A 44,647-nucleotide genomic window follows, 5' to 3' on the forward strand; every position below is an offset into this window, starting at 1 on the left:
GCCTCTGGGCTTGGGAGGCCTTCGCCCACGGGGCGGAAACCGTCAGCTACTTCCGCTGGCGCCAGGCTCCCTTTGCGCAGGAACAGATGCATGCAGGCCTCCTGCGCCCCGACAGCGCCGCGGCACCCGCGCTGGCGGAAGCGACGCAGGTCGCCCGCGAACTTGCGCTGGAACCCGAGGCCGGCACCGCCGCCGCCCCCGTCGCCCTCGTCTTCGATTACGAGAGCGCCTGGGCCTGGAAGATCCAGCCCCAGGGCCAGGATTTCGACTATTTCGACCTGGTGACCAGCACCTACCGCGGCCTGCGCGCGCTCGGTCTGAACATCGACATCCTGCCGCCCGACACGGGCGACCTCTCGGCCTACCGGCTCGTCCTCGTCCCCGGCCTCGCCACGCTCTCGGCGCCCTTGACCGCGGCGCTCGCCCGCTTTCAGGGCCGCGCCATCCTCGGCCCGCGCACCAACGCCAAGACGGAGGATTTCGCCATCCCCGTGCCGCTTCCCCCTGCGCTCCCCGGGCTCGACTGCACCGTGGCGCGGGTCGAAAGCCTGCCGCCCGGCACCGAAATCCCGCTTTCGGGCGGCGGCGCGATCCAGCGCTGGCACGAGGTTCTGGAGGGCAGCGCCGAGGCGCGCCTGACCACCACCACCGGCGCCCCCGTCGCGATGACGGCGGGTCCCCTCACCTATCTCGGCGGCTGGCTGGACGAGACGGCGCTGAAAGACCTCCTGCGCGCCGCCTGCGCCGAAACCGGGGTCGAGACGACGGAGATGCCCGAGGGCCTGCGCCGCCGCGACACCTCGCGCCTCCGGATCCTGCTGAACTACAACCCCGAACCGGTGACCTTCGACGGCGTCACCATCCCGGCCGCGGGCGTCCATATCAGCCCGCTCTGACCCTCCCCCGCGCGCGCCTCATCCCCAAGGCACGCGCGGGGTCCCGATCAGCCGGCCGCATCCTCCGGCACCGGGAAGACCATCCCGTCGAAAAGCTTCCGCGCCGTGCGGAGCGTCCCGGCCGACAGCACCTCGCCCCCCGGCCCGATCTCCAGCAGTACTTCCGCCGCACCGCTCGGATGCTCGATGCGGTACCGCCCGTCCGCCGGACGAACCGCCAGCCCCGCCGCCGGGCTCCCTTCCAACAGGCAGGCGGTGGCGACAGAGACCGCGGCGAACACCCCGACGGAGGCATGGACACGGTGCGGAATGAAACTCCGTGTGCTGATCGCCCCTCCGGCCATCGGGGCGGAGACCAGCGTCATCTTCGGCACCGAGGCCTCGGTGACATCGCCAAGGTTCATCATCGGCCCCGCCTTCAGCCGGATCGCCTCGATCCGCGCCTTGAGATCGGCGTCCCCCTCCAGCGCCTCCCGGCTCTCCTGCCCGCTCAGCCCGAAGTCGGCGGCGCGCAGGATCACGCAGGGCATGCCGTTGTCGATCAGCGTCGCCTCCACGCCATCGATCACGTCGACCGCCCGGCCGGTCGGCAGAAGCGCCCCGCACATCGACCCCGCGATGCTGTCGAACATCAGGGGCACCGCCGCGTGATGCCCCGGCACCCCGTCGATCACCGTCGTGCCGCGGTAGCTGACCACGCCCCCCGGCGTCGCCACCCGCGCCACCGCGACCTCACCGGTGTTGACCATGTGGATCCTGACCGGCGTCTCCCCCTCCCGCGCCGGCACCAGTCCCCGCTCGATTGCCGCCGGCCCTACACCGGCAAGGATATTGCCGCAGCCCTGCCGGTCCGAAACCAGCGCCTGATCGACGAAGACCTGCAGGAAGAGGTAATCCACATCCGCATCCGCCCGCGCGGAGGCCGAGAGGACCGCGACCTTCGAGGTCAGCGGATCCGCCCCGCCGATCCCGTCGATCTGCCGCGGATCGGGCGAGCCCATGACGCGCAGCAGAAGCGCGTCACGCGCGGCCGGGTCGGCGGGCAGGTCCCCGGACAGGAAATACGCCCCCTTCGAGGTGCCCCCGCGCATCCAGAGACAGCGGATGCCCTCGCTCATCGGGCGGGCCTCCGGGGGCAGCCGCGCAGGGTCTCTGCCTCCGCGCCCCCGGGATATTTGCGGACAGAAGAAAGGGCGCGGGGTGTTGCGCGGGGCGCGGGGGGACCGTCCCGATTTACGGTGCTCTTACGGTGCGAAAGCGGTGCGGAAACGGTGGCACGGCAGTCAGACATATTTCAGCCCCTTCGCCGCCAGCGCCTCGCGCATCTGGTACATGTCGAGGCCGAGCTCTCCCGCCGCCAGCCGCGCGCGCTTGGCCGCCTCGTTCGCCAGCCGCGCCTCCGCCGCCGCCAGCACCTCCGCCGCCGCCGCGCGGGGGACGACGACGACCCCGTCGTCGTCGGCCACCACCACGTCGCCGGGGTTGACCGCCTGTCCGGCGCAGACCACCGGCACGTTGACCGAGCCGAGCGTCGCTTTGACGGTACCCTGCGCGCTGATCGCCTTGGACCAGACCGGAAAGCCCATCGCGGTCAGGTCCCGCACGTCGCGCACGCCCGCGTCGATCACCAGCCCGCGGCAGCCCCGCGCCATCGCCGAGGTCGCCAGCAGATCGCCAAAATAGCCGTTGTCGCAAGGGCTTGTGGGCGCGAGGACGAGGATGTCGCCCTCCCTGACCTGCTCGATCGCGACATGCAGCATCCAGTTGTCGCCCGGCGGGGCAGAGATCGTCACCGCCGATCCCGCGACCTGCGCGCCGGCCCAGATCGGCCGCATGTGCGAGGCCAGGCACCCGGTCCGGCCCTGCGCCTCATGCACCGTGGCGACCCCCGCCGCCGCGAGCCCCGCGATCACCTTCGGGTCGGCCCGCTCGATATCCTGCACCACGACAGCGCCCATCGCTTCTCTCCTTCCCGGCGTCCCGCCCTTCAGTCCTTCGTCACCGGCGGCGTGCCGTGGGTGTGGAAGGTCTCGATCGTCTTCAACCCCCAGGCCTGGCCCTTCTTCCGGTCCGCCTCCGTCCAGACCACCGGCTCCCAGTCCGGTGCGAGGATCAGCCGCGCCCCGGCATTGGCCAGCTCCACCCGGTTGCCCGCCGGTTCCCAGACATAGAGGAAGAACGAGCCCTGGATGGCGTGCTTGTGCGGCCCGGTTTCGATATGAACGCCGTTTTCCAGCATGATGTCAGCCGCGCGCAGGATGTCCTCGCGGGTGTCGGTCGCATAGGTCACATGGTGCAGACGGCCGGTACCGCCGCCGCGCTCCTCCGAGCAGACCAGATCGTAGGTCTTGTTGTTGCAGCTGAACCAGACCCCGCCGATGCGGCCGTTGTCGAGCTGGATGTATTCGGTGACCCGGGAACCCAGCGTCAGCGCCGCCCAGTCGCGGAAGGCCGCGGCGTCCTCGCCCAGCAGGTTCACATGGTCGATCCGCCGCGGACAGGCCCCCTGGGCGTGGAATTTGGAGGCGAGATTCTTCAGCGCCGAAGCATCGCCCGGCGGCGGGCGGTTGGTGTCCCAGTAGATTTCGAAGACATGGCCGAAGGGATCCTCCCAGCGATAGGCACGGCCATGGCCGGCATCGCCCTCGACCCAGCCGATCTTCCTGTAGGGGCTGGCCTCGATCACCTCGACACGACGCTCCAGCGCCTCCGGCGAGGCCGCCCGGTAGGCGACATGGCCGACGCCGGTGGTGTGGTGCCGTGTCAGCTTCAGCGAGTGGAATTCGTAATCGTCCCAGGCCCTGAGATAGGCCGATGCCCCGTCCTGACCGGACAGCTTCAGCCCGTAGACGCGGGTGAAGAAATCCAGGCTTTCCTCGAACCGGTCGGTATAGACCTCGACATGGGCCAGATGGGCAATCTCGAAGCTCGGGTTCGTCGGTGCGGTCATCTCTGCCCCCTCACAATTCGTCCACCGTGCGCGGGAAGACGCTCTGGAACCCTTCGGCATATTTCGCCGCGCGCCCCCCGGCCTGCCCGCCGGAGTTGCGGCGGAAGTGATTGCCGCGGTTCTCCGCAACATTGGTATAATAGTCCCAGAGATGCTCCTGCCCCTCCATGCATTCGATGGCGGCGCGCTTCTTGCCCCAGACCGGCGTGATGTCGAGGAAGACATCCGGCTTCCAGCCCATCTGCTCGGTCTGGTGCGGCTCGAACAGGTAGAGCTGCGGCGCGCCGAGCACCTTCTCGCCCGGGTTATGGCCCCAGGCCTGAGCGATCATCCGGCATTCCAGCGCCACCTGCGTCGCGTACATGTGGTCGGTGTTGTAGGGATCGTAGGACGAATGGCTGAGCATGAAGGACGGCTGCACCCGCCGGATCACCTCGACCAGCCTGTACTTGTCGTCATCGCTCAGCCGCAGCGGGTAGTCGCCGAGATCGAGGCAGACCAGCTCGTGAACGCCAAGCGCCTCGGCCGCCCGCTCCGCCTCCGCGCGCCGCGCGGCCTTGACCTTCTCCAGCGTCATCCCCGGCTGCTTCCAGAGCTTGGCGCTTTCCCCGCGCTCGCCGAAGGAGAGGCAGACCACCGTCACCTGGTAGCCCATCTCGGCATGAAGCGCGATCGCGCCGCCGCAGCGCCAGACGAAATCGGCGGCATGGGCGCTGATCACCAGCGCCGTCTTGGGGGCCGGCTTCGGCGCGGTCGGGGCGGCGGGCATCGGGTTCTCCTTCCTCGGTCTCACCCCCTTGTCGGCCAAAATGCAGGCGAGGCCCAATCAGAAGCTCATCCCCTGCCATAACCTCACGCTATAGCGCATGGACGGGCGGGGGACGATCTGCCACCCTGCAGCCGCGTCGAACGAGGGCCAGGGACAGGGGAGAACACCGTGAGCGAGACAGCCGAAACCGCCCGGATCGCCTTCATCGGCTTCGGCGAGGCCGGGCGCGCCTTCGCAGGCGGCCTCGCCCTCGGCGGCACCGGGCGGGCCACGGCTTATGACCTGAAATCGCGCGACCCAGCGACGGCCGCTGCCATGGCAGCCTGCCAGGCCGAGGCCGGCGTCGCGGGCCATGACAGCCCGGCCGGGGCGCTTTCCGGCGCGACGGCCGTCTTCTGCCTCGTCACCGCGGACCAGGCCCTTGCGGCGGCAGAGGCGGCGGCGCCCCACCTTCCCCCCGGCGCTTTCTGGTTCGACGGAAATTCCTGCGCCCCCGGCACCAAGCGCGCGGCGGCGGACCTCGTGGCGCGCCACGGCGGGCGCTACGTCGACATGGCGATCATGGCGCCGGTCCACCCCCGCCGGCATCTGACGCCGGTCCTTCTCGCCGGCCCCGATGCCGAACCCGCCGCGCGCTTCCTCACCGCCCTCGGCATGGCCCCGAAGATCGCGGGGCCCACGGTGGGCGAGGCCTCCGCCATCAAGATGATCCGCTCCGTCATGGTGAAGGGGGTCGAGGCGCTGACCGCCGAGTGCCTCCTCGCCGCCCGCCGCGCCGGGGTGGAGGAGGCCGTGCTCGCCTCGCTCCAGGCCTCCGACCCGGGCAGCGACTGGGCGAAGCGCGCGGCCTACAACCTGGAACGCATGATGGTCCACGGCACCCGCCGCGCCGCCGAGATGCGCGAAGTCGCCGCCACCCTGCGCGAACTCGGCCTGCCCGACCGCATGGCCAGCGCCACGGTGGACTGGCAGGCGGAGATCGGCGCGCTGGGGCTGAGCGGCGGGCCGGAGGATGCGGCAGACCGCGCCGACCGCATCCTAGACGCCCGGAAATGAAAGAGAACCTCCGCCACCTGCGCGTATTCCTCGCGGTCGCGGATCTCGGTTCGATCACCCGGGCGGCGGAGGCCTGCAACGTCACCCAGCCCGCCGTGACCCAGGCGACGGCAAAGCTGGAACGCGCTGCGGGCACGGCGCTCTTCCGCAGGTCCACGCAGGGTGTCTTTCCCACCCCGGCGGGCGAGGCCCTGGTCATCCGCGCGCGGCGCGCCTTCGCGCTGCTCGACCCGGCGCTCTCGGATCTTGCACCCCGGCTGCGCCTGACCGCCACCACCGCCCAGCTCCAGGCGCTGATCGCCATGCGCGAGGCGGAGAATTTCACCCTCGCCGCCCGCCGCCTCGGCCGCGCCCAGCCCACTGTCCATCGCGCCATCACCCAGCTGGAGCAGGAAGCCGCCCGCCCGCTTTTCGAGCGCACATCCTACGGCATGGTCGCGACCCGGCCCGCCCAGGCCCTCGCCCAGGCCGCCCGCCTCGCCTTCGTCGAACTCGACCAGGCCGAGGCCGACCTTGCCGAGGCCACGGGCCGCGAGGCCGGCGGCCTGACCATCGGCGCCATGCCTCTGTCGCGCAGCCACGTCCTGCCCCGCGCCATCGCGCGCTTCCGCGAGGCCCGCCCGCGCCTGCCGCTCAGGGTGCTCGACGGGCCCTATGCCGATCTCCTCGCCGGGCTCCGGCGGGGCGAGATCGACTTCCTGATCGGCGCCCTGCGCGACCCCGCCCCGATTGCCGACGTGGTGCAGGAGGTGCTCTTTCTCGACGACCTCGCGCTGGTCGCCCGCCACGGTCATCCCCTCCTCTCCGGCCGGCCAATCACGGTCGAGGCGCTCTCCGGCTTTCCTTGGGTGGTGGCCCCCTCCGGCACCCCGACGCGGCAGCATTTCGACGCGATGTTCGCGGCCGCCAACGTGCCCCGCCCCATAAGCATCGTGGAGTCAGGCTCGATGATCCTGATGCGAGAGCTTTTGCGCCTCAGCGACCACCTCGGCTGCATCTCCCGCCGTCAGGTCGCCCCGGAGCTGGCACAGGGCACGTTCGCGCTGCTGCCCCGCGGCGTCGACGGCACCGAGCGCCCAATAGGGCTGACCTTTCGCGAGGGCTGGGCGCCGACCCGGGCGCAGGCGGATTTTCTGAACGCGCTGCGGGACGTGACCGCGGATTGAGCCGGTCCCGCCCGGCGGGTCCGGGCCCGGAAACCTCAGCCTAGGTGCGCCAGCACAGAGCGCGCAGCCCGCAGCCCGGGCGCCTCGCCTCCGGCGCCAAGTGCCACCATGCAATCCGCCATCGCCGCGACCTGTGCCGCGCGCTCCGGCCCGTCCGCCAGCATCCGCACCACCGCCGGGGCGATCCGCTCCGGCCGGCAGGCCTTGCCGAGGAACTCCGGCACCGCCCGCGTCCCGGTGACGAGGTTCACCAGCGTCACCGTGTCGAGCTTCAACATCCGCCCGATGATCGCCCGGCTGAGCGGATTGAAATCATAGGCCACGACCATCGGCACCCGGTTCGCCGCCAGCTCCAGCGAGACAGTGCCCGAGGCCGCAAGCGCCGCATCCGCCGCGGCGAAGGCCGCGCGCTTCTCCGCCGCGCCTTCGACCACCACGGGCCGGCCGGGCCAGGTCGCCGTCATCTCGCGCACCAGCCCCGCCACATGCGGCACCGTCGGCACCACCACGCGCAGCTCGGGCCGCGCCGCGACCACCCGTTCCAGCGCCGCACCGAAGCGGGGGCCGAGGCGGCCCACCTCGCCCTTGCGCGAGCCCGGCAGCACCATCAGAAGCGGCGCGGAACCTATGCCAGAGGCCTCGCGAAACGCCTCTGCCGCCGCCCGGTCGGCCAGCGGCTCGGCGACCACCGGATGGCCGACAAAGTCGCAGGTCATCCCCGCGGCTTCCATGTAGGGCGGCTCGAACGGCAGAAGCGCCAGCACATGGTCGACGACCTTCGCCATCTTCGCCGCCCGCCCCGGCCGCCAGGCCCAGACCGAGGGCGCGACGTAATGGATCACCCGCTGGTCCGGCCGCGCCTCCCGCACGATCCGCGCCACCCGCAGGCAAAAATCCGGACTGTCGATGGTAATGAGCGCGGCGGGGGAGAGCCGCAGCACCTCCGCCGCCGTCTGCGCGATCCGGCGTTTCAGGGCGCGGTATTTCGGCAGGATCTCGGCCAGCCCCATGACCGAAAGCTCCTCCATCGGGAAAAGGCTTTCCAGCCCCTCGGCCTGCATGGCCGGCCCGCCGACCCCGGCGAACTCCACCGCCGGTTCCAGCGCCTTAAGCCCGGCCATCAGCGCGGCGCCCAGCCGGTCACCCGACGGCTCGCCCGCAATCAGGAACAGCTTCATGGCTCCCGCGCCCAGAGGAACAGGCCCAGCTCATCCGCCCGCGCCACCATCGCCGCGCGGTCGAGCATGAGCACCCCCCCGGCCTCGAAGACCAGCCCGCCAAGCCCCGCCTCTGCCGCCAGCTCCACCGTCCGCAGCCCCATCGCCGGCAGGTCCACCCGCCGGTCCTGCCCCGGCTTCGGCGCCTTGTAGAGAAGCCCGCGGCCCTTCGCCGGATCCGGCCGCCGCGCGGGCTCCATCGCCGCCACGGCGCCAAGCATCGCGTCGGTCCCCGGCAGCGCCTCCACGGCAAGGCAGAGGCCCTGCGCCACGACCACGCCCTGCCCGATGTCGAGCGGGCCCGTCAGGGCCAGGATCTCCGCAGCGCGCGCGGCATCTGACAGGTCCACCTTGCCTGGCTCCACGGCACCGAGAATTCCCGCCCCCGGCACCAGCTCGGGCGCGATCTCGCCCACACCGGAGACCGGCAGCCCGGCCTCCTCGAAAATCGCGATCACCTCGCGCAGCAGGCTGTCGTCGCCCCGCGTCAGCGCCGGCAGGATCCGCGGCACCAGCGCGGCGGTGTCGGGATCGAACAGCGCCGGGTCGAGCCGCGGCCGATGCACGGCACCGGCGAAGACCACGCGCGAGACGTCGCGCGCCGCCAGCTCGCGCAGAAGCGGCACAAGCCGTTCCACCCGGAATTCGATATCCGCGGCCACGCCCTCGACCGGAAAGCCCTGCATCGCGGCGACCAGCGGCACCTTCCCGGCCCGCTCCAGCGCCGCGGCCAGAAGCCCGGGCAGCACCCCCGTGCCCGCGATCAGCGCGACTGGACCCTGCGCCTCCGCCCCGCTCATCGCGGCGTCAGGAAGGAGCGGTCCGAGCCGCCGAGGATGAAATCGGTGACCGTGCGGACATAGTCGCTGTCGGTCTCCTCGGCGAGGCGGCGGGCGCGGTCGGCAAAGGCCCCCTCGCCCTGCGCCAGCATCTGGTAGGCGGCCCGAAGCGCCGTGATGTCCGAGCGCTCGACGCCGCGCCGCTTCAGCCCAACAAGGTTCAGCCCGTCCAGCTCGCCCCGCGGCGCCTGCACCAGGCCGTATGGGATCACGTCATTGGTCACCATTGTGACGGCGCCGATGATCGCGCCCTGGCCGATGCGGACATATTGGTGGATGCCCGAGAGCCCGCCGATGATCACGTCGTCGCCGATCACGCAATGGCCGGCGATCGCCACCTGGTTGGCCAGCACCACCCGGTCGCCGATCCAGCTGTCGTGGCCGACATGGGAGCCGGTCATGAAAAGCCCGTCGTCGCCGACGCGGGTCACGCCGCCGCCGCCTTCGGTGCCAGTGTTCATCGTCGCGCCCTCGCGGATGCGGTTGCGCTTGCCGATGATCAGGCGCGTACGTTCGCCCTTGAATTTCAGGTCCTGCGGCACCTCGCCGACGCAGGCGAAGGGCCAGATCACCGTGCCCTCGCCGATCTCGGTCCAGCCGGTGACGACGGCATGGGATTTCAGCTCGACCCCAGGACCCAGCACGACCTCCGGCCCGACCACCGAGAACGGCCCGATGATACAGCCCTCGCCCACCTCCGCACCGGCCTCGATGACGGCGGAGGGATGGACCTGGGCCGAACCGGCGATGCCCATCTCAGCCCCTCAGGTCGATCATCGCGGTGAATTCCGCCTCCGCCGCCAGCTCGCCCTCGACAAGGGCCCGGCCGTGGAACTTCCAGATCTTGCCACCGCCGCGCTTCACCGTGACATGCAGCTCAAGCACGTCGCCCGGCACCACCTTGCGGCGGAACTTGCAGCCGTCGATATTCATGAAATAGACCAGCGGGTTCCGGTCGACGAGGTCCAGCGTCAGGCTGACCAGCACCGCCGAGGTCTGCGCCATCGCCTCGACGATGGTCACGCCCGGCATGATCGGCACGCCGGGGAAATGGCCCTGGAAATGCGGTTCGTTGAAGGTGACGTTCTTGATGCCCACGGCGGATTTCGAGGGCAGGATGTCGCGGACCTTGTCGACCAGCAGGAAGGGATAGCGGTGCGGGATGCAACGCTGGATCAGCGCCAGGTCGGCGTGCAACGGGGCCACCGACTGGCCGTCCTCCACTTCGATTGCGGGGGTCTCGGTCATCCGTCTCTCCTTCGGACCAGGGCAACAGTCTGCTACCGCGCCTGACTAGCAACTCGCCCACCGCGAGGCAAGGCGGAGCCGCCGGCGCCTAGTTGCCCGTCGCGGGCGCTGCGGGGGCGGTCCCAGGCGCCGCGTCGGGCGGTGGCTTGGAGGGCGCCGCACCCGACCCGGCCGCACCCGGCGCTGCGGGGGCCGCAGGCTTGGGTGCGTTCAGCGCCGGCGCGTTGGTGCCGGGCGCCGTGCCCTCGGGTGTGTTCTTGTCCAGCGCAGCGCCATCGCCGATCTTGGCATTGATCCGGGCGATGGCGCGGTCTGTCACGTCGATGCCGCTGAACGACAGGAAGATGGCCTGCCGGTTCAGGATCGCCACGGCCCCATCCTCGCGGATCAGGTTGGCCAGGATCGGCAGCACCAGCTGCAGGAACTTCTTCCGCTCCGCCTCGCGCCGGGTGCCGAGCGCCTTGTTCTTGTCGTCCTGCTCCTTGCGGATGCGCTGGACCTTGGCGTCGAAGGCATCGGCGAGCTTGCGGAACGCGTCGGGCGCCATCTTCGGGCGCTCCTCGGTCAGCTGCTTCTCCTCGGTCTTGAGCGCATCCTCGATCTTGCGGTTCTGAGACGCGAGCGCGCGGGCCTGCGCCTCCAGGTCGCGTTCCACCCGCTTGCCATAGTCGGAATCGGTGAACAGGCGATCGGGGTCGATCGTCAGAACCGGGCTCGGAATGGTCACGCCGCCATTGCCGCCGCCCAGGGCCTTGCCGGCCTCGGGTTTCAGCGCCGGCGCCGCACCGTTTGCCGTATTCGCCGCCGGCTGCCCCTGCCCCTGCGCGGGCTGCCCGGCTGCCGTCTGCCCGGCCGCCGGCATGACCCCGAGGGCCAGCGCCAGCGCCGCCAGTCCGGCCCGGGCTGCCCCCGGCGCGCGCATCAGAACTGCGTCGCCAGGGTCAGGTCGAAGTTCTGCGTCTTGTCATAGGGCATCTTCTTGATCGCCCGGCTGAAGTCGAAGCGCAGCGGCCCGATCGGGGTGGACCAGAACAGCGAGAGGCCAACGGTGGACCGCAGGTGGAAACTGTCGTCGACCGTGCCCCCGGTGCCCGCGGTGTTCTTCAGCCCCCAGACGGAGCCGGTATCCACGAACACCCCGCCAGAGACGCCGTAGTCATCCGGCAGCCCCACCGGGAACCGCGCCTCGAACCGCGCCACGGCGTAGAAATTACCGCCGAGCGCATTGTTGCCCCCCGCCGTCGTGTCGCGCGGGCCAAGGCCATTCGGCTCGAAGCCGATGATCTTGTTGTTCAGGAAGTAGCGGTCGAGCACGTTGCTGTCCTGCCCGTGCAGCATCGAAAGCACGCCGCCCTCCAGCTCCGCCTTCAGCGTCACCGCCTCATGCGCCACCTTGGTTTCGGCCGAGACCAGCGCCGAGGAGGCGATGTATTTCTCGGTCCCGCCGAAGCCGGCAAGGTCCTGGCTCAGCTTGAAACGGAAGACCGATTTCGGGTTCAGCCCGTCGCGGTTCGAATCGTAGCTGTAGGTGTAGCCGAAGGCGCTGACCGTGCCGGCCTTGCTCTCGGACTGGATGATGGCAGATGTGTCGCTGTCGATATTGTGCAGGACGCGCCGCTCGGCATCGTAGCGCAGCTGCAGCCGGCCCCGGGCGCTGATCGGGAAGGTCAGGCTCGGGCTGAAGCTGAGAATGCGGGTGTCGTAGGTCGTGTAGCTGTGCGTCGCTGTGACGTAGCCGCCGTTGATCCCCAGATCGAGGTTGCGACCAAACAGCGCCGGCTCGTCGAAGCTGATCGAGGAGTTGCGGTCGCTCGAGGTGGTGTTGATCGACACCCCCACGTGCTGGCCGCGGCCAAGGAAGTTGGCCTCGTTGAACGACAGCGCCACCCCGAAGCCCGTGCTCACCCCGTAAGTGCCGCCGATGGAAAGCGAGCCAGTCGGCTGCTCCACCACGTTGACGTTGACAATCGCCTCGTCGGGCGCAGAGCCCTGCTTGGTGGTGACCTGCACGCTCTTGAAATAGCCGAGCGCCTTGATCCGGTTCTCCGCCGCTTTCAGCTCGCGCGGGTTCAGCGGGTCGCCCTCGCTCTGGTGGAACTGCTGGCGGATCACGCGGTCGAGCGTGGTCGAGTTGCCCTCGATGTCGATCCGCTGGATGAACATCTTCGGACCCCGGTCGATGACGAAATCGACGTTGACGGCGAGGTTGCGGTCATCGCGCGTGATCTTCGGGGTGATGCGGATGAAGTTCAGCCCCTGCCGGGCGGCGAGGTTCTGCATCCGCAGCGCCGTCGCATCGATCGCGTTGGGCGAATAGGTCTCGCCCTTGCTGATGCGGATCTGGCTCTGGAAGGCCTTCAGGTCGATCCCCTTCAGCGCGGTGGAGGCGGTCGCCTTTTCGAAGTGATACTTCTGCCCTTCCTGGATCATGAAAGTCAGGAAGAAGCCGTTGCGCTGCCGGTCGAGCTGGGCGCTCGCGTTCAGGATCCGAAAGTCGATGTAGCCGCGCGAGTGGTAGAACTCGGTCAGCGCCTTCCTGTCCTGCTCCAGCCGGTTCTCGGAGAAGGTGTTGTTGGTGAACAGGAAGTGCAGCAGCCCCGCCTGCTTGGTTGACAGCACCTGGCGCAGACGGTGGGTGGAGAAGGCATGGTTGCCGATGATCGTCAGACGCTGCACCTCGACGGTCTGGCCCTCGTCGATCTTGAAGACGAGGTCGACCCGGTTCTGGCTGCGCGGAATGATCTGCGGCGTCACCTCGGCGGCGAAGCGCTTGGTCTGGCGATAGGCCTCGGTGATCGCGGCGGCATCGGCCTCGGCCTGGGCCGGGGAATAGACGCGGCGCGACTGCGACTTGATGATCTTGGCGAGCTGGTCGCTCTTGATCCGCTTATTGCCCTCGAAATTGATCACGTTGATCGTCGGGAATTCCTTCACCGCGATCACCAGGGTGGACCCTTCGGGCGTCAGCGTCACGGTCTGGAACAGCCCGGAATCGGAGATCCGCTGGTAGGCCGCGTTCAGGTCCGCGTCGCTGATCGTCTTGTTGAGCGGAATCGCGGCATAGGTCTTGACCGAGGAGGCATCGATCCGCTGCAGCCCCGCGACCTTGATGCGACTGAAGCTGTAATCCGCCGCCCGCGCCGCCGGGGCCTGCAGCACCCAGAGCATTGAAACGGCAAGAATTGCCAGAATTTTCAGGATGTTGGACGCCATCATCCGGTCCACGCCCCGGCCGCGCGCGCCTGCCCGGGCCCCGCCTTCGTCCTGCATCTGTCCCTACCGCTCGTTAAGGAAATCCGGTCGATCCTTGCTAGCGGGAATGGGGGGGGATGTCAAAAGGCACGGGGAAGGAAAAGATGGCGTGGGATCGCGGGCCGACGGTGCGCAATCGGTGCGCACCCTGCCCCGGAAGACAGCGCCAGCGCCCGCCTCCCCGAAAACGCAAAAGGGCGGCCGAAGCCGCCCGGATCGTCATGCTGTACGCCGGCTGCCGTCAGAGGCCGACGATCGCCTGGCCGAGGAACGCACCGGCAAGAAGCCCGACCACCACGGTGCCGAGCGCGAAAAGCCGGTCCCAGTTCAGCCAGACGAGAAGCGAAAGCCCCTCATAGCCCTGCTGCATCACCGCTTGCATGATCGCCCTCCTGAGCATTCACCCCGGAATCCGGGATCATTCGGGAGATAGGCGCCGAATATGGCCGGAATGCGGCAATCTCATGGTGCCTTTTGGGGCGCCCGCCTGCCCTCAGGGGCAGAAGACGTCGTTCGACAGCGCAAAGGCCATCAGCGCCAGGATGGCAAACAGCCCGCCGCCCATCAGCAGCCGCAGCGCCCGGTCGCTCGGCGGCCGCCCCGCCACAGCCTCCCAGGCGTGGAACACCAGGTGCCCACCATCGAGCACCGGCACCGGGAAAAGGTTCAGCAGACCCACCGCGGTCGACAGCATGGCGATGAAGCTCAGGAAGGTCAGCGCCCCCTGGCTCGCCGCCGCGCCCGAGGTCTCGGCGATCCCCAGCGGCCCGTGCAGGTTGCAGGCGCTGATCGCCCCCGTCACCATGTGCCAGAGGCCCGAAAGGCTGGTGAAGATCACGTAGCGGGTCTGCGACACCGCCATCCCAAGCGCCTCGAACGGACCCGGCAGGCGGGTGTCAGGGCTGAAGAAAAGCCCCCCCGACACCCCGATCAGCCAGCGCGTCTGGAAGGCGCCGCCGGTGGTCGGCAGGTCGCTCCGGCGCGGCTTCAGCGTGACGGACAGCGTCTTGCCATCGCGCCAGACGGTCAGCTTCAACGGCGCACCGCCGCCGTTCACCACGTCCTTGCGCAACTCCTCGAAGGTCGAGATCGGCTTGCCATCCACCGCGGTGAAGACGTCGCCCGCCTTGATCCCCGCCGCATAGGCCGCCGATTGCGGCGCCACCGCTTCGGCCCGCGCTGGCATCGGGTTCGGGCCCGTCACCGTCATCTCCTGCCCGTCGCGGCGGATCTTGTAGCTGACCGAGGGCTCGGACACGAGCGAGCCCGCCGTGCTATAGAAGCTCTCGGTATTCGGCGTGGCCTTGCCATCGATGGCAAGGATCTGGTCGCCGGGCCTGAGCGCGTCGGCGGTTGCGGCCGGCGCGGGCTTCAGCTTTCCGACCGTGACGGGCGCGGTCGGCACCCCCTGAGCATAGGCCAGGATGACCAGCAGGAAGATCGAGAAGATCAGGTTGAACGCCGGCCCCGCCACCACGGTTGCCGCCCGCGCCCAGAGCGGCGCCCCATGCATCGAATGGCGCCTCTGATCCTCGCTCAGCCCCTCCATCGCGTGCTCGTCGCGGCCCGAGGCCGCGTCGCTGTCGCCGAGAAAACGCACGTAACCCCCGAAGGGCAGTGCCGAGACCTGCCAGCGTGTGCCCCGCCGGTCGATCCGCGAGAACAGCACCGGCCCGAAGCCCAGAGAGAACACCTCGGCATGGATGCCCGACCAGCGGCCGACGATGTAATGGCCGTATTCGTGCACCGCGACGATGATCGAAAGCGCCACGACGAACGCTGCCGCCGTGTAAACCATGCCGCCGAAGCTCGGCACCTGGCTGATCACATCCACTCGCTCATCCTCGCATCTGCCGCCTGTTCCGCCGGGCGATGATCTCGCCCGCGCGCCGCCGCGCCAACCCGTCCGTTTCGAGAACATCCTCGAGGCTCAAAGCGGCAGCCCCAAGGCGCATTTCGCCCGAAAGACGGGCAAGCGTATCCTCGACGGTACCGGCCATGTCCAGAAACCCGATGTCGCGGGCCAGGAAATGGTCCAGCGCCACCTCCTTTGCCGCATTGAAGGCGGCGCCGGCAAGCCCGCCGTGCGTCATAACCTCGCGAGCCAGGCGAAGCGCCGGGAAGCGCGTCTCGTCCGGCGCGGCGAAATCGAGCCGCCCGATGGCCGCGAGATCGAGCCGCGCCACCGGCAGCGCCTCGCGCGCGGGCCAGTTCAGCGCATAGCCGATCGCGTGACGCATGTCGGGGGGGCCGAGATGCGCCATCAGCCCGCCATCAGCGAACCCCACCAGCGCGTGAACCAGGGATTGCGGATGCACCAGCACCTCGATCCGCTCCGGCGCGACCCCGAAGAATTCCTTGGTTTCAATAAGTTCCAGCGCCTTGTTGAACATCGACGCCGAATCGACCGAGATCCGCTGCCCCATCGACCAGTTGGGATGGGCCACCGCCTCTTCCGGCGTCGCCTGCGCCAGCCGGTCCAGGCTCCAGTCCCTGAACGGCCCGCCGGACGCGGTGATGATCACCCGCTCCACGGCCGCGATCTCCTCGCCCACCAGCGCCTGGAACACGGCCGAATGCTCGCTGTCGACCGGCAGGATCCGCGCGCCGTGCCGCTCCGCCTCCGCCAGCAGCAGGGGCCCGGCGGCCACGAGGCTCTCCTTGTTGGCCAGGGCCAGCGTTCCGCCGCTGCGCAGCGCCCGGAACCCGGGCGCAAGACCCGCCGCACCGACGATGCCGGACATGACCCAGTCCGCCGGCCGTTCCGCCGCTTCCAGCAGCGCCGCGGGCCCGGCGGCCGCCTCGGTGCCGCTGCCCGCCAGCTCCTCGCGCAGCGCGCCCAGCAGCTCCGGCTCGGCGATCACGGCCAGCTTCGCGCCCAGCGCACGCGCCTGCTCCGCCAGAACGGCGACATTGCGCCCGCCGGTCAGCGCGACCAGCTCATAGGCCTCCCGCCCGCCCTGGCGCTCTAGCAAATCCACGGTATTGCGGCCGATCGAGCCGGTGGCGCCGAAAATCGAAATGCGCCGCATCGGTCAGATCCTCACCACCGGAACGTGGACGAAGAACGAGACCAGCAGCATCATCAACGCCGCGCCCAGAAGCCCGTCGAACCGGTCCAGCAGCCCGCCATGGCCCGGGATCAATTGCGAGGAATCCTTCACGCCCGCCCGCCGCTTGATTGCGCTCTCCGCGATGTCGCCCATCTGAGAGGCGAAGGCCACCGCGGCACTGATCCATATAAGGTCGTAACCCGCCGTGGTGAAGGAGATGAACAGCGCGCCGATCAGCGCAGCCCCGATCCAGCCGGCAATGGTGCCCGCCCAGGTCTTCTTCGGGCTGACCCGGGGCCAGAACTTCGGCCCGCCGATCAGCCGGCCGGCGAAATAGCCGCCGATGTCGGTGGCGATGACCACGAAGATCAGCCAGAACAGCCAGGTCCCACCGTAGTCCTGGCGGAAGTCGATCAGCCCGTCGGCGGCAAGCAGAACCGCCAGGCCGTAGACCAGCGTCACCTCCCGCGACTGCCGCGCCAGCGCCGCCGTCCCAAGGGCCGCGACAACGAGAAGCAGGATCTCGATCCCTCCGCCGGTGAACCGCGCCGCGATCATCACCGCCGCGCCCAGCGCGAAGGCGCCATAGGCCCGCAGGCCCGCGCCCTCCATCGTGGCGAGTTCCCACAGCATCAGCCCGGCGGCGATCGTGGCAAGCCCGGTGAACCAGACGCCCCCCAGCCGCACCGCCGCCACGCCCACAAGCGCAAGAAGCAGGCCCGAGATCAGCCGAGGCCGCAGATCGGCCCACTTGCCGCTGGCGCTCATGCGCTCACCGCCCCGAACCGGCGATCGCGCACCGCCACCCTGTCGAGGATGGAGGCAAGCTCCTCCGGCGTGAAGTCCGGCCACAGGGTCTGGGTGAATTCATATTCCGCATAGGCCGCCTGCCACAGCAGGAAGTTCGACACGCGCGTCTCCCCCGAGGTGCGGATCACAAGGTCGGGATCCGGGATATCGGCGGTGTCGAGCGCGCGGGAAAGCTCGTCGGCGTTCACCTCGTCGGGCGAAAGCCGCCCCTCGGCCACCTTCCGCGCCAGGGCCTGCGCCGCGCGGGCCAACTCGTCGCGCCCGCCGTAATTGATCGCCACGGTGAAGTTGAGCCGCGTATTGGCCATCGTCCGGGCCTCGATACCAGCCATCAGCGCCTGCAGCCGCGGCTCAAGCCGCGTGCGGTCGCCGATGAAGCGCATCCGCACCCCCTCGGCCGACAGCCGGCCGGCCTCGCGCTCGATATAGCGGGCGAAGATCTTCATCAGGCCGAGGACTTCCTCGGTCGACCGCTTCCAGTTCTCGGTGGAGAAGGCATAGACGGTCAGCCAGCGCACGCCCAGGTCCGGGCAGGCGCGCACGATCTGGCGCACCCGCTCCGCGCCGCGGCGGTGGCCGACAAGGCGCGGCCAGCCGCGCTGCGTGGCCCAGCGCCCGTTGCCATCCATGATGATGGCCACGTGCTCGGCGCTCCTGCGGGACGGCAATGTCCCGGTCTCGTCCCTGGCGGCCACTGCCCTGCCCCTTGCGCAACACTCCGGGCCCGAAGGCCCTGCCGGTCTAGACCTGCATGATCTCTTGCTGCTTCGATTCCAGCGCCTCGTCGACCCGGCCGATGCTCTTGTCGGTCAGCGCCTGCACCTCGTCGTGCCACAGCTTGTTGTCGTCCTCGCCCATCCCGGCGGCCTTCGCCTTCTTGAGCTGCTCCATCCCGTCGCGGCGCACGTTGCGGATCGCGACGCGGGCCTGCTCGGCATATTGCGCGGCGACCTTGGAAAGCTCGCGCCGGCGCTCCTCATTCAGCTCCGGGATCGGCAGGCGGATGATGGTGCCATCGACCACGGGGTTGATGCCAAGGCCCGAGTCGCGGATCGCCCGCTCCACCTTCTGCACCATGGACTTGTCCCAGATGTTCACCGTGACCATGCGCGGCTCGGGCACGTTGACGGTGCCGAGCTGGTTGATCGGGGTCATCTGGCCATAGGCTTCCACCTGCACCGGGTCGAGCATCGAGGCAGAGCCCCGGCCCGTCCGCAGCGAAGCGAATTCATGGCGCAGAGCGGCCAGCGCCCCGTCCATCCGGCGTTCCAGATCGTCGAGATCAATCTCGGTGGCGTCGTTGTCCGACATCCTTCCTCCTCGAAATTCGGCGGCCGCGCACGGCCCTCATGGCGATGCGCGGGTGCCGCTGTATACCTCAGCCATGCACGCGGGTATAGGTGCCCTGACCCGCGAGGATCCCCCGGAACCCGCCCGGCTCGTCCAGCGAGAACACGATGATCGGCAGCCGGTTGTCCCGCGCCAGCGCGATCGCCGAGGCATCCATCACGCCGAGATGCTTCTGCAGCACCTCGTCATAGCTCACCGTGTCGTAGCGCTTGGCGTCCGAGAACTTCTTCGGGTCCTTGTCGTAGACCCCGTCCACCTTGGTGCCCTTGAAGATCGCCTCGCAGCCCATCTCGTTGGCGCGCAGTGTTGCCGCGGTGTCGGTGGTGAAATAGGGGTTGCCGGTGCCCGCCGCGAAGACGACGACGCGTCCCTTCTCCAGGTGGCGGATCGCGCGGCGGCGGATATAGGGCTCGCAGACCTGGTCCATCGGAATGGCCGAGACGACGCGGGTGAAGACGCCCAAGGCCTCCAGGCTCGCCTGCATCGCAAGCGCGTTCATCACCGTCGCCAGCATCCCCATGTAGTCGGCCGTCGCCCGCTCCATCCCCTGCGCCGCGCCCTGCAGCCCGCGGAAGATGTTGCCGCCGCCGATCACCATGCAGATCTCGACGCCCATGTCGTTGACCGACTTCACCTCTTCGGCGATGCGCTTCACGGTCGGCGGGTGCAGGCCGTAGCCCTGGTCGCCCATCAGCGCCTCGCCCGAAATCTTGAGAAGAACCCGTTTGTATGTCACGGCCGGTGGATGCTCTGCTGCCTCGTTCATGCGCTCTATCCCCCGGGCTATGCCTCTGCTTGACTGCGGCGCAAAATGTCGGAAAACGCCGGCAGGTTCAACGCCAAAGCGCCGTCCGGCGGCCCCGCCCCGGGCCGCCCCGCCGCCGGAGGAACGCCGTGCCCTTGCCAGACGCCCTGAGGCCGCCGCCTGACCGCCCTGTGCTGATCGCCGGGCCCACGGCCTCGGGCAAATCCGCCCTGGCGCTGGAGATCGCGGAAACGGACGGCGGCGTCATCGTCAATGCCGATGCGCTGCAGGTCTATTCCTGCTGGCGCCTTCTGACCGCCCGCCCCTCGGCGGAGGAGGAAGCCCGCGCCGCGCACCGCCTCTACGGCCATGTCGCGCGCGAGACGGCCTATTCCGTCGGCCACTGGCTGCGCGAGGTGGCGGCCCTGCTCGACCAGGGCCCGCGCCCGATCATCGTGGGCGGCACCGGGCTCTACTTCACGGCGCTGACGACGGGCCTGGCCGAGATCCCGCCGACCCCGGCCGCGATCCGGGAAGAGGCCGACGCGCGCCGCGCCGCAGGTGGGATCGATGCGCTCCTGGCCGAGCTCGACGCCGAGACGGCCGCGAAGATCGACACGCTCAACCCCGCCCGCATCCAGCGCGCCTGGGAAGTGCTGCGCGCCACCGGCCGCGGCCTCGCCGCCTGGCAGGCGGAGACCGGGCCGCCGCTCCTCCCCCTCGACCGTGCCGCCGCCGTGGTGCTGGAGGCGCCGCCCGACTGGCTCGGCCCCCGCATCGACCGCCGCTTCGACGCGATGATGGAGGCCGGCGCGCTCGACGAGGTCGCCGCAGAGCTGCCGCACTGGGATCCGGCCCGCCCCTCGGCCCGGGCCATCGGCGCGGCAGAGCTGGTCGCGCACCTCAAGGGCGAGTTGACGCGCGCGGAAGCCGTCGCCGCTGCCAAGATCGCCACCCGCCAGTATGCCAAACGCCAGCGGACCTGGTTCCGCAATCGGATGCGGGCCTGGCCGCGGGTCACGCTGGCCTGAGTTTCGCCACGCGCCGCCACGATCGCGCCACGCCCCGCGCGCCCTTCACCACACCCCGCCACGGAACGGACGCGCCGCCACGCCCCCGCCCGCGCCCGCCCCAATGCTGTGCAGATGCGCCACGTCTTGCCGATCCCTGCCCCCGCGCGGAATTTCCCCTTGGGCGGTTGCGCCGCCTGCCCTAGGCTTTGAAAAAAAGCACGTCGGGGAAAGCTTCCGAATGATCGAGCAGCCCAACACGCTCCGGGCCGCCGCCCTTCCTGCGGCCACCCTTCCGGCAATCGTGCCGGATGCGCGTATCATCGCCGTCTCACGGCTTGCCGCCGCTGGCCGCTGGCGGGTGGAGGCGATGCGCTCGATCTCCGAACCGCTTCTGCTGTGGTTCACCCGCGGCCAGGGCCGGATCACCGTCGGCGGCATCACCCGCGGCTACGGACCCCATAACGCCATCTTCATCCCGGCCGGAACCATGCATGGATTCGAGGCCTCGGCCCATGTCACCGGCACCGCCTGCTTCTTCGGCACCGGCTGCGACCTGCCGCTGCCGAAGACGCCGCTCCACCTCCGCGTGCGCGACAGCGGCCCGCAAAGCGAACTGACGAGCCTCATCGACGCCGCTCAGCGCGAGATCGAAAGCCCCCGCCCCGGCGCCACCCGGGCGGCCTATTACATGTTCGGGCTGATCTCGGTCTGGCTCGAACGCCAGGCGGCCGCCCAGCCGGGCGAGGCCGCGCCCCGGGATGCCGTCGCCCGCCTGGCCCAGCGCTTCACCGCGCTGGTCGAACGGAATTTCCAGTCCGGCATGGGCGTGGCCGACTATGCCGCCGCGCTCGACGTGACGCCGACTCATCTCTCCCGCGTCTGCCGCCGCGCCTGCGGCCGGCCGGCCTCCGAACTGGTCCAGGACCGGGTCCTGTTCGAGGCGCGACGGCTTCTGGCAGAGACCCGGATGCCTGTTTCCGACATCTCCCGGAGCCTCGGATTCACCTCGGCGGCCTACTTCACCCGCGCCTTCGTCCACCGGACGGGCAAGACCCCGACAGCCTTTCGAAAATCGGCCTGAGGCCCCTTCCTCGGCGCGAATGTCCGGCCACGGGGTTGACCCCCGGGGTGAGGTAGTCTTTTCTTGTCGTGATGTCGCAAATATCCCGCAAAGTGCCGAAAGCGAGCGTTGACGCCAAAGTCGAATTAATACGCTATCGTGGAACGAGCTCCGTTGGAGCGGACACCCGTGCGGATGTGGGCACGCCGGGATGTAGACAACAACGCCACAGTCAGGGAGACGACACATGTTAGACGACAGCAACGCGCCGGGTGCCCGGGTCCATCCCGCCGCCCGCATGTATGCGGCGGAGCACAAGGCCGGCCATATCGGGCGGCGCGAGTTCCTTACCCGCGCCTGCTCGCTCGGCCTTTCGGCGGCGGCGGCGTACAGCCTGATCGGCCTCGATGCGCCTAAGGCGACCGCGGCGACGATGACGCCGAAGCCCGGCGGCACGCTGCGCGTGCAGATGCAGACCAAGGCGCTGAAGGATCCGCGCCTGTGGGACTGGTCGCAGATCGCCGACTTCGCCCGCGGCTGGCTGGAATACCTGGTCGAATATGACCGCGACGGCACGTTCCGCGGCATGCTGCTGGAGAAGTGGGAAGCCAACGGCGACGCCACCGAATGGACGCTCCACCTCCGCAAGGGCGTGAAGTGGTCCAACGGCGACGATTTCACCGCCAAGGACGTGGTCTTCAACTTCGAGCGCTGGTGCGACAGCACCGTTTCCGGCAACTCGATGGCCAGCCGCTTCCCGGCGCTGATCGACGACAAGACCAAGAAGATGCGCGACGGCGCGGTGACCGCGAAGGACGACCACACCGTGGTCCTGAAGCTGTCGCAGCCCGACATCACCGTGATCGCCGGCATGGCCGACTATCCGGCGGCGATCGTGCACACCAGCTACGACGGCTCCGACCCCTCGGTGAACCCGGTCGGCACCGGCCCGTTCCTTCCGACCGAGAACCAGGTCGGCGTGAAGCAGGTGCTCTCCAAGAACACCAAGCTGAAGTGGTGGGGCACCAACCTCGAAGGCTGGGGCGGCCCCTACCTCGACAAGATCGAGTTCATCGACCTCGGCACCGACACCTCGGCCTATGTCGCGGCGGCGGAATCCGATGAAATCGACATGACCTACCAGACGGTCGGCGACTTCATCAAAATGTTCGGCGCCCTGCCCGGCTGGGAACAGTCCGAGGTCACGACGGCGAACACGATCTGCGTCCGCTGGAACGAAGCCACCGACGAGTACAAGGACCTCAAGGTCCGCAAGGCGATGCAGACCTGCGTCGACAACAAGACCGTGCTCGCGCTCGGCTATGATGGCCGCGGCGATGTCGCCGAGGATCACCACGTCTGCCCGATCCACCCGGCCTATGCCAAGCTGCCGCCGATGAAGGTCGATCCCAAAGCCGGCAAGGCCATGCTCGACGCCACCGGCAACGGCGACAAGGAATACGAGCTGATCTCGATCGACGACAGCTGGCAGGCCGCGACCTGCGACGCGGTCGCCGCCCAGCTCCGCGACGCCGGCATCAAGATCAAGCGGACCATCCTGCCCGGCTCGACCTTCTGGAACGACTGGCTGAAGTACCCGTTCTCGGCCACCGAGTGGAACATGCGCCCGCTCGGCGTCCAGGTCCTCGCGCTCGCCTACAAGTCGGGCGTCGCCTGGAACGAAAGCCACTTCTCCAACAAGGACTTCGACGACAACCTGGCCAAGGCCATGTCGCTGTCCAACGTCGATGACCGCCGCAAGGTCATGGCGGTGCTGGAGAAGATCATGCAGGACAACGCCGTGATCATTCAGCCCTACTGGCGCAAGATCTACCGCCACTACAAGAAGGGCATCCACAACGTCGAGATGCATCCGACCTTCGAGATGCACATGTACAACTGGTGGATGGAGACCTGATCCAGCTCCACGCGGGGGGCGGTTCTCGCCCCCCGTCTTCTCCTGTCTGACGACGGTATCGCAGGGGCGGTCGCCCCGCTCCGGCCCGCGGAAAGGGTGATCCATGCTGAAATTTCTGGCCCGGCGCATCGGAACGATGCTGCTGACAGCGCTCTGCCTCACATTCATCGTCTTCGTTCTGACCAACCTTCACCCGAACCTGGAACGTCTCGCCAAGACGCAGGCCTCGGCCCGGATGACGGATGCGCAGGTGCAGACCTGGCTTCAGCAGCACGGCTACGCCGAGCCGATGCTGACACGCTACGGCGAATGGCTCGGGATCGTCCCCGGCTGGACCGGCAAGAACGCCGAGACCGGCAAGCCTACCGGCCGCTGCCTCAACCCGAACGACCCCGCCGCCCCGGCGCCGACCTTCTGCGGCGTCGCCCAGGGCTACTGGGGCTTCTCCACCGTCTTCCATGATCCGGTCTCGCAGATCCTGACCGTGAGGCTGGAGGCCACGGGCTGGCTCATGCTCTGGGTGATCATCGTGATGATCCCGACATCGCTCGTCGTCGGCATCCTTGCCGGGATGCGAGAGGGCACGCGGATGGACCGGATTCTCTCCACCCTCTCGATCGCCTCGACGGCGACGCCGGAATACGTTTCGGGCGTCGTGCTGATCGCGCTTCTCGGGTCCACCATCGTCGGGCTCTCACCGATCCTGCACCACTGGGGGCTGATCCATGGCGGCGCGCTCTTCAAGGGGTCGGCGGCCAGCGCCCTCAGTCACCGGACCTTCGAGAACTTCACCCTCCCCGTCGTCACAGTCTCGCTCTACGGCACCGGCTACATCGCCCGGATGACCCGCGCCTCGATGACCGAGGTGATGACCGCGCAATATATCCGCACCGCGCGGCTGAAGGGGGTCTCGTTCCGCTCCGTCGTGCTGAAACACGCGCTGAGGAACGCGCTGATCGCGCCCTTTACCGTGATCATGCTGCAGATCCCCTGGCTTCTGAACGGCGTGGTGATCACCGAGACGCTCTTCAACTACAAGGGTTTCGGCTGGACGCTGGTGCAGGCCGCCGAGAACAACGACATCGAGCTGCTTCTCGGCTGCTCCGTCGTCGCAGTGGTGGTCGTCCTGCTGACCCAGCTGATCTCGGATATCGGCTACGTCTACCTCAATCCCCGCATCCGGATATCGTGAGGAGACGCCGATGACACATAACACCCTCTCCACCCTCGCCATCATCGGTCATGTCGCGCTCCGGTTCCTGCCGGTCTGGATCGCGCTGGTCGCGACCTTCGCGGTCTCGATCCCGTTCAAGCGCAGGCTCGGCCTCTACGGCAAGCTCTTCGACAGCCCGATCGGAATGGTCGGCTTCACCATCGTCATGTTCTGGGTCTACACCGCGATCTTCGCCAACCTGGTGATGACCGAGGACCCGCTCTACCAGATCGTGCAGCTCAAGAACGCCTCGATCGGGTCGATTCTGCCGAAGGGCTCGCACAACTACCCATACTACCTGCTGGGCGGCGACAACCTCGCCCGCGACGTGTTCAGCCGGATGGTGGCGGGCGCGCGGCTGGTGCTCGTCATCGCCCCGGCGGCGACGGCGGTGGCCTATACCGTGGGCATCACCCTGGGCCTGCCGGCGGGTTATTACGGCGGCCGGCGCGACGCGGCGCTGACCTTCATCGCCAACCTCGTGCTCGCCTTCCCGGTGATCCTTCTGTTCTACCTGCTGGTCACCCCGGCGATCCGCCAGCTCGGCATTCCGATGGCGCTGGCGGCGGTCCTGTTCCTGATCCCGATCGTCTTCGTGGTCGTCCTGCTGAACAGCCGCTTCTACACCCAGCCCGCGCGGCGCAACCTCTATGTCGGCGTCGCCCTGGTGGTGGGGCTCTGGATGTACGCCGGCGCCGCCTTCAACGCCGACCCGCTCGGGCTCTTCGAGATGGATCCGAACAAACTCAACATCTTCGTGGCCGTGGTCTTCGTGAACTCGCCCACGGTGTTCCGGATCGTCCGGGGCCTGACCTTCGACATCAAGTCCCGCGACTATGTCGCCGCCGCCCAGACCCGCGGCGAGGGCCCGTGGTACATCATGCTGTGGGAGATCCTGCCCAACGCCCGCGGGCCGCTGATCGTCGATTTCTGCCTGCGCATCGGCTACACCACGATCCTGCTTGGAACCCTGGGTTTCTTCGGCCTCGGCTTCTCGCCGGAAAGCCCCGACTGGGGGTCCACCATCAACGCCGGCTCGAAGCTGCTGTCGTTCTACCCCGCCCCCGCCATCGTGCCCGCGGTCTCGCTGATGAGCCTCGTGCTCGGCCTGAACCTGCTGGCTGACGGGCTGCGTGAAGAAAGCCTGAGGGACTGACATGACCGCTGGCCCCTCTTTCTCTTCTGTCCTCTAAATATCCCGGGGGTCCGGGGGCAGCGCCCCCGGCCCTCCCCGGATCGGGAGACCCGTGATGACCGACACCTGGGACCCTTCGAAGCCGATCCTCGAGATCAACCACCTCTCGATCAGCTTCTTCACCCGCCTGCGCGAGATCCCCGCGGTGATGGACTTCTCCTGCACCGTCATGCCCGGCGAAAGCATGGGCCTCGTCGGCGAAAGCGGCTGCGGCAAGTCCACCGTCGCGCTCGGCGTGATGCAGGACCTCGGCAAGAACGGCCGCATCGTCGCCGGCGAGATCCTGTTCAAGGGCCGCGACCTCTGCAAGATGACGACCAGCGAGCTCCGCGCCATCCGCGGCAAGGAGATCGCGATGATCTACCAGGAGCCGATGGCCTCGCTGAACCCGGCGATGAAGGTCGGCGAGCAGCTGGCCGAAGTGCCGATGATCCACGAGGGCATGTCCAAGGACAAGGCGATGGATCTCGCCCGCCAGATCGTCGCCGACGTCCGCCTGCCGGACCCGGACCGGATCCTGAAGGCCTATCCCCACCAGCTCTCGGGCGGCCAGCAGCAGCGCATCGTCATCGCCATGGCGCTGATGTCGAAGCCGGCGCTCCTGATCCTCGACGAACCGACCACCGCGCTCGACGTGACGGTGGAGGCCGGCATCGTCGAGCTGGTGAAGGACCTGGGCGAGAAATACGGCACCTCGATGCTCTTCATCTCGCACAACCTCGGCCTGATCCTCGAGACCTGCGACCGGCTCTGCGTGATGTATTCCGGCGAGGCGGTGGAAACCGGCGGCGTGGCCGAGGTCTTCGACAAGATGCGCCACCCCTACACCCAGGCTCTGTTCCGCTCGATCCCGCTGCCGGGCGCCGACAAGAACGCACGGCCCCTGATCGCCATCCCGGGCAACTTCCCGCTGCCGCACGAACGCCCCGCGGGCTGCAACTTCGGCCCCCGCTGCGACTATTTCGTGAAGGGCCGCTGCGATGCCATGGACATTCCCATGGCCCCGGTCGAGGGCAGCGAACGCCACGACAGCCGCTGCCTGCGCTTCGCCGAGATCGACTGGGCCGCGCCCCCCGCCGCCGCGAAGAAGTTCGAGAAGACCCCGGTGGGCGAGGTCGTCCTCCGGATGGAGGACCTGCAGAAATACTACGAGGTCTCCGCCAACGCACTCTTCGGCGGCGGCGAGACCAAGGTGGTGAAGGCCAACGAGACGCTCAGCTTCGAGGCCCGCGAGGGCGAGACCCTCGCCATCGTCGGCGAGTCGGGCTGCGGCAAGTCGACCTTCGCCAAGGTGCTGATGGGGCTGGAGACCGCGACCTCAGGCCAGATCGTGCTGTTTGACGAGAACATCCAGAACACCCCGATCGAGCAGCGGAACACCGATACCGTCTCCTCGGTGCAGATGGTGTTCCAGAACCCGTTCGACACACTGAACCCCTCGATGACCGTCGGGCGCCAGATCATCCGCGCGCTCGAGATCTTCGGCGAGGGCTACAACGACGCCGCCCGCCGCACCCGCATGCTGGAACTTCTCGACCTGGTGAAGCTGCCCCGCGCCTTCGCCGACCGCATGCCGCGCCAACTCTCCGGCGGCCAGAAACAGCGCGTCGGCATCGCCCGCGCCTTCGCCGGCGGCGCCAAGATCGTGGTCGCGGACGAACCGGTCTCGGCGCTCGACGTCTCGGTCCAGGCCGCCGTCACGGACCTGCTGATGGAGATCCAGCGCAAGAACAAGACGACGCTCCTTTTCATCAGCCACGACCTCTCGGTGGTCCGCTACCTCTCCGACCGTGTGATGGTGATGTATCTCGGCCATGTGGTGGAGATCGGCACGACCGACGAAGTCTTCGCGCCCCCCTACCACCCCTATACCGAGGCGCTGCTGTCGGCGGTCCCGATCGCCGACACGCGGGTGAAGAAGAAGCATATCGTGCTGGAGGGCGACATCCCGTCCGCGATGAACCCGCCGCCGGGCTGCCCCTTCCAGACCCGCTGCCGCTGGAAGAGCCACGTTCCCGGCAACAAGTGCGAGACCGAGATGCCGCCGATGGTCACCCTCTCCGCCGGCCACCAGATCAAGTGCCACCTGTCGCAGGAAGAGCTCGACAGCATGGAACCGGTGATCCAGATCGCCGCGGAGTAATCCCGTAGGGTGCGCATTCATTGCGCACCTCGCGATCCGTCAGACACCCACCCCCGGCCCGTAACAGCGGGCGTAGCTCGCCTGCCCAGCGCCTGTCCTCACCGCGTAGGGTGCGCATTCATTGCGCACCGTTCACCGAAGCCCCCGGACAGGCACCGACCCTCCTCCGCACGAAGATGAAACCTTACCCGCCCAGGATCGCCGTCACATAGGCCCGCGTCTCGGCATAGGCGGGCACCCCATGGGCGCTGTCCACCGCGTCCGGCCCGGCATTATAGGCCGCAACCGCCAGCCGCCAGGAGCCGTAGCGGTCATACATCATCCGCAGGTAGCGCGCCCCGCCCTCCAGGTTCTGCTTCGGGTCATGGATGTCGATCCCCAGCCGCGCCGCCGTCTCCGGCATCAGCTGCGCCAGCCCGATCGCGCCCTTGGCGGAGACAGCCGCCATGCTCCAGCCGCTTTCCTCCTGCACCAGCCGCAGGAACAGGTCGACCGGCACGCCGTGCGCCTCGGCGCTCGCCCGCGCCAGCGCCAGATAGGCCCCCCGGTAGCGCCCGCGATAGGCCGGGATCCCGCCCGCGCCCGCCGCATCGCCGCCCCCCGGCCGCAACCGGTCCGAATCCGAATATTCCTGCGACAGCCGGCTATCGAGAACCTTCATCTGCGATCGGAAAATCGCGGTCCGGGAACCGGAGGAGAACACGCGCAGCCGCTCGGCCCCGGACGGCACAGCCGCCCCGAGCACCGCAATCGCTACGGCACATCCCCAGATCCGCACCCCGTTCCTCGCCTCTTGCCCATGCCGCCGGGCACTATAGCGATTCCACGCCTTCGTGCCAGCCCGCCGCATTCCACCACGGCCAAACCCCGCCCGGGCCACATTACGGGCTTCCAATTTCGGGTTAACACATTCCTTACGCCGACCGGCTGATGTAAGCAGGAGACCGACAAGAATCGTGGGAGAACGTGATGGCGGGTTCGGTAAACAAGGTGATCCTGGTCGGCAATCTGGGGGCCGATCCCGAGGTGCGGGATTTCCCGTCGGGTGGCAAAGTCTGCAACTTGCGCCTCGCCACCTCGGAATCCTGGCGCGACCGCGCCACCGGCGAGCGCCGGGAACGTACGGAATGGCACCGCGTGGCGATCTATTCCGAACCGCTTGTCCGCATCGCCGAGCAATACCTGCGCAAGGGCTCCAAGGTCTATATCGAGGGCCAGCTCGAAACCCGCAAATGGCAGGACCAGTCTGGCCAGGACCGCTTCACCACCGAGATCTCGCTGCGCCCCTATCGCGGCGAGCTGACGCTGCTCGACGGCCGCGGTGAAGGCGGCGCTGGCGGCGGCGGTGGCGGTGGCGGCTACGATCAGGGCGGCGGCTACGGTGGCGGCTCGGGCGGCGGCAGCTATGGCGGCGGCGGTGGCGGCAGCTTCGGCGGCGGTGGTGGCGGCGGCGGCGGCCGCAGCGACATGGATGACGAAATCCCGTTCTAAGCCCCGTTCCAGACGACACCACCCGGACCGGTGGCCTAAGCCTTCGGTCCGGATGACGGCCCCGCCATCGTGGCGCTGATCGAGCAGAGGCTGGTCCATCACGGCCCGCCCGGCCCAGACCCGGCCGCGCCCGGGCCCCTGCCCGGGGCTGATCCGCCGCTACTTCACCGCCGTCACCACATGGGCACGGATCCCGGCCTCGACCTCGCCCATCCCGTAGCGCGCCTCCAGCGCCTCGGCGACGATCGCCGTGACCCGTTCCAGCCCTGCCGGATCGCGCGCCTCGATTTCGCTCCGCAGCGGCGTGCCCTGGCAGAAGGCCCGCGCCACCTGCCAGGCCGAGGGCGCCCGGCTCACTGCATCGATCCCCTCGATCGAGACGTCATGGAACCCGGCACGGGCCAGATCCGACCGGATCACCGCCTCGTCGTGATATCCATGCGGCGTGCGCACCATGAACCGCGGCGGATCGGCGGGGAAATAGGCCCCCAGAACCTCGGTGATGACATCGGTGAATTCATTCGTCCCGATCCGGTCCCAGACGCTGAAGAGGTAGCGCCCCCCGGGGCGCAGCACCCGCCGCGCCTCGGCAAAGCCCCTGCTGCGGTCGGGGAAGAACATCGCGCCGAACTGACAGATCACCACGTCGAAGCCCGCGTCCTCGAACGGCAGGTCCAGCGCATCCGCCCAACGCCATTCGATGCGGCGATCCTCCGGCTGGCGCCCAGCGGCGAAGGCCAGCATCGGCTCGTTGAGATCGGTCACCACGTAGCGCACGCCTGCCGGCAGCCGTCTGACCAGCGCCCGCGGCACCACGCCCGTGCCCACCGCCGTCTCCAGCACGCTCTTCGGCGCGAGCCGCGCCACCCGGTCCGCGAGGTCCCGGGCATAGGGCTCGAAGATCAGCGGCACCATGTAGCTGTCGTAAAATTCCGGAATCGAGCCTGTGAAGACGGCGTCGGTATTGCTCATCTCGGTCCATTCCCCGGAGAGACCGGCCAGAAGGCCGGTGCGGCCACAACCAGATCAGTCGCGTGGAACCCCATGCCGGCCGCAACATATCACGGATCCGTGTCAGCCCACGCGGAAGAATGCATCGCCGGAAGGACGGGGTGTCGCGCGATGGCGCCATGCACCGTCCCGATTTACGGTATGTTACGGTGCGAAAACGGTGCCGGATCAGTGTGCAAACGGTAACCGGATTTTCCCGGCGATCCCAATTGCTTGCGCCGCGCCCCTAGCGCCGCCGCAGCGCCTCGTCCAGAAGCGCCAGCACCTCCGCCGGCGGCACGTCGGCGGCCACGAAAGCCTCTCCGATGCCACGCGCCAGGATGAATCGCAGCTGCCCGTCGACCACCTTCTTGTCCTGCCCCATGAGGCGCAGAAGGCCCTCGGCATCCGGCAGATCTCCCGGGATATCGCCCAGCTCCACCTTCATCCCCATGGCCCGCAGATGCGCTCGAACCCGGCTCGGCGCCTCCTGCGAACACAGGCCGAGCCGTTGCGAAAGCTCGAACGCCAGCGCGCAGCCGATCGCCACCCCCTCGCCATGCAGCAGCCGGTGGGAATACCCTGTCGCCGCCTCCAGCGCGTGCCCGAAAGTGTGGCCCAGATTGAGGAGCGCGCGGTCCCCCTCCTCGGTCTCGTCGCGGGCGACGATCTCGGCCTTCATCTCTACCGAGCGTCGCACCGCAGCCCGCGCCAGCGCCGCCTCGGAGGCAAGCTTCGGCCCTTCCCGCTCCAGCCAGTCGAAAAAGCCGGCATCCCCCAGAAGCCCGTATTTCACCACCTCGCCATAGCCCGCCAGGAAGTCGCGCGGGGCCAGCGTCCCGAGCATGTCGATGTCGGCCAGAACCAGCGAGGGCTGATGAAAAGCGCCGATCAAGTTCTTGCCGTGCTTGGAGTTTATCCCCGTCTTGCCGCCGACGGAGCTGTCAACCTGCGCCAGCAGCGTGGTCGGGATCTGCACGAAACGCACCCCCCGCCGCAGCACCGCCGCGGCGAAGCCCGCCAAGTCCCCGATCACACCGCCGCCGAAGGCCACGACGACATCGCGCCGCTCCACCTTCTGCTCCAGCAGCCAGTCGACGGTACGGCTGAATTCCGGCCAACCCTTGGTCGCCTCGCCTGCAGGCAGCGCCAGCGACACCGCCTCGATCCCGGCGGCGGCAAGGCCTGCCTTGAGCGTCGCCAGGTGCAGGCCGGCGACCGTCTCGTCCGTCACCACCGCCACGCGCTTGCGCTTCAGAAGCGGGGCGATCTCCGCCCCCGCACGCGCGGCCAGCCCCTCGCCGATCCGCACGTCATAGGCGCGTTCGCCCAGCTCGACCCTGACCCGATCCATCGCCTATCTCCGCTCCAATACGTCCGGCCGCGTCAGCAGCGCCTCGGCCACCGTCTCGGCCATCGCCTCCACCGTCACCTGCGGGCGCGAGACCACGGTAAGATCGGCCTGCGCATAGACCGGCTCGCGCGCCGCGGCCAGCGCCGCCAGCGTGCCCTTGGGATCGGCTGTCCTCAGCAGCGGCCGGGTCGTCTTGTGCCGCACCCTGGCCCAGAGTAGCTCCAGATCCGCCTTCAGCCAGACCGAGATTCCCTGCGCATGAATGGCCGCCCGGTTCGCCTCCTGAAGGAACGCCCCCCCGCCGGTCGAAAGGATCCCCGGCGAGGCCCGCAGCAGGCGCGAGATCACCTGCGCCTCCTTGTGGCGGAAGAAGGCCTCGCCATCCCGCTCGAAGATTTCGGCGATGGTCATGTTGGCGGCCTTCACGATCTCCTCATCCGAATCGAGGAAGCGCACCCCCAACTGCCGGGCAAGCTGTGTTCCGACGGCCGTTTTCCCGGCCCCCATCATGCCCACCAGCACCACCGTCTTCTTCAGCCGCCAGCTCACCCGCGCCTCTTCACCCGGCCTGCGGAGGCGGAAACCCGCCTCACCAAATCGTTTCAGCCCGAATGGCGTGAAACCGCTCGACATGCCATATAGAAGAAGGACCGCCCGTCCAAGAGAAGAGGCGGGCCAAGAGAAAAGGCAGGGCAGAGAAGAAAGGGCAGGCGGATGAAATATGTTTACAGGCTTCTGGCAACGCTGATCGTCCTCGCGGCCGTGGGGCTGGCCGGGTTCGCCTATCTAGGCGATCTGAGCCCGATCCAGAGCCAGACCGAACAGCCGGTCACACTGAATGTCGACTAGGCGAAGCCGGCTCCTCGGCGGCGGCACCGCGCTTCTAGCCGGTGCCGCGATGATCCTTGGCGCGGCGGCGCAGGCGCAGGCCAAGCCGCTTTCCGCGATCGACTGGCTGTCACGGTCGGTCTCGGCAATCCCGCCCGGCCCGCCGGCGAGGCCGCAGACCGGGCAGGGCAGCATCGACACCTCGATCCTGGGTGCGACCGGGCTCGACGCAGTGGGGCTACTTCCCGCCAAGGTCACCGGCCTGCCGCGCAACCTCTGGCAGGCGAGCCACAGCGCCGATCTCGCCCGTCTCCTGCAGGCCGAGCCGGAGCATCTGCTGCCGGCGCTGCAGGAACTGCTCTACCGCCTCGTCCTGACCGAAGCCGACCCGCCCGGTGACGCCGGCGCCGCGGGCGGTTTCCTTCTGGCCCGGGTCGACCGGCTCCTGGACTACGGCGCGCTGGACCAGGCCCAGGCGCTCCTGCAGCAGACCGGGATCCGGCAGCCGCAGCTTTTTCGCCGCTGGTTCGACGTCGAACTGCTGCTGGGCCAGGAGCAGAGCGCCTGCAAGGCGATGAACAGCACCCCCGAGATCGCCCCCACACTGCCCGCGCGGATCTTCTGCCTCGCCCGCACCGGCGACTGGGGCGCGGCCGATATCGCGCTGACCGCCGGCAACGCGCTTGGCGTAATCCCGCAGGAAGACAGCGCGGTGCTGACCCGCTTCCTCGACACGGCCTCGAGCGACGAGCACCTGAAACCCCTGCCCCCGCCCTCGCGGCCCTCGCCGCTTCTGTGGCGGATGATGGAGGCCGTGGGCCAGCCGATCCCGACCAACACGCTGCCGCTGGCCTTCGCCTATTCCGACCTGCGCCCGAACATCGGCTGGAAGACCCAGGTCGCCGCGGCCGAGCGGCTGGCCCGGAACGACGCGATCCCGCCGAACCAGCTGATCGGCATCTACATGAAGGGCAAGCCATCGGCCTCCGGCGACCCCTGGGACCGGGTCGCGGCGGTCCAGAAGCTCGACGCAGCGGTGCGCGCCAAGGATTCCGCCGCCGTGTCGCGCGCGCTGCCGCCGGCCTGGACTGCGATGGAGAAAGCCGGCCTCGCCATGCCTTTCGCCACCCTCTTCGGTGCCAAGCTCGCGGCGATGCATCTCTCGGGTAAGCCCGGAGAACTCGCCTTCCGCATCGGGCTTCTCTCGCCCGCGGCCGAAACCATCGCCGGCAACCGTATCGCCACCAACCCGGACGAAAGCTTCCTGATCGGCCTCGCCCGTGGCCGGGTCGACGGGCTGACGCCGCCGAACCCGATGGGCCAGGCCATCGCCGCCGCCTTCGCCCCGGGGGCCGATCCTGGTGCCGATCTCGACGCGCTGCTGGGCCAGCAGAAGATCGGCGAGGCGATCCTGCGCGCCATTGCCCGCATCTCCGACGGGGCTTCCGGCGACCTGAGGGGGGTGACGGCAGGGCTTGCGCTGCTGCGCAAGGCCGGGCTCGACAAGGCCGCGCGGCAGACGGCGCTGCAGCTCATGCTGCTCTCGAAGGCGGGCTGAGATGCCGGCAGCGGGCCGCTGGATCTCCGCCTTCCTCGAGGCCCAGGCCGCAGAGCGCGACGCGGCCAGGAACACGCGGCTGGCCTATGGCCGCGACCTTCTCGACTTCGCGGAATACCTCGCCGGCCAGGGCAGCGATTTCGTCTCGGCCATGCGCGAAGATGTCGAAGGATACCTGGTCGATTGCGAGGCGCGGGGCCTGTCGAAATCCACCCGCGCCCGCCGCCTCTCGGCGATCCGCCAGCTTTACCGCTTCGCGCATGAGGAAGGCTGGCGGGCGGACAACCCCGCGCTGAAGCTTTCCGGCCCCGGCCGCGACAAATCCCTGCCCTCGACCCTCACCGTCGAGGAGGTGGAGGCGATCCTGAAGGCCGCCCGCGACACCGGCCGCCCCGAGGCTCAGATCCGCAACACCTGCCTGGTAGAGCTGCTCTACGCCACCGGCCTGCGCGTCTCTGAACTCGTGGGCCTGCCGGTCGCCGCCGCACGTGGCGATCCGCGGATGATCCTCGTCACCGGCAAGGGTGGGAAGGAGCGGATGGTGCCGCTCTCCCCGCCCGCACGCGCGGCGCTGCGCGACTGGCTCGCTGCCCGCGACACGGCCGAGGCGGAGGCGGCAAGCCGCGCCGCCAGCACCGGGCGCAAAGCGCCCGCCCCCTCGCGCCACCTCTTTCCCGGGCGGGGCGCGGCAGGGCACCTGACCCGCCAGCATTTCTTCCTGTTGATCAAATCGCTCGCGGCCGCAGGCGGGATCGACCCGGCGAAGGTGACGCCGCACACCCTGCGCCACGCCTTCGCCACGCACCTCCTGGCCAATGGCGCCGACCTGCGCACGATCCAGACGCTTCTCGGCCATGCCGACATCTCGACGACCGAGATCTATACCCATGTCCTCGACGAACGCCTGCGCGAGCTGGTTCTCGAACATCATCCGCTTGCCCGCGACGCCTGATCCCGGCGATAACGGTCCAGTGACCATCAAATAGATTGCCCAATGTTCGCCCAACCCTTCGACACCGCCTTCTGGACCACCGCCGTCGCGATCCTCGCGCTGATCTGCGTCTCGGCCTTCTTCTCCGGCTCCGAGACTGCGCTCACCGCCGCCTCGCGCGGCAAGCTGCGGACCCAGGCCGACCGCGGGTCCAAGGGCGCACTGGCCGCGCTTAAGATCACCGAGGACAACGAACGCCTGATCGGCGCGCTCCTGCTGGGCAACAACGTCGCCAATATCCTCGCGGCCTCGCTCGCGACCGCGCTGATGACGCGGCTCTTCGGCCAGTCGGGCGTCGCGCTCGCCACGCTCTGCATGACGGTGCTGGTCCTGATCTTCGCCGAGGTGCTGCCCAAGACCTACGCGATCACCAACCCGGAGACAGCCGCCGCCCACACCGCCCCCCTCGTCCGCCTGGCGATCCTGATCCTTTCGCCGGTCGTCACCGCCGTGCGCGCCTTCGTGCGGCTGGTGCTGCTGATCTTCGGCGTCCGCACCGATCCCGACAGCAAGATCCACGCGCTGCGCGACGAGATCGCCGGCGCCATCGCGCTCGGCCATTCCGAGGGCGCGGTGGAAAAGGAGGACCGCGACCGCCTGCTGGCCGCGCTCGACCTTTCCGACCGGACGGTGGAGGAGATCATGCGCCACCGCAGCCAGATCGAGATGCTCGACGCCGGGACCGACCCTGACACGATCATCACCCAATGCCTCGCCTCGCCCTACACGCGGCTTCCGGTCTTCAAGGACGAGCCGGAGAACGTCGTCGGCGTGATCCACGCCAAGGACCTGCTGCGCGAGGTCGACCGGCTGGTCCGCGGCACCGAGGGCTCGCTCGAAACGCTGAAGAAGCTCGACGTGATGAAGGTCGCGATGAAGCCCTATTTCGTGCCGGAGACGACGCCGCTCGACGAGCAGATGCGCCAGTTCCTGCGTCGCCGCACCCATTTCGCGCTGGTGGTCGACGAATACGGCGCGCTGCGCGGGCTGATCACTCTTGAGGACATCCTGGAAGAGATCGTCGGCCAGATCACCGATGAGTTCGACGTCGACGCCGACCATCCGCTGAAGCCGAGCGATGCGGGCGATTACATGGTCGAGGGCTCGATGACGATCCGCGACCTCAACCGGGCGATGGACTGGAACCTGCCGGACGAGGAAGCCAATACCGTCGCCGGCCTCGTCATCCACGAGGCGCAGATGATCCCGAGCGAGGGCCAGGTCTTCAGCTTCCACGGTTTCCGCTTCGAGGTCGTCAGCCGCCGCGAGAACCGCATCACCAAGCTGAAGATTCGGCCGGTTTGATCCACCGGCGTTGCGCAATCTATGCGCACGCGACGCGCGGCTGAGGGTGCGGGTATCCGCAACGTCTCGGCGGGCGCTTCCCCCGGCCTTTCTCCGCCGGTTTGGCGTTTCGGCCAGTGGGGTTCTTTGCCCGCCAGACGTGCTCGCGCCGCAAGGGCTCTCCTTATGCGTGTTTTGGCCGTTCGAAATCGACCTTTCCAGCGACCATCTGCCGGCCCCTGCCCGCTTGGGTTCCGAACAGACGCAAAGCCACTAGCTGTCTGAGAGCGGCACAGCAGCTGCTGCAGAAAGCAGAAAGGACTTAGCCATGAAATCGCTCATGATTTCCACGCTCCTCGTGGCCGCAACGGGTCTTGGCGCCGCTGCGCAGACAACGGGCTCCGCCGCGGCGCCAACGGCTGGGAAAGCGCCCTCAAGTGCTGCCGGCACCACGACAGGCGCCAATGCAAAGGCTGGCTTTCTCACAAGCGTCGACCCAAGCGAACTTCAGGCCAGCAAGCTGATCGGCACGAAGGTTTACTCGACCGGCGGTCAACAGGCGCCTCAACAGGTCAAGGCGGTGCCAAAGGCCTGGAAGGACGTCGGGTCGGTTGGCGACCTGATGCTCAACCGTCAGGGCCAGGTGAAGGCCGTCGTCATTAACGTCGGCGGGTTTCTGGGTATTGGCGATCATCGGGTCGCGCTCAATCTGAGCGGCCTGAAATTCGTCAAGAAGCCCAACAGCGCGAACCCCAACGGCTTCGTTCTCGCCGTGGACCAATCACCAAGCGCGATGAAGGCGGCGCCGGCATTCCAGACCCCGGCGGAGCAGATGCAGAAGCAACAGGCCCTTAAGCACCAGACCGGTACCGGCGGTGCGATGGGCACGAGCGGCGGCACCTCCGGCAGCGGCACCGCTGGCGGAGGCATAACCAACTGACGCGTCGCAATCGGCAATTGCACCGGGGTCGGCAGGTTCCCCTGCAGGGGCCTGCAGCCCCCGGCGCCCTCTGCACGGGCGCCCCCCAGGCGACCCTGATCGCTGCGTCTGTTACGAGGCCGGGTGAGCGAAGCGGACCCGCGCGGCGGAAAGCGCCGGGACATGCTCGAAAAGCTCCGCCTCGAGTTCGTCCGCGATTGCCTGGGCCTGGGCCAGCAGCAGGCCCTCGTCCACGGCAATCGCCACGTCTACGTGGAGCTTGTGGCCGAGCCAGCGGGCCCGTACATCGGCAAGCTCGCGAATCCCTTCCACATGGCCCGCCGCATGTTCGATCTCGTCGAGAAGGCCAGGCTCCACCCCGTCGAGCATGCGCGTCAGGACCGAGCGCGCGGATTGCCAGACGATGCCGAGAATGGCGAAGGTGATGGCAAGGCCCACGATCGGGTCGGCGAGCGGAAACCCGAGCCAGACGCCCGCTGCGCCTGCGACCACCGCAAGGCTCGTCAGCCCGTCGGTCCGCGCGTGATAGCCATCGGCGATCAGCGCGGCGGAGTTGATCTCCCGTCCCACCCGGATGCGAAACACCGCCACCGCCTCGTTGCCAGCAAAGCCGATCAGCCCGGCGGCGGTAAGCCATCCGAGGTTGGTGACCGGATGCGGATTGATCAGCCGTGAGACGGCCTCGTAACCCGCAACGACGGCGCTGAAGAGAATGATCAGCACGATCACGATCCCGGCGAGGTCCTCGACGCGGCCCAGGCCGTACGGGAAGCGGCGCGAGGCCGGCCGGCGCGCCAGAACGAACGCGACCCAAAGCGGTAGGGCCGTGGTGGCATCGGCGAAGTTGTGTATCGTGTCGGCCAGAAGCGCCACGCTGCCCGACAGGGCGACGACGGCGATCTGCATGAGCCCGGTGGCGAAGAGCATGGCGAAGGACCACTTGATGGCCCAGATGCCACGCGCGGTGGATGCGATGGTGGCATCGATCACGCCATGGGTATGCCCATGCGGCCCATGGTGATGGCCATGTTCGTGGCCATGCTCATGGGGGTGGTGATGGCCGTGCGAATGACCGTGGCCTTCCGACCCACCCAAGCCGAACCAGTCCAGAACCTTTGCCTTCATGGCGCCCTCAAAGATATTTGGTGATCTGCTTCAGATCGCGGATCGAAGCCGCGACGCCTTCGTCTTCCTCGTCGAGGCAGTGCTCGATGTGATCGTGGATCATCTCGCGCTTCGCCTTGGCGATCGCGGCCTCCACCGCATGGAGCTGCTGGGCAAGGTCCACACAGGGGCGCCCCTCGGCAAACATCTCGATGACGCTCGAAAGATGGCCCTGCGCGCGCTTCAGCCGCAGGACGACGTCCGGATGTGATGCGTGTTTCATGCCCCCCACATATCCCCCCAGGGGGGATATGGCAATGCGGATGCAGCGCCCCGCAAACAACTGTATGAAGGCGATATTTCGACGATCCGCGCCAGCCGCTCATTCAGACCCGGCGCCCGACAGAGAAAAGGGGCCCGGCATTGCCGAGCCCCTCCAGATCACACTGTACCTGCGGGCATAGTTGATCCCAAGCGCGGGAAATTTCCCTTTATAATCAATGACCTTCGAATGCCTCGCAGCAAAGGTTTTCCCATTTGGGAGCAAAGGTTGTCCCGTTTGGGTCGGACGTGACGTTAGGGCAAGAAAAAAGCCCGCCAAAGCGGACCCTACGAGCGAAGATCAAGATGTAAAACGTGCGGGTCGATCAGCCTATCGAGGCCCTAGGCCGCGGTCGATCAATCTCGAGCCGTAGGGCCGTGATATCTCCGACGCTGACCCGAACACGTACCAGTCCGACCTCGCCGGAAAGACGAACGGCCTTGACGCTGCCCGTTAGGATACCCTCGACGATCGCGCCCGTTGAGCGACCAGTCTTCTTCGCGCCAGTTGTGAGATCCACGAACTCGTCCGCTCTGACTGTTTCAACGAGCGGCAGCGCCTCGATGCACTTCAGAAACGCCTGGATCGTGCGCCGGGCGAATGCGATCCGGCCAATACCGCTTTCCTCGTCCTTGTCGAGAAGCGGCTCGATGACGCCGTCGCGATACAGACTTTCAGCTTGCGTGCGCGAACAGAAGAGAAGCTCGGGCAGGAGTTGGAGGGGTACACTTTCCTTTAGATCCCTGCTGATTTGCTCCGCAACCACGGCAGGTACAACAAGGTGGTGCGACGCAACATCCCAAGTGTCATCGTTAAGATGTCCGAGCTGGACGAGGGCCTTCCGCAGCCGTTTTCGGTGGATCCCCGTATTGACGGCAAGACTGTGAACCGAATGCATCTGTCGTCGCATCACCTTCTCACCGAGCAACATCTCGCCCGGCTTGACTGCGAAGTGATCGAGGATGTGTCCTCTCAGCATTTGACGTATGGCCCCAAAATCCACCGTTGGATTAGTGTCAGACAGCCATTCGTAAAGGCGGCCATATCCAGACCGTGGCCCCGCCTGCCCAGCCGTCGACGCCTCGATAGAGAGCATCTCGTCGAAGGCCGCGCGTATACCTTCCTTCCCGCGCCGAGCATAGCCGAAGCCAGTCGCCCCTGCGGCGCTCCAATCCGACGGGGACATCTCTGTCGCCTTGAACTTCTTGCCGAACATCAGCACCGCGCCGATCATCTCGCAGGTGCGCGCGCTCTGCTCCAGCGTCTGGCTGTCCAACCACTCCCCGGAGCCCGTCGGAGTATCGTCGACGCGCGACGCGATCATGGTCTCGAGCGGCGTAGGCGTCCGACACTCGGTGACCATCGGGAGGAACTCCACCTCTCTCGACGTGGGAAACGCCCGGCCCAATTCTCCGGCGGCGCTCGGGACAGAACGCTCGACCAGCGCGCATCGGTGAATGGGGCAAGCCAGGACAGGCCGTAGCCGCCAAAGGATGCGGCCCCGCTGCCGCCACGCCTCACCGTCCGGCGCGTCCTCGCGGAGGCAGACGGGGCAAACGCGTCGGCCTTCCAGCAACACGAAATCCGATGACCAAACCTCCCCTCGGAACCCACGGCAACGATCCGAACGCGAAATAACCGCGCGCATGAGGCGTGCGACCTCAATACCGGCGGCCTCCGCCAGCGATGAAATCGCCTGGGGCGCGCCTCGGGCAAAAGCCCGGAGGTCGATGCCGAGATCCGCCAAGAGCCGGTTGGCGGGCAACCCGGAGTGGAACAGGCTGAGCCGGCGGACGTACGATCCTGCGGTCTCGTCGTCGTGGAGGGGCAGATCGGGAGAGAGGCGCGCGGTCATGGGGACCATCCTTGGGTTTCGAGAATTTGCTTGAGGGTGGGCCAGTCCTCTTCATCGAAAGGCCCATCGCCGTCAGTTCTTCGTTTCCAGTCATAGCTGCGCCGGAAATCATCGAGCCTCAGAAGGCCGTCACGCCGACGGAGGGCGCGAGTGATCGCGAATTGCGTCAGTTCGAGGGAGCGGCCGAAGCTTCCCCGCGTGGCCGCTTCAAGCCGTTGAACCATATACGGATCGGAGGGCGGCTCGAGTTCGACGAGTTCGCAGCATCGAGAGATATACTGGCGAATGCTCGATCGCTCCGTCTCAGTCCGGATTGGGCTCAACCGCATTCGAAAAAGACGTCCGTCTGTCTCCTCGTCCTGACGGATCAGGTGCTCGAGGTCCGGAACGCCGGACAGGATCAGAACGAAGTTGGGTTCGTCCTGCATCAGCGCCTTGAACCGCCGAAGCACGGCCTTCACCTCGCGTGACGGCTGAAGCATGTGGTGCGCCTCGTCGATCCAGATGATCGTTATGCCCCGCAGTTTCAGCCGATTGAGGGCAGCCTCCCACACCTCCGTTGTGCGCGCGCCCGACGAAATGGGTGGATATCCCAAGTCCTCCGCGATTTTCGTGGCGAGGCCCTTGAGGGTGGCCTCAGGCTTGACCCGAATATAGAAGGCTCTGCCAGGCGTTTTGCCATCGGTCACACCGATCTGGGGCTGACGCGTGAGGTTACGGCGAATGAGCGTGGTCTTGCCGGCACCGGATTCCGCAGTCACGAGGAGACCGCGGGTCTCACCGACCAGTCCGAAGCGCAACGGGTCCGCCGTGATGGCGCCGTCGGGTCCGGTGCGAAGTACCTCGCGCGACAAATCCTCGAAATCGGCATCACGCGGATTGCGCATGTAGCGGTCACGCAGCCAGTCACTGACGGCACCCGAATCCAAAAGGTCTGGGCGATCAGTGATGCTACTGCTCGAAGGCTGTGGGTTGGTCATTCCAGAATGTCTCTTTCCATGCCGGGCTGCTCTTGCGCGTGGCCGGTGTCGGGGATGGACGGCGCAGTCGGTTCCGCGTTGGTGTCGGGGTGTGACTGTCGCGCAATCTGGGCTGCGCCCGCGTCAAATGGCGCCACGACATCATCGAAGATATCGCCGGCGGGATGCTCAGGGCGCTCACCCGGCACGTATGTGTAGCGCCTGAATTCCTTCGTTCTCTTAGCCATTTCCTCCGGAGTCGGCGCCAGTGGCAGGAGCCCGCGTAGTTTGCCGCGCCTCTCGGTATCCCGGTCCATCTCAACAATGGCCGCGTCCCGGACATCCTGGTCTTCCTGGCGCTCGGCACGTCGTGCGGCGAGGTAGATGGCAAGGTCGTCGTAAGAGGCATCCGCCCATTGCTCATCGGTGCAATGCGCCGTCACCCACGTGTCATTCGGAAGACGGACGTCGACGCGGCCGATCTTCTTGTGCCACCACCAGACCTCGACGGTCTGATCAGCGTGGTTCAGGAACCAGTCCTCCAGTTCTCTGCACTGGTAGTGAAGGCGTGATACTTCCACCCCTGCCCGCGTGAGCTTGCGTAGATACCGGTCGCCAAACGCTCGCCGGAGGTGGTGTTCGTCTGCCATGACTACGGGCGGCATCTCAGCCACGGCCCGCTCCCACATGATAAGCGGGGCACTCCGACCCAACGTCTCCGGCTGGTGCGTATGGTAGACATCGACAATCCAGCGCGTCATCCAGAACAGAAAGTCGTCGAGAGAGAGCGTAGCGCGCGCTTCGGCATCGTTGTCCCCCTTGAGAACAACATTCGAAAACGTGCGCCCGATAAACCGGTTGAGAAGCATTTGCTCGAAGGTTCGGAAGAAGCGCTCGATCCAGGGCTTCAGAAACGGCTTTCCGGCCGGCACGGCGAGGTTGGTAATGCCGGCCACGGACAGCCGCAGATACATCTCGTCACTCAGGTAAACGCTGCCGCGGTCGAACGCGATCGTCTGCGGATGGCCGGACATCGGCCAGGGCTTGGCGGCACCCGACGCTTCCACGAAATCATCCTTCGGCAGGTAGATCATCTCGATCGTGCGGAGCGTCGCGTTGAGGTTGTTCCCCTCAGTCGTGATCTGGAGTGCCACGATGGCGCCTGTGTAGACATCGATGGCGGCCGAGATGATCAGACGTTGCGGCTTTCCGGTGAGCCCCAGGGCAATCTTTTCACCGGGGGTAAGAAACTGATCGAGCTTCGTCAGCCTTAGGAAGGTTTGGAGATCGACGGTGTATTCGTCGATCTCGACCCGCTCGAGGGGCCGGCTGATCTTCAAGCCCTGTCCCAGCGTGTGAAGTTGCTTATACGCATCGTCCATGCCCTGGGTCCGAACGGCATGATCGATGGGCGCCATCTGCGCGATCATGCGCCACACGGTGTCGTAGCCAGGGACCGGCACGAGTTCGGCGTCAGGATCCTTCTGTTTGCGTAACCTGTTCTCGAGGCGGACGCGCGCTTGCGCGCTCTCAAGGATGCTCGCAATCGACGGACGCTCCTCATGCAACCGCATATCAACGACTTCGCGCACTAGGCTCTCGGAGTCCTTAGTCAGCCGCGCGCTGCGATTTCCGGAGTGACGATAACTGTCGATGAGAGCACTCTCGCCAAGCTTGCACCAACTCCGCCACCAGCGGTAAATGACCTCCCCCGACTTTGGGGCACGCGATACCTGGATCGGCTGCCCGGCACGGCCCTTCGCCTTGGCCGCGGCACGACGCATGTCCTCCTGCAGCCCAAGACCGATGATAGCCTCGCGATGCTCGACGAAGCTGGCACGTCGCGGCGCGAGGGTCCCATCTTCGAGCAGTTGGTGGGCGGCGAGAACGTAGCATTCGCGCCAGCTTGCCCGCTGGAGCTCTTTCGGTCGCGGTGCCTCTGCGGCAGGAACTGCGGTTCGGGGCTGAGCCAGATGTCCGGGTAATTCCAGGATGCAGAGGCGCCCTGCCCCAAGTTGTTTGCCAACCTCCTCGGCCGAGAGCAGGTCGGAGATCGCGGCATGCACTTCACCCGTGTCTGCGTCGGACCACTCGTCCCAAACCAGTTCAACGTCGCGCGCCGTAGACCGATAGACGAGACCGGTCCTGCCGTTGAGGACTATCCTCGTGCCCTCAGCCAGCGTCAGCGGCGACGTTGAACCAAAGCGCTGCATCAGCGCAGCCCAGTGCTGTGAACGATCGAGGACATTTTCACGAGACCAGGCTCGATCGTCTGCAGCCGTCCGTACCGGATCGACCGCAGCGCCGCGTGGAACCCAGCGGGGCCGACGCCTGTGCGCAGGAGAAGATCCCGGATCGATACAGGATCGACACCCCGATCCACCACCTGCTCCAGCGCCGCATCGTATTCCGGTTGAGCGAAGCGCGCGGCGTGAAACTGCGAGTACCGCGCCAAACGCTGCCGATCGATCGACCGTTCCGTCACGATCACGACGCGATCTACCACGGAAGGCGTTGCGGCCGCCGCAATCCGCGCCACCTCCAACCGAAATGCCGGACGCATTGCATGGTATGCGGGCTTCACCACAACTCCGGTGCGCCGGCCGGCCCGTTCTACCGCTACGTAGTCGAGGTAGTGTGTGCCGCGCTTGCCGCTTGCCTTGGCAAAAACGACCGGACCCTGCTGGTCGATCACGTCCACAACGCCGGGCCTGTAGATCAGTTGGAGCGCCGTGTTGTATTCGAGCATGCTCTCGAAAACGAGGCACTGGCCCTGCCCCCGCTCCTCGCCAAACGTAAGTTGGCCGAGAAAGTGATTGCGCGACTTGCGCGGCAGCGTCCGTGCCGCCCGGCTCGGCCTGGGTGGACCTGGATAGGCCCAGGGATAAGCCAACATGAGATCGTCCTCCGTCAGAGGGGTCGACGCCATCGGCGTCGAAAATTCCGTTTGTGAGCTGGGAGAACGGCTTGCGCTTTTCGCGCTTGGGGGTAGACTTGTTCTTGGAGAAGTTGGGTTCGCCCAGCTCGACTTTCAGGCCTGAGAACGGCGGCGCGATAGTCGGCCACGGTAGCGGCGGG

The 44,647-nt window shown here is 67.7% G+C and carries 42 protein-coding genes (1 of these 42 running past the window's edge); 15 read left to right on the plus strand and 27 right to left on the minus strand.

The features are described 5' to 3' along the window. Window positions 1–896 carry the 3' end of a beta-galactosidase gene (locus EIP85_RS14140; RefSeq protein ID WP_127902847.1) on the plus strand. The gene continues 1,027 nt to the left of window position 1, outside the view, so the window shows 896 of its 1,923 coding nt (coding positions 1,028–1,923); its start codon lies off the left edge, out of view; it ends in the stop codon at window positions 894–896. A gap of 47 nt (window positions 897–943) precedes the next feature. Here EIP85_RS14140 and EIP85_RS14145 read toward each other — a convergent pair whose 3' ends face one another. From EIP85_RS14145 to EIP85_RS14160, 4 genes are all read right to left on the minus strand, one after another. After that, window positions 944–2,014, minus strand: a complete 1,071-nt coding sequence (locus tag EIP85_RS14145) for a 4-oxalomesaconate tautomerase (RefSeq protein WP_127902848.1) — start codon at window positions 2,012–2,014, stop codon at window positions 944–946. A 165-nt stretch (window positions 2,015–2,179) separates the two neighbouring features. Then, window positions 2,180–2,854: a 4-carboxy-4-hydroxy-2-oxoadipate aldolase/oxaloacetate decarboxylase gene (locus tag EIP85_RS14150; RefSeq protein WP_127902850.1), complete on the minus strand. Its 675-nt coding sequence runs from the start codon at window positions 2,852–2,854 to the stop codon at window positions 2,180–2,182. Window positions 2,855–2,883: 29 nt separating this feature from the next. Further along, window positions 2,884–3,846, minus strand: coding sequence for a VOC family protein (locus EIP85_RS14155; protein WP_127902852.1), 963 nt, complete (start codon window positions 3,844–3,846; stop codon window positions 2,884–2,886). A 10-nt stretch (window positions 3,847–3,856) separates the two neighbouring features. Beyond that, window positions 3,857–4,615, minus strand: a complete 759-nt coding sequence (locus EIP85_RS14160) for a PIG-L deacetylase family protein (RefSeq protein WP_127902854.1) — start codon at window positions 4,613–4,615, stop codon at window positions 3,857–3,859. Window positions 4,616–4,783: 168 nt separating this feature from the next. Between EIP85_RS14160 and EIP85_RS14165 the strand changes: the two genes are divergently transcribed. Both EIP85_RS14165 and EIP85_RS14170 read left to right on the plus strand, forming a co-directional pair. Beyond that, window positions 4,784–5,671: an NAD(P)-dependent oxidoreductase gene (locus tag EIP85_RS14165; protein ID WP_127902855.1), complete on the plus strand. Its 888-nt coding sequence runs from the start codon at window positions 4,784–4,786 to the stop codon at window positions 5,669–5,671. Beyond that, window positions 5,668–6,837 carry a LysR family transcriptional regulator gene (locus tag EIP85_RS14170; protein WP_127902857.1) on the plus strand — a complete coding sequence of 390 codons (1,170 nt, stop codon included), beginning with the start codon at window positions 5,668–5,670 and terminating at the stop codon, window positions 6,835–6,837. The genes EIP85_RS14165 and EIP85_RS14170 overlap by 4 nt, the downstream gene beginning before the upstream one ends. Before the next feature lie 35 nt (window positions 6,838–6,872). Here EIP85_RS14170 and lpxB read toward each other — a convergent pair whose 3' ends face one another. From lpxB to pyrH, 13 genes are all read right to left on the minus strand, one after another. Further along, window positions 6,873–8,015: a lipid-A-disaccharide synthase gene (gene lpxB / locus EIP85_RS14175; RefSeq protein WP_127902859.1), complete on the minus strand. Its 1,143-nt coding sequence runs from the start codon at window positions 8,013–8,015 to the stop codon at window positions 6,873–6,875. Next, window positions 8,012–8,854, minus strand: a complete 843-nt coding sequence (locus EIP85_RS14180) for an LpxI family protein (RefSeq protein ID WP_127902861.1) — start codon at window positions 8,852–8,854, stop codon at window positions 8,012–8,014. The genes lpxB and EIP85_RS14180 overlap by 4 nt, the downstream gene beginning before the upstream one ends. After that, the gene (gene lpxA / locus EIP85_RS14185; protein WP_127902863.1) at window positions 8,851–9,648 is read right to left on the minus strand and encodes an acyl-ACP--UDP-N-acetylglucosamine O-acyltransferase; all 798 of its coding nucleotides are present in this window, start codon (window positions 9,646–9,648) and stop codon (window positions 8,851–8,853) included. The genes EIP85_RS14180 and lpxA overlap by 4 nt, the downstream gene beginning before the upstream one ends. 1 nt (window position 9,649) lies before the next feature. After that, window positions 9,650–10,141 (minus strand): 3-hydroxyacyl-ACP dehydratase FabZ, encoded by a 492-nt coding sequence (gene fabZ / locus EIP85_RS14190; protein ID WP_127902864.1) that lies wholly within the window; start codon window positions 10,139–10,141, stop codon window positions 9,650–9,652. An 88-nt stretch (window positions 10,142–10,229) separates the two neighbouring features. Beyond that, a complete protein-coding gene (locus tag EIP85_RS14195; RefSeq protein WP_127902865.1) occupies window positions 10,230–11,063 on the minus strand; it encodes an OmpH/Skp family outer membrane protein in 834 nt (277 codons plus the stop codon). Next, window positions 11,063–13,411 (minus strand): outer membrane protein assembly factor BamA, encoded by a 2,349-nt coding sequence (gene bamA, locus EIP85_RS14200; RefSeq protein ID WP_241560025.1) that lies wholly within the window; start codon window positions 13,409–13,411, stop codon window positions 11,063–11,065. The genes EIP85_RS14195 and bamA overlap by 1 nt, the downstream gene beginning before the upstream one ends. Window positions 13,412–13,634: 223 nt before the next feature. Continuing rightward, window positions 13,635–13,775, minus strand: coding sequence for a hypothetical protein (locus tag EIP85_RS22815; RefSeq protein ID WP_164871739.1), 141 nt, complete (start codon window positions 13,773–13,775; stop codon window positions 13,635–13,637). A 111-nt stretch (window positions 13,776–13,886) separates the two neighbouring features. Beyond that, complete coding sequence (rseP, locus tag EIP85_RS14205) at window positions 13,887–15,227, minus strand: RIP metalloprotease RseP (protein WP_127902867.1); 1,341 nt, start codon at window positions 15,225–15,227, stop codon at window positions 13,887–13,889. 4 nt (window positions 15,228–15,231) lie between these two features. Continuing rightward, on the minus strand, window positions 15,232–16,425 hold the full coding sequence (gene dxr / locus EIP85_RS14210; protein ID WP_127902868.1) for a 1-deoxy-D-xylulose-5-phosphate reductoisomerase: 1,194 nt from the start codon (window positions 16,423–16,425) through the stop codon (window positions 15,232–15,234). A 3-nt stretch (window positions 16,426–16,428) separates the two neighbouring features. Beyond that, window positions 16,429–17,214, minus strand: a complete 786-nt coding sequence (locus EIP85_RS14215; protein ID WP_127902869.1) for a phosphatidate cytidylyltransferase — start codon at window positions 17,212–17,214, stop codon at window positions 16,429–16,431. Further along, window positions 17,211–17,885 (minus strand): polyprenyl diphosphate synthase, encoded by a 675-nt coding sequence (gene uppS / locus EIP85_RS14220; protein ID WP_241560048.1) that lies wholly within the window; start codon window positions 17,883–17,885, stop codon window positions 17,211–17,213. The genes EIP85_RS14215 and uppS overlap by 4 nt, the downstream gene beginning before the upstream one ends. A gap of 112 nt (window positions 17,886–17,997) precedes the next feature. Next, a complete protein-coding gene (gene frr, locus EIP85_RS14225; protein ID WP_127902871.1) occupies window positions 17,998–18,567 on the minus strand; it encodes a ribosome recycling factor in 570 nt (189 codons plus the stop codon). A 67-nt stretch (window positions 18,568–18,634) separates the two neighbouring features. After that, window positions 18,635–19,372 (minus strand): UMP kinase, encoded by a 738-nt coding sequence (gene pyrH, locus EIP85_RS14230; RefSeq protein WP_127902872.1) that lies wholly within the window; start codon window positions 19,370–19,372, stop codon window positions 18,635–18,637. Window positions 19,373–19,500: 128 nt separating this feature from the next. On the opposite strand from pyrH, the gene miaA reads away from it, so the two are divergent. The 6 genes from miaA (at window position 19,501) to EIP85_RS14260 (ending at window position 27,893) form a co-directional block, all read left to right on the plus strand. Further along, the gene (gene miaA, locus EIP85_RS14235) at window positions 19,501–20,382 is read left to right on the plus strand and encodes a tRNA (adenosine(37)-N6)-dimethylallyltransferase MiaA (RefSeq protein ID WP_241560027.1); all 882 of its coding nucleotides are present in this window, start codon (window positions 19,501–19,503) and stop codon (window positions 20,380–20,382) included. A gap of 220 nt (window positions 20,383–20,602) precedes the next feature. Beyond that, window positions 20,603–21,445 carry an AraC family transcriptional regulator gene (locus EIP85_RS14240; RefSeq protein WP_127902874.1) on the plus strand — a complete coding sequence of 281 codons (843 nt, stop codon included), beginning with the start codon at window positions 20,603–20,605 and terminating at the stop codon, window positions 21,443–21,445. Between the two features lie 226 nt (window positions 21,446–21,671). Beyond that, window positions 21,672–23,342 (plus strand): ABC transporter substrate-binding protein, encoded by a 1,671-nt coding sequence (locus EIP85_RS14245; RefSeq protein ID WP_241560029.1) that lies wholly within the window; start codon window positions 21,672–21,674, stop codon window positions 23,340–23,342. Between the two features lie 103 nt (window positions 23,343–23,445). Continuing rightward, on the plus strand, window positions 23,446–24,534 hold the full coding sequence (locus tag EIP85_RS14250) for an ABC transporter permease (protein ID WP_127902875.1): 1,089 nt from the start codon (window positions 23,446–23,448) through the stop codon (window positions 24,532–24,534). 10 nt (window positions 24,535–24,544) lie between these two features. Beyond that, window positions 24,545–25,711 carry an ABC transporter permease gene (locus tag EIP85_RS14255; protein ID WP_127902876.1) on the plus strand — a complete coding sequence of 389 codons (1,167 nt, stop codon included), beginning with the start codon at window positions 24,545–24,547 and terminating at the stop codon, window positions 25,709–25,711. Between the two features lie 94 nt (window positions 25,712–25,805). Then, window positions 25,806–27,893, plus strand: a complete 2,088-nt coding sequence (locus EIP85_RS14260) for a dipeptide ABC transporter ATP-binding protein (protein WP_127902877.1) — start codon at window positions 25,806–25,808, stop codon at window positions 27,891–27,893. A 184-nt stretch (window positions 27,894–28,077) separates the two neighbouring features. On the opposite strand, the gene EIP85_RS14265 is transcribed toward EIP85_RS14260, so the two are convergent. Then, window positions 28,078–28,743: a lytic transglycosylase domain-containing protein gene (locus EIP85_RS14265; RefSeq protein ID WP_127902878.1), complete on the minus strand. Its 666-nt coding sequence runs from the start codon at window positions 28,741–28,743 to the stop codon at window positions 28,078–28,080. A gap of 119 nt (window positions 28,744–28,862) precedes the next feature. Between EIP85_RS14265 and ssb the strand changes: the two genes are divergently transcribed. Next, window positions 28,863–29,384: a single-stranded DNA-binding protein gene (ssb, locus tag EIP85_RS14270; RefSeq protein ID WP_127902879.1), complete on the plus strand. Its 522-nt coding sequence runs from the start codon at window positions 28,863–28,865 to the stop codon at window positions 29,382–29,384. Window positions 29,385–29,543: 159 nt separating this feature from the next. Here ssb and EIP85_RS14275 read toward each other — a convergent pair whose 3' ends face one another. From EIP85_RS14275 to EIP85_RS14285, 3 genes are all read right to left on the minus strand, one after another. Then, window positions 29,544–30,356 carry a class I SAM-dependent methyltransferase gene (locus EIP85_RS14275; protein ID WP_127902880.1) on the minus strand — a complete coding sequence of 271 codons (813 nt, stop codon included), beginning with the start codon at window positions 30,354–30,356 and terminating at the stop codon, window positions 29,544–29,546. A 265-nt stretch (window positions 30,357–30,621) separates the two neighbouring features. Then, a complete protein-coding gene (gene aroB, locus EIP85_RS14280) occupies window positions 30,622–31,728 on the minus strand; it encodes a 3-dehydroquinate synthase (RefSeq protein ID WP_127902881.1) in 1,107 nt (368 codons plus the stop codon). Between the two features lie 3 nt (window positions 31,729–31,731). Then, window positions 31,732–32,277, minus strand: coding sequence for a shikimate kinase (locus tag EIP85_RS14285; RefSeq protein WP_206615542.1), 546 nt, complete (start codon window positions 32,275–32,277; stop codon window positions 31,732–31,734). Between the two features lie 165 nt (window positions 32,278–32,442). On the opposite strand from EIP85_RS14285, the gene EIP85_RS23415 reads away from it, so the two are divergent. The 5 genes from EIP85_RS23415 (at window position 32,443) to EIP85_RS14305 (ending at window position 37,329) form a co-directional block, all read left to right on the plus strand. After that, window positions 32,443–32,577, plus strand: coding sequence for a hypothetical protein (locus EIP85_RS23415; RefSeq protein ID WP_277749309.1), 135 nt, complete (start codon window positions 32,443–32,445; stop codon window positions 32,575–32,577). Then, entirely contained in the window at window positions 32,567–34,114 is a 1,548-nt protein-coding gene (locus EIP85_RS14290) for a hypothetical protein (RefSeq protein WP_127902885.1), read from the plus strand. Before EIP85_RS23415 ends, EIP85_RS14290 begins: the two co-directional genes overlap by 11 nt. Before the next feature lies 1 nt (window position 34,115). After that, a complete protein-coding gene (locus EIP85_RS14295; protein ID WP_127902886.1) occupies window positions 34,116–35,066 on the plus strand; it encodes a site-specific tyrosine recombinase XerD in 951 nt (316 codons plus the stop codon). Between the two features lie 42 nt (window positions 35,067–35,108). Further along, window positions 35,109–36,410, plus strand: coding sequence for an HlyC/CorC family transporter (locus tag EIP85_RS14300; protein ID WP_127902887.1), 1,302 nt, complete (start codon window positions 35,109–35,111; stop codon window positions 36,408–36,410). A 307-nt stretch (window positions 36,411–36,717) separates the two neighbouring features. Continuing rightward, window positions 36,718–37,329 carry a PRC-barrel domain-containing protein gene (locus EIP85_RS14305; protein ID WP_127902888.1) on the plus strand — a complete coding sequence of 204 codons (612 nt, stop codon included), beginning with the start codon at window positions 36,718–36,720 and terminating at the stop codon, window positions 37,327–37,329. Between the two features lie 111 nt (window positions 37,330–37,440). Here the strand turns inward: EIP85_RS14305 and EIP85_RS14310 are convergent, their stop codons facing one another. The 6 genes from EIP85_RS14310 to EIP85_RS14335 form a co-directional block, all read right to left on the minus strand. After that, window positions 37,441–38,454: a cation diffusion facilitator family transporter gene (locus tag EIP85_RS14310; RefSeq protein ID WP_127902889.1), complete on the minus strand. Its 1,014-nt coding sequence runs from the start codon at window positions 38,452–38,454 to the stop codon at window positions 37,441–37,443. A 7-nt stretch (window positions 38,455–38,461) separates the two neighbouring features. Then, window positions 38,462–38,716 (minus strand): metal-sensing transcriptional repressor, encoded by a 255-nt coding sequence (locus EIP85_RS14315; RefSeq protein ID WP_127902890.1) that lies wholly within the window; start codon window positions 38,714–38,716, stop codon window positions 38,462–38,464. A gap of 364 nt (window positions 38,717–39,080) precedes the next feature. Beyond that, on the minus strand, window positions 39,081–40,610 hold the full coding sequence (locus EIP85_RS14320) for a TniQ family protein (protein ID WP_164871740.1): 1,530 nt from the start codon (window positions 40,608–40,610) through the stop codon (window positions 39,081–39,083). Further along, window positions 40,607–41,590: an AAA family ATPase gene (locus EIP85_RS14325; RefSeq protein WP_127902892.1), complete on the minus strand. Its 984-nt coding sequence runs from the start codon at window positions 41,588–41,590 to the stop codon at window positions 40,607–40,609. Before EIP85_RS14325 ends, EIP85_RS14320 begins: the two co-directional genes overlap by 4 nt. Continuing rightward, on the minus strand, window positions 41,587–43,782 hold the full coding sequence (locus tag EIP85_RS14330; RefSeq protein ID WP_127902893.1) for a DDE-type integrase/transposase/recombinase: 2,196 nt from the start codon (window positions 43,780–43,782) through the stop codon (window positions 41,587–41,589). Before EIP85_RS14330 ends, EIP85_RS14325 begins: the two co-directional genes overlap by 4 nt. Beyond that, window positions 43,782–44,465, minus strand: a complete 684-nt coding sequence (locus tag EIP85_RS14335) for a hypothetical protein (RefSeq protein ID WP_127902894.1) — start codon at window positions 44,463–44,465, stop codon at window positions 43,782–43,784. The genes EIP85_RS14330 and EIP85_RS14335 overlap by 1 nt, the downstream gene beginning before the upstream one ends. Between the last annotated feature and the right edge of the window lie 182 nt (window positions 44,466–44,647).

The organism is Solirhodobacter olei, from assembly GCF_004010155.1.
GTDB classification, from domain to species: Bacteria; Pseudomonadota; Alphaproteobacteria; order Rhodobacterales; family Rhodobacteraceae; genus Solirhodobacter; species Solirhodobacter olei.

Bases quoted from the DNA above. Each gene is read 5' to 3' on its own strand.
- EIP85_RS14145 (WP_127902848.1), bottom strand. From the start codon at position 2,014: ATGAGCGAGGGCATCCGCTGTCTCTGGATGCGCGGGGGCACCTCGAAG.
- EIP85_RS14150 (WP_127902850.1), bottom strand. From the start codon at position 2,854: ATGGGCGCTGTCGTGGTGCAGGATATCGAGCGGGCCGACCCGAAGGTG.
- EIP85_RS14155 (WP_127902852.1), bottom strand. From the start codon at position 3,846: ATGACCGCACCGACGAACCCGAGCTTCGAGATTGCCCATCTGGCCCAT.
- EIP85_RS14160 (WP_127902854.1), bottom strand. From the start codon at position 4,615: ATGCCCGCCGCCCCGACCGCGCCGAAGCCGGCCCCCAAGACGGCGCTG.
- EIP85_RS14170 (WP_127902857.1), top strand. From the start codon at position 5,668: ATGAAAGAGAACCTCCGCCACCTGCGCGTATTCCTCGCGGTCGCGGAT.
- lpxB (WP_127902859.1), bottom strand. From the start codon at position 8,015: ATGAAGCTGTTCCTGATTGCGGGCGAGCCGTCGGGTGACCGGCTGGGC.
- EIP85_RS14180 (WP_127902861.1), bottom strand. From the start codon at position 8,854: ATGAGCGGGGCGGAGGCGCAGGGTCCAGTCGCGCTGATCGCGGGCACG.
- lpxA (WP_127902863.1), bottom strand. From the start codon at position 9,648: ATGGGCATCGCCGGTTCGGCCCAGGTCCATCCCTCCGCCGTCATCGAG.
- fabZ (WP_127902864.1), bottom strand. From the start codon at position 10,141: ATGACCGAGACCCCCGCAATCGAAGTGGAGGACGGCCAGTCGGTGGCC.
- EIP85_RS14195 (WP_127902865.1), bottom strand. From the start codon at position 11,063: ATGCGCGCGCCGGGGGCAGCCCGGGCCGGACTGGCGGCGCTGGCGCTG.
- bamA (WP_241560025.1), bottom strand. From the start codon at position 13,411: ATGCAGGACGAAGGCGGGGCCCGGGCAGGCGCGCGCGGCCGGGGCGTG.
- EIP85_RS22815 (WP_164871739.1), bottom strand. From the start codon at position 13,775: ATGCAAGCGGTGATGCAGCAGGGCTATGAGGGGCTTTCGCTTCTCGTC.
- dxr (WP_127902868.1), bottom strand. From the start codon at position 16,425: ATGCGGCGCATTTCGATTTTCGGCGCCACCGGCTCGATCGGCCGCAAT.
- EIP85_RS14215 (WP_127902869.1), bottom strand. From the start codon at position 17,214: ATGAGCGCCAGCGGCAAGTGGGCCGATCTGCGGCCTCGGCTGATCTCG.
- uppS (WP_241560048.1), bottom strand. From the start codon at position 17,885: ATGGATGGCAACGGGCGCTGGGCCACGCAGCGCGGCTGGCCGCGCCTT.
- frr (WP_127902871.1), bottom strand. From the start codon at position 18,567: ATGTCGGACAACGACGCCACCGAGATTGATCTCGACGATCTGGAACGC.
- pyrH (WP_127902872.1), bottom strand. From the start codon at position 19,372: ATGAACGAGGCAGCAGAGCATCCACCGGCCGTGACATACAAACGGGTT.
- EIP85_RS14240 (WP_127902874.1), top strand. From the start codon at position 20,603: ATGATCGAGCAGCCCAACACGCTCCGGGCCGCCGCCCTTCCTGCGGCC.
- EIP85_RS14245 (WP_241560029.1), top strand. From the start codon at position 21,672: ATGTTAGACGACAGCAACGCGCCGGGTGCCCGGGTCCATCCCGCCGCC.
- EIP85_RS14250 (WP_127902875.1), top strand. From the start codon at position 23,446: ATGCTGAAATTTCTGGCCCGGCGCATCGGAACGATGCTGCTGACAGCG.
- EIP85_RS14255 (WP_127902876.1), top strand. From the start codon at position 24,545: ATGACACATAACACCCTCTCCACCCTCGCCATCATCGGTCATGTCGCG.
- EIP85_RS14260 (WP_127902877.1), top strand. From the start codon at position 25,806: ATGACCGACACCTGGGACCCTTCGAAGCCGATCCTCGAGATCAACCAC.
- EIP85_RS14265 (WP_127902878.1), bottom strand. From the start codon at position 28,743: ATGCGGCGGGCTGGCACGAAGGCGTGGAATCGCTATAGTGCCCGGCGG.
- ssb (WP_127902879.1), top strand. From the start codon at position 28,863: ATGGCGGGTTCGGTAAACAAGGTGATCCTGGTCGGCAATCTGGGGGCC.
- EIP85_RS14275 (WP_127902880.1), bottom strand. From the start codon at position 30,356: ATGAGCAATACCGACGCCGTCTTCACAGGCTCGATTCCGGAATTTTAC.
- aroB (WP_127902881.1), bottom strand. From the start codon at position 31,728: ATGGATCGGGTCAGGGTCGAGCTGGGCGAACGCGCCTATGACGTGCGG.
- EIP85_RS23415 (WP_277749309.1), top strand. From the start codon at position 32,443: ATGAAATATGTTTACAGGCTTCTGGCAACGCTGATCGTCCTCGCGGCC.
- EIP85_RS14290 (WP_127902885.1), top strand. From the start codon at position 32,567: ATGTCGACTAGGCGAAGCCGGCTCCTCGGCGGCGGCACCGCGCTTCTA.
- EIP85_RS14295 (WP_127902886.1), top strand. From the start codon at position 34,116: ATGCCGGCAGCGGGCCGCTGGATCTCCGCCTTCCTCGAGGCCCAGGCC.
- EIP85_RS14300 (WP_127902887.1), top strand. From the start codon at position 35,109: ATGTTCGCCCAACCCTTCGACACCGCCTTCTGGACCACCGCCGTCGCG.
- EIP85_RS14305 (WP_127902888.1), top strand. From the start codon at position 36,718: ATGAAATCGCTCATGATTTCCACGCTCCTCGTGGCCGCAACGGGTCTT.
- EIP85_RS14310 (WP_127902889.1), bottom strand. From the start codon at position 38,454: ATGAAGGCAAAGGTTCTGGACTGGTTCGGCTTGGGTGGGTCGGAAGGC.
- EIP85_RS14315 (WP_127902890.1), bottom strand. From the start codon at position 38,716: ATGAAACACGCATCACATCCGGACGTCGTCCTGCGGCTGAAGCGCGCG.
- EIP85_RS14320 (WP_164871740.1), bottom strand. From the start codon at position 40,610: ATGACCGCGCGCCTCTCTCCCGATCTGCCCCTCCACGACGACGAGACC.
- EIP85_RS14325 (WP_127902892.1), bottom strand. From the start codon at position 41,590: ATGACCAACCCACAGCCTTCGAGCAGTAGCATCACTGATCGCCCAGAC.
- EIP85_RS14330 (WP_127902893.1), bottom strand. From the start codon at position 43,782: ATGCAGCGCTTTGGTTCAACGTCGCCGCTGACGCTGGCTGAGGGCACG.
- EIP85_RS14335 (WP_127902894.1), bottom strand. From the start codon at position 44,465: ATGTTGGCTTATCCCTGGGCCTATCCAGGTCCACCCAGGCCGAGCCGG.